Origin of the sequence: Streptomyces resistomycificus, from assembly GCF_001514265.1 — a bacterium.
GTDB classification, from domain to species: Bacteria; Actinomycetota; Actinomycetes; order Streptomycetales; family Streptomycetaceae; genus Streptomyces; species Streptomyces resistomycificus.
In genome coordinates this window covers 172371-230041 of record NZ_KQ948988.1, presented here as the reverse complement: position 1 = coordinate 230041, position 57671 = coordinate 172371, and the positions used below count along the sequence as shown (strand labels likewise).

At 72.9% G+C, this 57671-nt stretch carries 46 protein-coding genes and 1 pseudogene (2 of these 47 cut by a window edge); 17 read left to right on the top strand and 30 right to left on the bottom strand.

Annotated elements, in window-relative coordinates:
• The 4 genes from AQJ84_RS00935 to AQJ84_RS00920 all read right to left on the bottom strand — a co-directional run.
• Nucleotides 1-75, bottom strand: partial view of an ABC transporter permease gene (locus AQJ84_RS00935; protein WP_030041299.1) — the 5' portion only. Its footprint begins 633 nt before the window's first position; the window shows 75 of its 708 coding nt (coding positions 1-75); the start codon lies at nt 73-75; the stop codon falls past the left edge of the window.
• Nucleotides 72-1238 (bottom strand): ABC transporter ATP-binding protein, encoded by a 1167-nt coding sequence (locus AQJ84_RS00930; RefSeq protein ID WP_051870008.1) that lies wholly within the window; start codon nt 1236-1238, stop codon nt 72-74. The genes AQJ84_RS00935 and AQJ84_RS00930 overlap by 4 nt, the downstream gene beginning before the upstream one ends.
• A 76-nt stretch (nt 1239-1314) precedes the next feature.
• Nucleotides 1315-2538 (bottom strand): RES domain-containing protein, encoded by a 1224-nt coding sequence (locus AQJ84_RS00925; protein ID WP_030041297.1) that lies wholly within the window; start codon nt 2536-2538, stop codon nt 1315-1317.
• A gap of 50 nt (nt 2539-2588) precedes the next feature.
• Nucleotides 2589-4070, bottom strand: a complete 1482-nt coding sequence (locus AQJ84_RS00920) for an alpha/beta fold hydrolase (RefSeq protein WP_107082843.1) — start codon at nt 4068-4070, stop codon at nt 2589-2591.
• Between the two features lie 242 nt (nt 4071-4312).
• Between AQJ84_RS00920 and AQJ84_RS00915 the strand changes: the two genes are divergently transcribed.
• Complete coding sequence (locus tag AQJ84_RS00915; RefSeq protein WP_053193001.1) at nt 4313-6373, top strand: ArnT family glycosyltransferase; 2061 nt, start codon at nt 4313-4315, stop codon at nt 6371-6373.
• A gap of 79 nt (nt 6374-6452) precedes the next feature.
• Here the strand turns inward: AQJ84_RS00915 and AQJ84_RS00910 are convergent, their stop codons facing one another.
• From AQJ84_RS00910 to AQJ84_RS00900, 3 genes are read right to left on the bottom strand one after another with little or no spacing between them, the layout of a single operon-like run.
• Nucleotides 6453-7190, bottom strand: a complete 738-nt coding sequence (locus tag AQJ84_RS00910; RefSeq protein ID WP_030041294.1) for an FAD:protein FMN transferase — start codon at nt 7188-7190, stop codon at nt 6453-6455.
• A gap of 5 nt (nt 7191-7195) precedes the next feature.
• Complete coding sequence (locus AQJ84_RS00905; protein ID WP_059198788.1) at nt 7196-7876, bottom strand: FMN-binding protein; 681 nt, start codon at nt 7874-7876, stop codon at nt 7196-7198.
• Nucleotides 7877-7886: 10 nt separating this feature from the next.
• Nucleotides 7887-9227, bottom strand: coding sequence for a ferredoxin reductase family protein (locus AQJ84_RS00900; RefSeq protein WP_225889052.1), 1341 nt, complete (start codon nt 9225-9227; stop codon nt 7887-7889).
• A gap of 176 nt (nt 9228-9403) precedes the next feature.
• On the opposite strand from AQJ84_RS00900, the gene AQJ84_RS00895 reads away from it, so the two are divergent.
• The 4 genes from AQJ84_RS00895 (at nt 9404) to AQJ84_RS00880 (ending at nt 13993) form a co-directional block, all read left to right on the top strand.
• A complete protein-coding gene (locus AQJ84_RS00895; RefSeq protein ID WP_053192992.1) occupies nt 9404-10069 on the top strand; it encodes a response regulator transcription factor in 666 nt (221 codons plus the stop codon).
• Entirely contained in the window at nt 10066-11514 is a 1449-nt protein-coding gene (locus AQJ84_RS00890; protein ID WP_030041289.1) for a sensor histidine kinase, read from the top strand. The genes AQJ84_RS00895 and AQJ84_RS00890 overlap by 4 nt, the downstream gene beginning before the upstream one ends.
• A 53-nt stretch (nt 11515-11567) precedes the next feature.
• Complete coding sequence (locus AQJ84_RS00885; RefSeq protein WP_030041288.1) at nt 11568-12578, top strand: NAD-dependent epimerase/dehydratase family protein; 1011 nt, start codon at nt 11568-11570, stop codon at nt 12576-12578.
• 155 nt (nt 12579-12733) lie between these two features.
• A complete protein-coding gene (locus tag AQJ84_RS00880; protein ID WP_030041287.1) occupies nt 12734-13993 on the top strand; it encodes an ABC transporter substrate-binding protein in 1260 nt (419 codons plus the stop codon).
• Between the two features lie 45 nt (nt 13994-14038).
• Here the strand turns inward: AQJ84_RS00880 and AQJ84_RS00875 are convergent, their stop codons facing one another.
• From AQJ84_RS00875 to AQJ84_RS00850, 6 genes are all read right to left on the bottom strand, one after another.
• Nucleotides 14039-14785 (bottom strand): ABC transporter ATP-binding protein, encoded by a 747-nt coding sequence (locus AQJ84_RS00875; RefSeq protein WP_030041286.1) that lies wholly within the window; start codon nt 14783-14785, stop codon nt 14039-14041.
• 2 nt (nt 14786-14787) lie between these two features.
• Complete coding sequence (locus AQJ84_RS00870) at nt 14788-15684, bottom strand: ABC transporter ATP-binding protein (RefSeq protein ID WP_078632000.1); 897 nt, start codon at nt 15682-15684, stop codon at nt 14788-14790.
• Complete coding sequence (locus tag AQJ84_RS00865) at nt 15674-16666, bottom strand: branched-chain amino acid ABC transporter permease (protein ID WP_030041284.1); 993 nt, start codon at nt 16664-16666, stop codon at nt 15674-15676. Before AQJ84_RS00865 ends, AQJ84_RS00870 begins: the two co-directional genes overlap by 11 nt.
• 10 nt (nt 16667-16676) lie before the next feature.
• Entirely contained in the window at nt 16677-17672 is a 996-nt protein-coding gene (locus AQJ84_RS00860) for a branched-chain amino acid ABC transporter permease (RefSeq protein ID WP_051870007.1), read from the bottom strand.
• Nucleotides 17673-17742: 70 nt separating this feature from the next.
• Nucleotides 17743-18855 carry a sensor histidine kinase gene (locus AQJ84_RS00855; protein WP_053192990.1) on the bottom strand — a complete coding sequence of 371 codons (1113 nt, stop codon included), beginning with the start codon at nt 18853-18855 and terminating at the stop codon, nt 17743-17745.
• A gap of 2 nt (nt 18856-18857) precedes the next feature.
• Complete coding sequence (locus AQJ84_RS00850; RefSeq protein WP_030041281.1) at nt 18858-19571, bottom strand: response regulator transcription factor; 714 nt, start codon at nt 19569-19571, stop codon at nt 18858-18860.
• 103 nt (nt 19572-19674) lie between these two features.
• Between AQJ84_RS00850 and AQJ84_RS00845 the strand changes: the two genes are divergently transcribed.
• From AQJ84_RS00845 to AQJ84_RS00835, 3 genes are read left to right on the top strand one after another with little or no spacing between them, the layout of a single operon-like run.
• Complete coding sequence (locus AQJ84_RS00845) at nt 19675-20400, top strand: glycosyltransferase family 2 protein (RefSeq protein WP_053192988.1); 726 nt, start codon at nt 19675-19677, stop codon at nt 20398-20400.
• Nucleotides 20397-21008, top strand: coding sequence for a TIGR04282 family arsenosugar biosynthesis glycosyltransferase (locus AQJ84_RS00840; RefSeq protein WP_053192986.1), 612 nt, complete (start codon nt 20397-20399; stop codon nt 21006-21008). Before AQJ84_RS00845 ends, AQJ84_RS00840 begins: the two co-directional genes overlap by 4 nt.
• Nucleotides 21005-21778 (top strand): class I SAM-dependent methyltransferase, encoded by a 774-nt coding sequence (locus AQJ84_RS00835; RefSeq protein WP_078631998.1) that lies wholly within the window; start codon nt 21005-21007, stop codon nt 21776-21778. The genes AQJ84_RS00840 and AQJ84_RS00835 overlap by 4 nt, the downstream gene beginning before the upstream one ends.
• Nucleotides 21779-22085: 307 nt before the next feature.
• Here the strand turns inward: AQJ84_RS00835 and AQJ84_RS00825 are convergent, their stop codons facing one another.
• Nucleotides 22086-23306: a molybdopterin-dependent oxidoreductase gene (locus AQJ84_RS00825; RefSeq protein WP_030041275.1), complete on the bottom strand. Its 1221-nt coding sequence runs from the start codon at nt 23304-23306 to the stop codon at nt 22086-22088.
• A gap of 113 nt (nt 23307-23419) precedes the next feature.
• Here AQJ84_RS00825 and AQJ84_RS00820 point away from each other — a divergent pair, with 113 nt between their 5' ends.
• On the top strand, nt 23420-24736 hold the full coding sequence (locus AQJ84_RS00820) for a hypothetical protein (protein ID WP_053192985.1): 1317 nt from the start codon (nt 23420-23422) through the stop codon (nt 24734-24736).
• A 166-nt stretch (nt 24737-24902) separates the two neighbouring features.
• Here AQJ84_RS00820 and AQJ84_RS00815 read toward each other — a convergent pair whose 3' ends face one another.
• The 12 genes from AQJ84_RS00815 to AQJ84_RS00760 all read right to left on the bottom strand — a co-directional run bounded on the left by AQJ84_RS00815 (nt 24903) and on the right by AQJ84_RS00760 (nt 41009).
• Nucleotides 24903-26459, bottom strand: a complete 1557-nt coding sequence (locus tag AQJ84_RS00815) for an ABC transporter ATP-binding protein (protein ID WP_053192983.1) — start codon at nt 26457-26459, stop codon at nt 24903-24905.
• Entirely contained in the window at nt 26456-27292 is an 837-nt protein-coding gene (locus AQJ84_RS00810) for an ABC transporter permease (RefSeq protein ID WP_053192981.1), read from the bottom strand. Before AQJ84_RS00810 ends, AQJ84_RS00815 begins: the two co-directional genes overlap by 4 nt.
• Nucleotides 27289-28248, bottom strand: a complete 960-nt coding sequence (locus tag AQJ84_RS00805; RefSeq protein WP_030041271.1) for an ABC transporter permease — start codon at nt 28246-28248, stop codon at nt 27289-27291. The genes AQJ84_RS00810 and AQJ84_RS00805 overlap by 4 nt, the downstream gene beginning before the upstream one ends.
• Before the next feature lie 14 nt (nt 28249-28262).
• Complete coding sequence (locus AQJ84_RS00800; RefSeq protein ID WP_030041270.1) at nt 28263-29831, bottom strand: ABC transporter substrate-binding protein; 1569 nt, start codon at nt 29829-29831, stop codon at nt 28263-28265.
• Nucleotides 29832-29864: 33 nt separating this feature from the next.
• Nucleotides 29865-30704: a class I SAM-dependent methyltransferase gene (locus tag AQJ84_RS00795; RefSeq protein ID WP_030041269.1), complete on the bottom strand. Its 840-nt coding sequence runs from the start codon at nt 30702-30704 to the stop codon at nt 29865-29867.
• A 272-nt stretch (nt 30705-30976) separates the two neighbouring features.
• Nucleotides 30977-32236 carry an MFS transporter gene (locus AQJ84_RS00790; RefSeq protein WP_030041268.1) on the bottom strand — a complete coding sequence of 420 codons (1260 nt, stop codon included), beginning with the start codon at nt 32234-32236 and terminating at the stop codon, nt 30977-30979.
• Nucleotides 32220-33278 carry a dipeptide epimerase gene (locus AQJ84_RS00785; RefSeq protein ID WP_053192978.1) on the bottom strand — a complete coding sequence of 353 codons (1059 nt, stop codon included), beginning with the start codon at nt 33276-33278 and terminating at the stop codon, nt 32220-32222. The genes AQJ84_RS00790 and AQJ84_RS00785 overlap by 17 nt, the downstream gene beginning before the upstream one ends.
• Nucleotides 33275-34363 carry a PLP-dependent cysteine synthase family protein gene (locus tag AQJ84_RS00780; RefSeq protein WP_053192976.1) on the bottom strand — a complete coding sequence of 363 codons (1089 nt, stop codon included), beginning with the start codon at nt 34361-34363 and terminating at the stop codon, nt 33275-33277. The genes AQJ84_RS00785 and AQJ84_RS00780 overlap by 4 nt, the downstream gene beginning before the upstream one ends.
• A complete protein-coding gene (locus AQJ84_RS00775; RefSeq protein ID WP_030041264.1) occupies nt 34360-35190 on the bottom strand; it encodes a Rossmann-like domain-containing protein in 831 nt (276 codons plus the stop codon). The genes AQJ84_RS00780 and AQJ84_RS00775 overlap by 4 nt, the downstream gene beginning before the upstream one ends.
• The gene (locus tag AQJ84_RS00770; protein WP_198536397.1) at nt 35187-36443 is read right to left on the bottom strand and encodes an ATP-grasp domain-containing protein; all 1257 of its coding nucleotides are present in this window, start codon (nt 36441-36443) and stop codon (nt 35187-35189) included. The genes AQJ84_RS00775 and AQJ84_RS00770 overlap by 4 nt, the downstream gene beginning before the upstream one ends.
• 163 nt (nt 36444-36606) lie before the next feature.
• Entirely contained in the window at nt 36607-37788 is a 1182-nt protein-coding gene (locus AQJ84_RS00765) for a hypothetical protein (RefSeq protein ID WP_030041261.1), read from the bottom strand.
• Complete coding sequence (locus AQJ84_RS00760; protein WP_053192973.1) at nt 37785-41009, bottom strand: NACHT N-terminal Helical domain 1-containing protein; 3225 nt, start codon at nt 41007-41009, stop codon at nt 37785-37787. The genes AQJ84_RS00765 and AQJ84_RS00760 overlap by 4 nt, the downstream gene beginning before the upstream one ends.
• 51 nt (nt 41010-41060) lie before the next feature.
• Here AQJ84_RS00760 and AQJ84_RS00755 point away from each other — a divergent pair, with 51 nt between their 5' ends.
• The gene (locus AQJ84_RS00755; RefSeq protein WP_053192971.1) at nt 41061-41447 is read left to right on the top strand and encodes a YncE family protein; all 387 of its coding nucleotides are present in this window, start codon (nt 41061-41063) and stop codon (nt 41445-41447) included.
• Between the two features lie 53 nt (nt 41448-41500).
• Here the strand turns inward: AQJ84_RS00755 and AQJ84_RS00750 are convergent, their stop codons facing one another.
• Complete coding sequence (locus AQJ84_RS00750; protein WP_030041256.1) at nt 41501-42265, bottom strand: sugar isomerase domain-containing protein; 765 nt, start codon at nt 42263-42265, stop codon at nt 41501-41503.
• 121 nt (nt 42266-42386) lie between these two features.
• On the opposite strand from AQJ84_RS00750, the gene AQJ84_RS00745 reads away from it, so the two are divergent.
• The 6 genes from AQJ84_RS00745 (at nt 42387) to AQJ84_RS00720 (ending at nt 51713) form a co-directional block, all read left to right on the top strand.
• Nucleotides 42387-43271, top strand: a complete 885-nt coding sequence (locus AQJ84_RS00745) for a MurR/RpiR family transcriptional regulator (protein ID WP_030041255.1) — start codon at nt 42387-42389, stop codon at nt 43269-43271.
• A 111-nt stretch (nt 43272-43382) separates the two neighbouring features.
• Nucleotides 43383-47615 (top strand): glycoside hydrolase family 38 N-terminal domain-containing protein, encoded by a 4233-nt coding sequence (locus AQJ84_RS00740; RefSeq protein ID WP_053192969.1) that lies wholly within the window; start codon nt 43383-43385, stop codon nt 47613-47615.
• Nucleotides 47612-48283: a hypothetical protein gene (locus tag AQJ84_RS00735; RefSeq protein WP_051870005.1), complete on the top strand. Its 672-nt coding sequence runs from the start codon at nt 47612-47614 to the stop codon at nt 48281-48283. Before AQJ84_RS00740 ends, AQJ84_RS00735 begins: the two co-directional genes overlap by 4 nt.
• 144 nt (nt 48284-48427) lie before the next feature.
• A complete protein-coding gene (locus AQJ84_RS00730; protein WP_030041250.1) occupies nt 48428-49798 on the top strand; it encodes an extracellular solute-binding protein in 1371 nt (456 codons plus the stop codon).
• A gap of 2 nt (nt 49799-49800) precedes the next feature.
• Nucleotides 49801-50838 (top strand): carbohydrate ABC transporter permease, encoded by a 1038-nt coding sequence (locus AQJ84_RS00725; protein ID WP_051870004.1) that lies wholly within the window; start codon nt 49801-49803, stop codon nt 50836-50838.
• Complete coding sequence (locus AQJ84_RS00720; protein WP_053192967.1) at nt 50835-51713, top strand: carbohydrate ABC transporter permease; 879 nt, start codon at nt 50835-50837, stop codon at nt 51711-51713. Before AQJ84_RS00725 ends, AQJ84_RS00720 begins: the two co-directional genes overlap by 4 nt.
• On the opposite strand, the gene AQJ84_RS00715 is transcribed toward AQJ84_RS00720, so the two are convergent.
• Both AQJ84_RS00715 and AQJ84_RS00710 read right to left on the bottom strand, forming a co-directional pair.
• Nucleotides 51677-53953: a glycoside hydrolase family 3 N-terminal domain-containing protein gene (locus tag AQJ84_RS00715; RefSeq protein ID WP_053192964.1), complete on the bottom strand. Its 2277-nt coding sequence runs from the start codon at nt 53951-53953 to the stop codon at nt 51677-51679. The two genes, AQJ84_RS00720 and AQJ84_RS00715, sit on opposite strands and share 37 nt — an antisense overlap.
• A gap of 5 nt (nt 53954-53958) precedes the next feature.
• Complete coding sequence (locus AQJ84_RS00710; RefSeq protein ID WP_053192962.1) at nt 53959-55074, bottom strand: N-acetylglucosamine kinase; 1116 nt, start codon at nt 55072-55074, stop codon at nt 53959-53961.
• 8 nt (nt 55075-55082) lie between these two features.
• On the opposite strand from AQJ84_RS00710, the pseudogene AQJ84_RS00705 reads away from it, so the two are divergent.
• A pseudogene (locus AQJ84_RS00705) lies at nt 55083-56350 on the top strand (glycoside hydrolase 5 family protein).
• 12 nt (nt 56351-56362) lie between these two features.
• Here AQJ84_RS00705 and AQJ84_RS00700 read toward each other — a convergent pair.
• Nucleotides 56363-57671, bottom strand: the 3' portion of a protein-coding gene (locus tag AQJ84_RS00700; RefSeq protein ID WP_030041241.1) for a glycoside hydrolase family 3 N-terminal domain-containing protein. Its footprint extends 173 nt past the window's final position; 1309 of the gene's 1482 nt are visible here — the last part of the coding sequence; the start codon falls outside the window, past its right edge; its stop codon occupies nt 56363-56365.

Sequence of the window (57671 nt, the reverse complement as noted above, 5' to 3'; positions counted from 1 at the left end):
CTCCCGCAGGTGCAGGCCGACGAGGCCGAGCCAGCTGTGCTGGAGGTCGCTGGGGATGTCGAAGAAGCCGTTCACCGGGCGACCCTTGAGTCCTTGCCGGCCTGGGGGCGCTCGGCGGCCCGGTCGCTCGCGCGCCGCTCCGCGTGGGCGCCGCGGATCGCCTCGCCGATGGTCTGCTGGGAGACGACGCCGGCCGTGCGGCCCTCAGCGTCGACGGCGACGGCCCAGCCGGTGGGCGAGAGCACCGCGCAGTCCAGCGCGGACCGCAGGGAGTCCGTACCGGCCACGAACGGCCGCCCGTACGGCAGGAGTTCAGCCTGTCGGATGTTCCCGGCGGTCAGCTCGCCCGGCTCGCTCCAGCCGAGGGGCCTGCCCTCCTGGTCGGTGACGAGGAGGTAGGGGGCGCCGGCCGTGTCGCGGGCGGCGACCTGTTCGGCGGTGGCGTCGACCGCGACGATCGGGCCGGTCAGCAGCTCGAGTCCGGTGGCGGGGAAGAAGGACAGCCGGCGGATGCCGCGGTCCGCGCCGAGGAAGTCCTCGACGAACGCGTCGGCGGGGTCGGACAGCAGCTCGGCGGGTGGGGCGAACTGGGCGAGGTGACCGCCGGTGCGCATCACGGCGACCATCGTGCCGAGCTTGACGGCCTCGTCGATGTCATGGGTGACGAACACGATCGTCTTGCCCAACTCGGCCTGGATGCGCAGGAGTTCGTCCTGGAGGCCCTTGCGGACCACGGGGTCGACGGCGGAGAACGGCTCGTCCATCAGGAGCACCGGCGGATCGGCGGCGAGCGCCCGGGCCACCCCGACGCGCTGCTGCTGACCGCCGGACAGCTGGTAGGGGTACCGCTTGGCGAGCGCGCCGTCGAGACCGACCCGCTCCATCAGCTCACGCGCCCGCGCGCGGGCCTTGTCCTTGCCCCAGCCGAGCATGCGGGGCACGGTGGCGATGTTGTCGACGATCGTGCGGTGCTGGAAGAGCCCGGCGTTCTGGATGACGTATCCCATGGACCGGCGCAGCGTGTTGACGGGCTGCTGCTGGATGTCCTGGCCATCGAGGAGGATGGTGCCCTCGCTGGGCTCGACCATCCGGTTGATCATGCGCAGGGTCGTCGTCTTCCCGCAGCCCGAGGGACCGACGAGGACGGTGATCGAACGGTCGGGTATGTCCAACGAGAGCCGGTCGACCGCCACCGTGCCGTCCGGGTATCGCTTGGTGACTGAATCTATCCGTATCAAAACGCCGAATACCCCTCGGATTTGGCAAAAGCCGCCGAATTTCGGCCACGGTCGTGCAGGCCGTTGCGGGGAGAGTCTAGACGGCGGGGGTTACGGCGCTTCGGCGGGCGACGTGGCTGCGCGGCTCCACTCGTTCGGACCCTGCGATCAGCCTCAGGGTGCCGTGGCCGTCGGCCGCGTCGGAGGCCAAGCACTGCGTCACCTCGACGAAGAGGGCGTAGTTCACGCCCGCGTTGTGGGCGGAGCGGAAGCGGATGCCCTCCACGCGCAGACCGGGGGACTCACGGAAGTAGTCGGTCACGTACTGCGTGGGGCGGTAGTCCCGGTGAGGGCGGCCGTCGTAGAAGACGGGCCTGCTCAGGTCCCGGGCGAAGTCCCTGAGGAAGACGAGGGAGTCGCGGCGCGCGGCCGCTTCCCGGTCGAACCGGCTGGGCGCCTTTGGGATGTCGACGAGGTCGACCACCCTGATCGGCCGGGTCACCTCGAAGGCGGCCACGGCGGCGAAGGGCCGGTCGTCGCGCGCCGAGATCTCCACGACGGCCGTGTCGCTGTCGGCGGAGCCGTAGAACAACGGGACGCCGGCCCGGCTCATACGGTTCTCCGCCGCGCGCCCGGGGGGCGCCGAGCCGATGTCGCGGGCCCGGTAGTGCGGGAGGACGTCGTCCGCCCGCATCCGGCCGCGCCAGATCTTCTCGCCGGGCTCCACCGTCCTGATGAGGTGTGCTTCCCGGATTATCCCGGCGATCCGCCCCATCAGGGAGTCCAGCTTGTCCCGGTCCGATCCGGGTGCCGGGTCGCTGCCCGGTAAGTCGAGGTCCCGTTCCACCACCGTCCGGCAGAAGCTCGCCCAGCTGTCCCTCATGGTGCTCGAGCGGGGAACGAACTCAACGGGATCGCCGTACCAGTTCTTCTGGTCGATGCAGTCCTTGACGGCTTTCAGCACGTCGTCGTCGAGCACGGCGTCACAGGCCTCCGCGACGGCTTGGGCGGGATCGGGCGGCGCCTTGTGCGCATCACCCTGCGCCCGTTCCACGTGCGCCCACTCGACGGGCACGTCGGCCGAGGGGCCGGGATCGCCGTCGGACAAGGCCGCCAGGATCTCCTCGGCGAGCCGGGACACCCGAACGACCGTCACCCGGTCCCGCGCGCCGTCGGGGCAGAAGGAGCACTCGCCCCGGAACGCGCCGTCCCGAAGCCTCTTCTGGAGAAGGTCGTCATGGAGGTGCTCGAAGCACAGCGCCAGGGCGCCCACGGCCGGTTCCCAGGACGCGGCCCCGTCGTCGCCGTCGGCGCTTTCCATGCATACACGGTACAGCGGCCCCGGTGGACGGCACCGCGGATCAGCGGACGTCACATCGCGCCCCGGTTGGCCCACCGGGCCTCGTTCTCCTGCTTCTTGGCCGACAGTCGTTCCTTGAGCATGTCGTAGCTGCGGCGCCTGCGGGTGGCGAAGTGGATGCTCCAGGAGCTGTCGTTGGACAGTTCGGTCATCAGCGCCTCCCAGACCAGGTCGAAGCTGCGGGACAGGGTGATGCCGCCTCGGCCGGACCCGAAAAGGGGCAGGCAGATGGAGCTAAGCGGCAGGTCCAGTTCGTGGCGTTCCCTGCGGGCCAGCAGGAAGACGTTGTGTGTCGCCCGGGTGATGGCATGCGGGTTGACCGTGTAGTCGCTGGTGCCGTCGACCGGGGTCACGATGGCCGCGTGGTAGATGCGCGAGACGTTGCGCTCGGCCAGCGCGCCGGACGGGGTCGGCGCGACGGTGCCGATCTGCACGGGGAGGCCGTAGCGGGCGTGGTCGCGCAGCCACCCGATGAGGCTGTCGCCGGCCACGTCGTCGAGGATCTCGCCACCGGCTCCCTTGATGGCGGCGGCCCGCCTCAGGCTCCCGGACGTCGACGACTTGAAGAACTGCGACATCTGGAGATAGATGTTCTCCGACGACACGATGACGTCGATGTCCGAGAGCTGCTCGAGCGGGCCTCCGTGGATGAAGAACTGAGTGGTGGCCCAGGGACTCGTGGGCACGGCCACCGGGCCGAACAGCTGGTGCTCCGCGAGGAATTCCTCCCCGTGCGCGGCCATCCGCGCATAGGTGGGCGCACTGGATATGGACTCCTCCGGAAAGGGCTCCCGCAAGGCCTTTTCCAGATTTCCCAGCAGGGCGCGCAGCAGCCGTCCGTCGGCACCGGGCGTGATGACGGAGAAGTGGTCGCCGGGCATCACGGCGGATTCGGGAAAGACGCTCACCGCAGAGGACGGCGACACGACGTTGTCGCTCTCGCCGGCGTACGACACGACGGGGATCGGGCACCGGTCGCGCGACACGTACTGGGCGTGGACTATGCCGGTCATCACCCTGCGCTGGGTTTCCTGCACCGAGGCCTGAAGGGGTCTCAGCTCCCGCTCCTGACTGTTCCTGGTGACGCCCATGAGGCCGCGGCGCAGCAACAGGAAGAGCTCGGAACCGTTGTTGGGGCAGGCGAACATGACCACGCGCCGGATGCGGGCGAGTTCCCAGCCGCGCCCCTCGGCGAGCATCCGCGACAGGAACCGCTGGACCACGAGTCCGCCCTGGCTGTGGGTGACGATCACCAGGCGTTCGTGGGAGATCGGCTGGTCGGCGAGGTAGCTCTTGAGGCTTTCGGCGACGGTGTCGATGTTCGGCATTCTGCGCAGCGGACTCCACGACAGCCGAGGCGTCGCGTAATCGAAGAAGAGTAAGTCGAATTCCTGTGCGATGCCGGGTGTGGCGGATAACTGGGCCTTGAGATCACGCCAGGTGGCGGACGAGGAGGACAGTCCGTGAACGAAGACGATCGCGGCCCTGCGCATGCTTCCCCCTGAAATGCGTCCCCCGCCCCAGCCGGCCGGTTTCCGTTCCCAGGAATATAGCCACCGTGACGCGGCTCCAACCGTCGTGGCCGGGACCCGGCCACGGACCCGCTGTGGGTCACCTGTGAGTCCGCTGATTCTCACCTCGTCCTCAGGAGTCGCTCAGCAATCCCCCAGAGACCGCGCCGAGGGTCACTGACATCACCGCGAGAACACCGCCCGGAGCAACTGGAGTACGCGTCATGACGACCCTCGCCCCACCGCCCGCGCCGCCGGCCCAGGACGGCGGGCGCCGCCACCACGCGGCCCCGACGGCCGGCGGTGGTCTTGCCGCCCGTGCCCGGCGGCTGTTCACCGGCGCTCCCGAGGACCCCAGCTGGGCCCGTCCCGTCCTGTGGGCGGTTCTCGTCCTGGCCACGGCCCTGTACGCCTGGAACCTGTCGTCCGTCACCGGTAACACCTTCTACAACGCCGCCGTCTACAGCGGCACCGAGAGCTGGAAGGCGTTCTTCTTCGGCGCGCTCGACTCGGGCAGCTTCATCACCGTCGACAAGCCGCCGTTCGCGCTGTGGGTGATGGGCCTGTCCGCGCGCCTCTTCGGTTACGGCGCCTGGCAGTTGGCACTGCCCATGGTCGCGGTCGGTGCCGGCTCGGTCGCCCTGCTGTACCGCATGGTGAAGCGGGACTTCGGTCCGGTGGCGGGTACGGTCGCCGCCCTCGCGCTCGCCCTCACCCCGATCACGGTCGCCATCACCCGGGACACCAACCCGGACCCCGTCCTGGTCTTCCTGATGCTGCTCGGCGCGGCCGCCCTGATGAAGGCGGTGCGCACGGGGCGGCTGCTGCCGCTGGTGTGGTCCGGCGTCGCGATCGGCTTCGCGTTCAACACGAAGATGATGCAGGCGTACGTCGTCCTGCCCGCGTTCTTCCTGGTCTACCTGTGGGCCGCGAGGGGCGGCCTGGGCCGGCGCGTGCGCAACCTCGCCGTCGGGACGCTCGCGCTCATCGTCTCCAGCGCCTGGTGGATGGTGGTCGTCGACCTGATCCCGGCCTCCGCGCGCCCCTACATCGGCGGCTCCACCGACAACACGGTCTGGGACCTGGTCATCGGCTACAACGGCTTCGGCCGGATCCTCGGGGCGAGTTCGTCGGTGGGATCGCAGGGCAACGGCGCGAGCTTCGGCGGCGACGCGGGCCTGTACCGCATGTTCAACGAGATCATGGGCGGCCAGATCTCCTGGCTGATCCCCTTCGCGCTCATCGCCCTCGTCGGCGGACTGGTGCTGCGCGGCCGGGCTCCCCGCACCGACGCCAAGCGGGCGGCGCTGCTGCTGTGGGGCGGCTGGTTCGTCCTGCACCACCTGACCTTCGCGCTCGCCGAGGGCACCTTCCACCCGTACTACGTCACGGCCATGGCCCCCGGGATCGCGGCCCTGGCGGGAATCGGCTCGGTGATGCTGTACCGGGCGTTCGTCGAGGGTCCGGCCGCCAGGTGGTCCTGGGTGCTGCCGCTCGCGGTCGCGGCCAGTACGGTCTGGGCGGTCGTCCTGCTCCAGCGGGTCTCCGGCTCGGGGACGCTGTACACGGTCGCGGAGGTCGTGGCCGGGATCGCCGGTGCCGCCGCGGTGATCGGGCTGCTGGTCGGCCGGTTCACCGGGCGGCAGCGGCTGGTGGGCGTCGCCGCGCTGGCCGCGGTCGTGGCCCTGCTCGCCGGCCCCGCCGCGTACTCGGTGTCGGCGGCGACCACCGCGAGCACCAACGGCACCAACCCGACAGCCGGCCCGAACACCGGTGGCGGCATGGGCGGCGGCATGGGCGGCGGCCGGCGGCCGAGCGGCGACGCGCCGAGCGGGACGGGGAGTTCCACGGGGCAGTCGACCGGACAGCCGCCGTCGGGTGCGCCCTCCTCCTCCGGCACGTCCTCGGAGTCCGACACCGGCCGGACCGCCGGCGGCATGGGCGGGGGCACCGAGGTCTCGTCCGAGATGATCACGTACCTGAAGAAGAACCAGGACGGCGCGACCTGGCTGGTGGCGGTGGCCACCGACCAGACGGCGTCCTCGATCATCCTGGAGTCGGGTCAGCCGGTGATCTCGATGGGCGGCTGGTCCGGCAGCGACGACGCGATGACCCTCGCCAAGCTCAAGAGCCTGGTGAAGTCCGGCAAGCTGCACTACATCGTCATCGGCGACAGCGGCCAGTCCTCGTCGAACAGCGAGATCTCGACCTGGGTCAGGAAGAACGGCACGGCGGTCGGCGACTACAGCGGCCTGTACCGCCTGGACGCCTCCGACGTCGGCTGACCCGGCGGTACGGAGTGAGAGGGGGCGGGCTGCCGGTCGCAGCCCGCCCTCGCCGTCCGAGCGGGCGGGTGCGGCGGGTTCAGCGCGCGCCCGCCGCCTGGGCCACCGGCAGCCCCGGCGTCCGCAGGACCCGCCGCTGCGCGTCCACCGCGAACACCTCGCAGCCCGGCAGCGAGGCTGCCCAGTCGACGCCGTCCGGGCCCATCGCGAACGCCGCCGTGGCGACCGAGTCGGCCTCCGTCAGGGACGCGGCCACCACCGTCAGGCTGAGCAGCCCCGTCGCCGGACGCCCGGTCCGGCCGTCGACGATGTGGTCGCCGCGCTCGTAGCGGGCGGAGGTGGCCACCGCCGCGTCGGTGAGCTCGAGGACCGTGCACAGCTGGTCGGCGTGCTCGGGGTGCCGTACGCCCACCCGCCAGGGGCCGCCCGCGCAGGCCACGTCGCCGCCGGCGTTGAGGCAGAAGCGGGTGGCGCCGGCCGCCCGCAGCAGGTCGGCGCCCCGCTGCACCGACCAGCCCTTCACCACCGCGCACGGGTCGAGACCGCGTCCGGGCAGCCGTACGTCGAAGGCGCCGCCGGTGGCGACTCGGTACTCCTCGCACAGGTCGAGTACCTCACGCAGGTCCGCGCTGACGTCCCGGTCCGACAGCTCGCCCCGGTCGAGCCGGGACACCTCGCTGTCGGCCCTGAACGGGCTGAAGCGGGCGTCGACCTCGTGCAGCCACGCGAAGACCGCGTCCGCGGCCGACTCGGGGACGCCCTCGTCGTCGACGCGCAGCGAGACCGGGAAGCCCATGACGTGCTCGACGCGGTGCATGCCGGTCAGCCCTTCGCGTCGAGGGCGGCCTGCAGGGACTCCCGGTAGCCGTCGCTGGTGATGGTGGCGCCGGAGACGGTGTCGATGTCCGCGCTCTGCGCCTCCAGCGTCTCCGCGACCAGCTTCGGCACCGCCGCCGTGGTCTGCGGGTGGTTGGGCTGCTGGAGCATGTTCACGGCGGTGATCTCGTCGCCCTCGAAGGTCACCTGGACCTGCACGGGGCCCTTCTCCGTGTTCACCGTGGAGCCGTCGACGGTCTGGGAGGCGGAGGCGGACGGCGAGGCGGACGCCGTCTTGGCGTTCTCGTCGATCGCGGCCTGCAGGGACTCCTTGTAGCCCTCGGTGGTGATGGTGGCGCCGGAGACGGTGTCGATGTCCGCGCTCTGCGCCTCCAGCGTCTCCGCGACCAGCTTCGGCACCGCCGCCGTGGTCTGCGGGTGGTTCGGCTGCTGGAGCATCTTCACGGCGGTGATCCGCGTCCCCGCGAAGGTCACCTGGACCTGCACGGGGCCCTTCTCCGTGTTCACCGTCGAGCCGGTGACGACACCGGAGGAGCCCGACGAGGAGGACGTGGAGGGCGCGGGAGTGGTGGTCTGGACGGTGGACGTGGCGGCCGAGGGCTCGTAGAGCCACACGGGCACCAGGCCCGCGATGCTCAGGACCACGACAGGTATGGCTCGTTTCACGGTGACTTCCTCATCCCGCCAGGCTGAAGCGCTCGAAGTGGATCTGCGGCTTGGGCACGTTCAGCTCGCGCAGGCTGCCCAGCACCGCGTTCATCATGGGCGGCGGTCCGCACAGGAAGACGTCCCGGTCCGCGATGTCCGGCACCATGCGCGCCAGTTCGCCGGGCGCCAGCCGGTCCGGGACGGGCGGCCCGGTCACCAGGTGCAGCTCGCAGCCCTTGGCGAGGGCGAGGTCCCGCAGCTCGTCGTAGAGGACGGCGTCCCGGTCGGTGGCGACCCGGTAGATGACGACGGCGTGGCCCTGGATCTCCTCCAGCAGGGCCCGGATCGGGGTGACGCCGACGCCGCCGGCGATGAGCACGGCCTCGGGACGGGTGCGGTGCAGCGCGGTGAAGGCGCCGTAGGGGCCCTCGGCGAAGACCCGCGTGCCGACCTTCACGTGCCGCAGGGCGGCGCTGCCGCTGCCGGCGGCCTTGGCGGTCAGGCGCAGGGTGCGGCCGTCGGGGGCGGCCGACAGGGAGAACGGGTTGGCCTGCCACCAGCGGTCACGGGTCAAAAAGCGCCACAGGAAGAACTGGCCGGCCTGGGCGGGCATGCGGTCGAGGTCACGGCCGCTCATGTAGACCGACACGACGTTGTCCGACTCGGGGACGACGGCGGTGACGCGCAGCTGGTGACGCCAGTTCCGCCACAGCGGGAGCACCAGCCGGCCGACGAACACCGAGGTGAGGGCGAGGCCCCAGACGCCGTACCAGTACGCCGTCGCGACGGACGACGAGGCGAAGGTCGTACCGACCGCGACCTGGTGGGTGAAGGCCAGCACCACGGCGACGTAGGTGTACAGGTGGATGAAGTGCCACGTCTCGTAGGCCAGCCGGCGGCGGGCGTAGCGGCCCGAGACGGCGCCCACCACGATGATGACCGCCAGCGCGACGACCGCGCGGAGCACGCCCTCGACGGTCTCGGCGAGGTCCACCAGCTGGCTGACCGGGTCCAGGTCGGAGGAGGCGGCGTAGCCGAAGCTGATGAACACGGCGTGGCCGAGCAGCGTGAACAGGATGCCGAAGCCGGTCCAGCGGTGCCAGGAGGTCAGCCGGTCCATGCCGATGCGGCGGTCGAGCCAGGGCAGCCGGGCCACCAGGACCAGCTGGAAGGCCATCAGGAGGGCGCCGTACAGGCCGGTGAGCCGGCCCAGCACGATGAGGGCGTTCGACGCGAACCCCGCCTGGGTGAAGAAGAAGGCCACCACGGCCGCGTTCGCGGCCAGCACGGCGTACAGGCCCGTGCGGGCCACCACCCTGGGGCGTTTTATCGCCGTGGGGGGCGCAGGGGGCGATTGGACGGCAGTCACGGGGCGAGCTCCTTGATCCGGGTCCGGGGTAACCGAGCTTCCCCGTGGGGAGCTGTCGATTTACTGTCGTACGACTTTCAAGTGCTTATCGATGTGGCCACGGCGTTCACAGGCACTGCGGCTTCGGACGTCTCGTGAAGCAGTATGAGCAGGTGGAAAAAGTACGACTCCTTGTCGTGGACGACGACCCTCCGATCGCCGACCTCGTGGCGACGGTCGCCCGCTACGAGGGCTGGGACGCGATCACCGCGAACTCGGGCGAGGAGGCGCTGAGCCGTGCCTCCGAGTTCCGTCCCGACATCGTGGTGCTCGATCTGATGCTGCCCGATCTGGACGGCTTCGGCGTGCTGGACCGGCTGCGCCGGTCCGGGACGATGGTGCCGGTGGTGTTCCTCACGGCCCGGGACGCGGTCGCCGACCGGGTGGCGGGGCTGACCCGGGGCGGTGACGACTACCTGGTCAAGCCGTTCGCGGTGGAGGAGCTGATGGCCAGGCTGCGGACCGTGCTGCGGCGCAGCGCCGGCCCCGGCTTCCAGCGCTCGGTACTGCGGGTGGCGGACCTGACGATGGACGAGGACACCCGTGAGGTGCGGCGCGGGGAGCGGCTGCTCACCCTCACTCCGACCGAGTACGAGGTACTGCGCTATCTGATGCGCAAGTCGCCGACCGTGCTCACCAAGGCGCAGATCCTGGACCACGTGTGGGAGTACGGCTTCGGCGGCCGCTCCAACGTGGTCGAGCTGGTCGTCAGCCGGCTGCGCCGCAAGCTGGACGACACGGGTGAGCCGCTGATCCACACCGTGCGGGGCTTCGGGTACGTGATCCGGCAGGCGTCGGAGTGATCAGGCGGTTGCGAAGGACGTATCGCCGGCTGCGCCTGGGCACCCGACTCGCGCTGGGCCTGGGCGCGCTGTCCCTGGTGGTGTTCGCCGTGGTGGGCTGGTCGCTGACCATGTACATGCGCGACTACCTGGAGCACCAGCTGGGCTACCAGCTGAAGGTCGTCCAGACGGTGCAGTCCAAGGACGCCGAGGCCAACGGCACGGTGCGGCAGAAACCGTACTGGGGCTGGTTCAGCGCGGTCTACGACGTGTCGGACGACTCAGCCGTCCTGCGCCGGCCCGCCGACATCCCGGACGACACCCGTCCGCTCACCGCGCTCGCCAAGAACATGGCGCGTTCCGACACCGAGCTGATGAGCACCGTGCGGATCGACGGGAAGGGCGTCTACCGCCTGCGGGCCTGTGAGGTCGAGCCCGGGGTGGTACTGGTCAGCGCCGCGCCCATGGAGGACATCGAGGACACCGTGGAGCGGCTGATCACCGTGCAGGTGATCGCGTTCGCGCTCGCGGTGCTGGCGTTGGTGGTGGCCGGCCGGAAGATGCTGCGGCGTGGTCTGCAGCCGCTGAGCGACATGGCGCACACCGCCCACGGCATCGCCTCGCACAACCTGACCGAGTCGGCCGCCCGGCTGCCGCTGCGCGCCGACGGCCGGGACGGCGGCCCGGAGGTGGACGAGCTGCGGACCGCGTTCAACACGATGCTGGAGCACATCGACGACTCCCTCGCGGTCCGCGCGGAGGCCGAGCAGCGGCTGCGCCGCTTCGTCGCGGACGCCTCGCACGAGCTGCGCACACCTCTGATGTCGGTACGGGGCTACGCGGACCTCTTCCAGTACGCCGCCGCGAACGCCCCCGAGGAACGCGACCGGCATCTGGCCCGGCTGCGTGCCGAGGCGGCCCGGATGGGCTTCCTCCTCGACGACCTGCTGCTGCTCGCCCGCCTGGACGCGGCCGAGGTGGAGACTCCGCTGCGGATGGTGGAGGCGGATCTGGTGGAGCTGGTCGAGCACGCGGCCGACGCGTTCCGCGCGAGCCGTCCGGACCATCGGCTCACCGTGGCGCCCGGTCCCGGGGCGTTGCGGCTGCGACTGGATCCGCAGCGCATCCGCCAGGTACTGGACAACCTGCTGACCAACGCGGCCGTGCACACCCCGGCGGGCACCGAGGTGACCGTGTCGGTCCTGGTCGAGCCCGGCAGGGCGCTGGTGCGGGTCGCGGACGCGGGCCCCGGCATCCCGCCCGCCGACCGCGAACGGGTCTTCGACCGCTTCTACCGCGTCGACAAGGCCCGCAGCCGTGACCGTGGCGGCAGCGGTCTGGGCCTCGCGGTCGCCTGTTCGCTGGTCCGGGCGCACGGTGGCACGGTCGAGCTGAGCAGCGTGCCGGGGGCGACGGTGTTCACGCTGGTGCTGCCGCTGGGCGCGGCGAGTCTTACGAAGCCGTGACGTGCCGGGCGCGGTCCGGTCGTCCGGGCCGCGCCCGGCCCTAGCGTGGCCGCATGCGTGTACTGGTCACCGGCGGTGCCGGATTCATCGGGTCCCAGGTCGTGGCGGCACTGGCGGCGCGGGGGCACGAGCCCGTCGTCTACGACGTCCTGGCCGACCCCGCGTCGGACGTACGCAGCCCCGGCGCGGTCCGCGGTGCCCTGAGCGGCGTGGACGCGGTGTGCCACCAGGCGGCGATGGTGGGCCTGGGCGTCGGGTTCGCCGACGCGGCGGAGTACGTCTCCCGCAACGACCTCGGTACGGCCGTCCTGCTCACCGCCATGGCCGACGCGGGCGTACGGCGGCTGGTGCTGGCCGGGTCGATGGTGGTGTACGGCGAGGGCAGGTACGAGTGTCCCCGGCACGCGGTGGTGCGGCCGGGCCCGCGGGCCGTCGCCGACCTCACCGCGGGCCGCTTCGAGCCCCGCTGCCCGCGGTGCGGGGCCGAGCTGTCGCCCGGTCTGGTCGGCGAGGACGCCCCGGTCGATCCGCGCAACGTGTACGCCACGACCAAGCTGGCCCAGGAGCACCTGGCGGCGGCGTGGGCACGGGCCGTGGACGGCTCGGCGGTGTCGCTGCGCTACCACAACGTGTACGGGCCGGGCATGCCCCGCGACACCCCGTACGCCGGGGTCGCCTCCTTCTTCCGCTCGGCGCTCGCCCGCGGCGAGGCTCCCCGTGTCTACGAGGACGGCCGTCAGCGCCGGGACTTCGTGCACGTGCGGGACGTGGCCGCGGCCAACGTGGCGGCGCTGGAGGCCACGGCGCGCAGGGGCGCGCTCACCGCGTACAACACCGGCAGCGGTGAGCCGCGCACGGTCGGCGAGATGGCCCGGGCGCTGGCCGCCGCGTACGGCGGTCCGGAGCCGGCCGTCACCGGCGAGTACCGGCTGGGGGACGTACGGCACATCACGGCCGACTCGGCGCGGTTGCGGGCGGAGTTGGGGTGGCGGGCGGAGGTGGGGTTCGTGGAGGGGATGCGGGAGTTCGCGCGCGCGGGGATGCGCCAGGGCGTGCCCGGCTGATCAGGGGCGCGACCCGGGCCGCCTGGCCCCACTCTTCACAAATGCCTACAATTCGCACTTCTCGGGCGTTCGCATGCGTTCTAGGATCATGTACAGAGGGCGGGCGGATGGCCGGCCTGTTCGACCACCGCCGCCTGTACCGAGCGGAGGCGGAGATGAAAGCGTCGATACGGCGGTCCGCGATCTTCACGAGCGCGGCCGCCCTTGTGATAGCTGTCTGCGGTGCGACGGGCACCGCTTCGTCCGCGGTTCCGGCCGAGCCGGGCGATGGTGAGCTCCAGTTCGGCTCCGTCCTGCCTGAGACGGGGCAGCTGGCCTACCTCGGCCCGCCGCAGATCGAGTCCTTGAAGTTCGCGATCAAGACGATCAACGACGCGGGCGGGGTACTGGGCAAGCCGGTGCCGACGGTGGTCTCCAGCGACGAGGCGGGCCAGGAGGCCGTTGCCGTGCAGTCCGCCGACCGGGTCCTCGCGGCGGGCGTGGACGCCGTCGTCGGCGCCGCGGCCTCCGGCATGTCGCTGGCGTTCATCGACCGGGTGACCGGAGCGGGCGTCGTGCAGTGTTCGGGGTCGAACACCGCGCCCACCTTCACCGACTACGAGGACGACGGGTTCTACTTCCGTACCGTCCCGAGCGACGCGTTGCAGGGGCCCATCCTGGCGGATGTGGTCCGGGCGGACGGACACGACCGGGTGGCCGTGATCGCACGGGCGGACGACTACGGCCGCGGCCTCATGGAGACCACGCGGAAGACACTCGAGGACCGCGGTGCGACGGTGACGCTCGCCGAGACGTACGACCCGAAGGCGACCAACTTCGACCAGGTCGTGCAGAAGGTGAAGAACTCCGGGCCGGACGCCGCCGTGGTGATCGCGTTCGAGGAGGGCACCCAGATCCTTCAGGGCATGATCGAGTCCGGACTGGGGCCGGACCGCATCGGCGTCTACGGCGCCGACGGACTGCGCAGCGAGGAGCTGGCCTCACTGGTCTCCCCGGGCGATCCGGGCAGGCTCTCCGGGATGAAGGGGACCGCGCCGGCGTCGGCGGAGAACGAGAAGTACATCAACGACCTGAAGAAGTTCGCCCCGCAGCTGAAGGAGCTGCAGTTCGCACCACAGGTGTTCGACTGCGCGACGACCATCGCGCTCGCCGCCGAACAGGCGGAGTCCGACGACCCGGGCGACTTCGTGGAGGAGATGAACGGGATCACCAAGGACGGCGACAAGTGCACCACGTTCGCCGCCTGCAAGGAGCTGATCGCCGACGGCAAGGACATCGACTACGACGGTGTGAGCGGTCCGCTCGACTTCACCGACAAGGGCGAACCCGGTCAGGCGACGATCGAGGTGTACGGCTACGACGCCAAGGGACAACTGCAGACCCTGCGTACCGAGACCAGCGAGGCCCAGGAGTGACCTGGAGTGACCGGTAGTGACCGGGAGGACGGACAGGAAGAGGAGTCAGCGGACGCGGGCGAGGGTGCCAAGGTAGAGCTCGATCACCTTCTCGTCGTGCAGCAGGGCCGTACCCGTGCCGGTGTGCGCGTTGCGGCCCTGGTCGAGGACGTAGCCGCGGTCGCAGATCTGCAGGCACCGGCGCGCGTTCTGCTCGACCATGAGGACGGCGACGCCCGCGCTGTTGATCATTCTGCACCGGTCGAAGACGTGGTCCTGATGGAGCGGTGACAGGCCGGCCGACGGCTCGTCGAGCAGCAGCAGCTGTGGCTCCATCATCAGCGCGCGCGCCATCGCGAGCATCTGGCGTTCGCCGCCGGACATCGCGCCGGCCTTCTGTCCGCGGCGGTCGGCCAGCAGGGGGAAGAGCTCCTCCACCGCCGTGGCCCGCCGCGCGTAGGCCTTGGGGCGCAGATAGACGCCCATCCGCAGGTTCTCCTCGACGGTCAGCGCGGGGAAGACGTTCTGCAACTGCGGTACGTAGCCCACGCCCCGCCGGACCAGTTCGTGCGCCGGCCGGTTGGTGACCTCCTCGCCGCGCAGATGCACGGTCCCGCCGCGCACCCGCAGCAGCCCGAAGACGGCCTTGACGAGCGTCGACTTGCCGGCGCCGTTGGGGCCGATGACGCCGACCACCTCGCCCGGGCGCACCTCGATGCTGCATCCGCGCAGCACGTCGACCCCGGGGACGTATCCGGCGACGATGTCGTCGGCCGCCAGCACCGGTTCCTGCTCCTGCTCATCGGCGGACATCGCTACTCCTTTTCCTCTTCCCCGGTCGCCTCGGGTTCGTCGTGCCGCTTGCCCAGGTAGGCGTCCACGACTGCGGCGTTGCGGCCGATCGTGTGCGGTGGTCCCTCGGCCACCAGGTGGCCGTCGGCCATGACGGCCACCCAGTCGCTGATGCCCATCACCACGTCCATGTCGTGCTCGACGAAGCACACCGTCAGTCCCTCGTCCCGCAGCTGGGTGATGTGTCCGAGCAACGACTGGGTCAGCGCGGGGTTCACCCCGGCCATCGGCTCGTCGAGCATGATCATGACCGGCCGGGCCATCAGAGCGCGGGCCAGCTCCAGCAATTTGCGCTGTCCTCCGGAGAGCGTGCCGGCGTGGTCGTCGCGCAGGGGCCCGAGCCGGAACCGGTCCAGCAGTTCGTCGGCACGGCGCTCGAACTCCCGCTCCTGTCCGCGCCACAGCGGGCGCAGCAGAGCGGGCAGCACCCGCTCCCCGCGTTGCCCGGGCGCGGCGAGCAGCATGTTCTCCATCACGGTGAGCCGGGCGATCGTCCTGGTGAGCTGGAACGTACGGACCAGTCCCCGCCGCGCCACCCGGTGCGCCGGGGAGCCGGTGAGGGGCTGTCCGTCGAACGACCAACGGCCGCCGTCGGCCCGGTCGAAACCGCTGACCACGTTGAACAGCGTGGTCTTGCCGGCTCCGTTGGGCCCGATGAGCGCCGTGATGACCCCGCGCTGCATCTCCAGGTGTTCGACCCGCACGGCGACGAGGCCGCCGAAGGCACGGGTCACCTGGTCCAGGACCAGCAGAGGGTCGGGCTTGCGCACCCCCGGCTCGGGGACGACCCCGGAGAGCCGGCCGGTCCCCGTGCCCGCGTGGGCCCCGGGCCCACTGGATCCGCCCGTGTCAGCGGTCACTGAGCAGCATCTCCTTCCGGCTGCCGAGAATGCCCTGCGGCCTGAACGCGACCAGCAGGATCAGGGCGACCCCGACCAGGGCGAAGCGCACCGCGCCGACCTCGGAGGTACTGATGAGGTCCGGCGAGATGTACTCGGCGTCGATGGCCTGCCTCAGCGCGCTGTCGAGGAAGCTGAGGACGAACCAGAACAGGATGGAGCCGACGACCGGCCCGAGGATCCGCCCGGCACCTCCGAGTACGAGCAGCGTGTACAGGAAGAACGTGACGCCCGGATCGAAGTTGTCCGGGTTCACGGACTGCACCTGGATCGCCTGCAGCATGCCCGCGACCGCTCCGATGACGCCGCCCAGCACCAGGCTCTGCATCTTGTACGCGTAGACGTTCTTGCCGAGGCTGCGCGCGGCGACCTCGTCCTCACGGACCGACCGGATGACACGGCCCCACGGGCTGTGGATCAGCAGGGCGAGCAGCACCGCGGCCACGACCACCAGCGACCATCCGACGATCATCACCCACAGGTCGCGGGAGCTGAACCTCACCAGCCACACGCCGTAGGTGCCGCGCTCGATGGGGCTGAGGTCGTAGAAGTCCTTCGCGAACCTCTGCAGCCCGAACACCCCACCGGTGACCGGCTCGGCCCAGCTGGAGCGGTAGAACAGCCGCAGCGTCTCCCCCGCCGCGATCGTGGTGATCGCGAGGTAGTCGGCGCGCAGCCGCAGGGTGGGCAGGCCGAGCAGCAGGGCCAGCACGATCGCGCAGGCGACTCCGGCCAGCACGCCGAGCCACATCGGGCCGTCGTACGTCGACACCGTGATGGCGAGCCCGTAGCCGCCGACCAGCATGAATCCGACCTGGCCGAAGTTCAGCAGGCCCGTGTAGCCGAAGTGCAGGTTCAGTCCCATCGCGGCGAGTGCGTAGACGGCCGCGATGGGGCCGATGCCGGAGCGCAGGGCGTCGGAGAGGATGACCGAGAAGTCCACGGCACACCCCTCACCCGACGCGCTCTGCCTGGCCGAGGATGCCCTGCGGCCGGACGAGCAGGACGACGATGAGGACCAGCAGCGCCCACGCGTACTGCAGGTCGACCGGGAACCACAGGGTGGACATCTGGGCGACGACGCCGATGACGAGGCTGCCGGCCATCGCCCCGTAGGCGGAGCCGAGGCCACCCAGGATGACCCCCGCGAACATGAGCAGCAGCAGCTTGAAGCCCATGTCCCAGGTGACGATCTCGACGAGGCCGAAGAAGACCCCGCCCAGTGCGGCCAGCCCGCCGCCGAGCATCCACACGAACAGCACCACCCGCTGCACGTCGATGCCCGTCGCCTCCGCGAGGTCACGGTTGGCGGAGACGGCCCGGACGGCCGTGCCGATGCGTGTCTTCTGCAGCAGCATGGCGATGCCGAGCAGCACCAGCACGGCGAGGAGGGTGACCGTGAGGTCCCGGGGGGTGATGCTGGCCGGCCCCAGGCCGATCGTGCTCTGGATGTCGTACTGCGCGAAGGAGGCGGGCCGGGTTCCGTACAGCACGAGCACCAGGTGCCGCAGCAGCAGCGAGAGCCCGATGGTGACGATGAACATGTTGATCAGCCCGGTGCCCCGAGCCCGAAGCGGTCGCCACAGGCCCCGCTCGACGGCCCCGCCCAGCAGGGCACCGAAGGCCACCGCGGCGACGGCGGCGGGGATCAGGTGCCAGCCCGGACCGGCCGCGGCGGCGTTGAGGTAGAACGCGAAGGTGGCGCCGATGGTGACGAACTCGCCGTGTGCGAAGTTGATCAGGTGGATGGTGCCGAAGATCAGCGAGAGCCCGACCGAGGTGATCGCGATGATGACACCGAACTGAATGCCGTCGATCAGCGCCTGCAGGGCGCGCGCACCGAAGGTGGGGCCGCGCGGGACTGCCTCACCCTGTGCCCGCGCGGAGAGGGCGGGCACCGACACGAGGACCAGGGCGAGGGCCAGTACGAACTTCCGCTGAGGACGCACGGCGGTTCCGAAATGTCACGAAGGTCCCTTGCGATTCAGTGTAAGGCGAGCCGGGCCGAGGGCACGAGGGTCAGGCCTCGGCGGCCGGGAGCGTCACCTCGAAGCGGCAGCCGCCGGTGACGTTGCGTACGGTGGCCCGCCCCTGGTGGGCCTCGACGATGCCCCGCACGATGGCGAGGCCGAGTCCCGCGCCGGCCGGCGGGGTCCGGGCGTGTGTGCCGCGCCAGCCGGTGTCGAAGACGCGGGGCAGGTCCTCCTCGGGGATGCCGCCGCAGCTGTCGGTGACGGACAGGACGACCCCGCCGGGTCCGCGCTCGGCGGCGACCGCGACCGTACCGTCGGCGGGAGTGCGGCGGATGGCGTTCACGAGCAGGTTGCCCAGCACCCGGCTCATCTCCCTGCCGTCCACCTCGACCGGCACGGGCTCGACCCGGCCTCCGACCAGCCGTACGCCGTACTCGCGGGCCAGTGGGTCGGCGCCCGCGAGCGCGTCGCCGACGAGGTCGTACACGGAGACGCGGCTCGGGCTCAGCGCCAGCGCGCCCGCGTGGATACGGGACAGTTCGAAAAGGTCGCCGACCATGTCGTTGAGGCGTTCGACCTCGGTACGGATCTGTCGGAGGTAGCGGTAGGGGTCGGTGGCGACGCCGTCCTCCAGTGCCTCGGACATCGCGCGCAGGCCGGCGAGCGGGGTGCGCAGGTCGTGCGAGATCCAGGCAACCAGTTCCCGCCGCGAGGTCTCCAACGCGCGTTCCCGTTCCCGGGATTCGGCGAGCCTCGCGCTGGTGGACTCCAACTCCCGGCTCAGCTCCGCGAGTTCGGCGGTGGCCGGGCCGTCGGGTGAGGTGAAGTCGCCGCCGTCGCCGAAGGAGCGGGCGGCGAGCGCGAGGGCGTGGCTGCGGGCGACGACCCAGCGGCCGAGGAGCAGGGCGGTGGCCAGGGAGACCACGGCGGCCATGGCGACGACCGTGGTGACGACCTTCAGGTCGTGCGCGGACAGGAACATCGCCTGCGCGACGGCGAGGGTGCCCGCGAGCATCGCGGTGACACCGACGGCGGCGACCACGGCGAGGTGGGTGACGACCGAGCGCCGCCGGATGAACAGCAGGACGCCCGCACCGAGCACGCCGGCCGCGGTGGCGCCGAGGAAGGCGAAGAGGGCGATGAGGAGGGTGTCACGCATGGTCAGGCCTCGCCTTCCGGTCCTTCGAAGCGATACCCCACGCCCCACACGGTCTGGATCAGCCGCGGTCGCGCCGGATCGTCCTCGACCTTCCCGCGCAGCCGCCGGACGTGGACGGTCACGGTCGACAGGTCCCCGAAGTCCCAGCCCCACACCTCGCGCATCAGGTCCTCGCGTCCGAACACCCGCCCCGGGTGGCGCAGGAAGAAGGCGAGGAGATCGAACTCCCGGATGGTGAGGGCGAGTTCGACGCCCCCCTTGGCGGCCCGGCGGGCCGTCGGGTCCAGGGTGAGTCCGGCCGCGTGGAGGGTCGCGGACGGCCGGGCGGGCCGGCTGCGGCGCAGGACGGACTCGACACGCAGCACGAGTTCACGGGGGCTGAAGGGTTTGGTGACGTAGTCGTCGGCTCCGACCTCTAGGCCGAGGATGCGGTCGTCCTCGTCGCCGCGCGCGGTGAGCATGATGACCGGGACGGGCCCGCGCCCCCGCATGCGGCGGCACACTTCGAGGCCGTCCATGCCCGGCAGCATCAGGTCGAGGACGACCAGGTCCGGCCAGTGCGCGGCGGCCCGGGCGAGCGCGTCGGGCCCGTCCCCGGCGCGTTCCACGACGTATCCGGCCCGGTCGAGGTATCCGGCGACCACCTCGGCGACGGTGGGGTCGTCGTCCACGACGAGGACCCGGGCCCCGGCCGGCCGGTAAGGCTGCTGCTCCATGGCGCCAGCCTCGCACCCTGGGCGGCGAAGTGCGGTCCCCGGCTCCCGACGTCCGTGTTTCGTAAGAAGCCGTAGTCCGGTATGCCCTTTTCGCGCTCGTAGGGTGAGAGTCGTGACGACCTCTTGCGAACCCGTTCCGGACCCCGTGTCCGTGGACGTCGTACTCCCCTGCCTCGACGAGGCCGAGGCGCTGCCCTGGGTGCTGGAGCGCATCCCGCCCGGCTGGCGGGCGCTGGTCGTGGACAACGGGTCCACGGACGGCTCGGCCCGCGTCGCCCACGCCCTCGGCGCGAGTGTCGTGCGCGAGGAGCAGCGCGGCTTCGGCGCCGCCTGCCACGCCGGGCTGCGGGCCGCGACGGCCGACATCGTCTGCTTCTGCGACTGCGACGCCTCGCTCGATCCGGCCGACCTGGTGCCCTTCGTGCACGAGGTCGCCGCCGGCGGGGCGGACCTCGTGCTCGGCCGGCGCCGCCCGCAGACCCGCGGCGCCTGGCCGCCGCACGCACGGGCCGGCAACCTCGCCCTGACCCGGCTGCTGCGCCACCGCACCGGTCTGCGGCTGCGGGACCTCGGTCCGCTGCGCGCCGCCCGGCGTGAGCCGTTGCTGGCCCTGGGCCTCACCGACCGGCGCAGCGGCTACCCGCTGGAGATGGTGGTGCGTGCCTCCGACGCGGGCTGGCGGATCACCGAGCACGACGTCCCCTACCGTCCGCGCACCGGCACCTCCAAGGTGACCGGCACCTGGCGCGGCACCTGGCAGGCGGTGCGGGACATGAGCCTGGTACTGAGCGACGCCGGGACGGCCGGCGAGAAGGGAGTCCGCACGTGACCACACTGCTCGTCATCGCCAAGGAACCGCGCCCGGGCCGCGTGAAGACCCGCCTGACCCCGCCGTTCACCCCCGAGGAGGCGGCCGCGCTCGCGGAGGCCTCCCTCGCCGACACCCTGGACGCGGTGGCCCGGACGCCCGCCCGGCGCCGGGTGCTGGTGCTGGAGGGCGAGCCCGGCCCGTGGCTGCCGCCCGGCTTCGAGGTCGTACGACAGTGCGCGGGCGGCCTCGACGAGCGGCTGGCCGCGGCCTTCGCCGGCTGCGACGGCCCTGCCCTGCTCATCGGCATGGACACCCCCCAGGTGACGCCGGAGCTGCTCACCGTGGACTTCGCGGACTGCGACGCCTGGTTCGGGCCCGCCGAGGACGGCGGCTTCTGGGGCCTGGGCCTGGCCGCCCCGGATCCCGCGCTGCTGCTCGGCGTACCGATGTCGACGCCTGTGACGGGGGCCGCCCAGCGGGCGCGGCTGTCCGGCCTTCGAGTGCGGGAGCTGCCGCGACTGCGGGACGTGGACACGGCGTACGACGCGGAGGCCGTCGCCCGGACGGCGCCCGGCGGCCGGTTCGCCGCGCGGCTGGCCCGGCTCCGTACGACCGGGGTCCGATGAGCACCGTACGGATCGCCCGACAGCGGGCGCCTCGCACCGAGCCCTGGTCCGCCGACCCCTACGCCGACGCCCTGCGCACCGGCCGCGGCCCGCTCTTCCTGCGCCGGGCCGACGGCTGGCTGCTCCCCCTGGAGGTGGAGCGCTGGTGCGCGGACGCCGACGCGGCGGACCTCGAGGTGCTGCGGCGCTGCGAGGGCGCGGTGCTCGACGTCGGCTGCGGTCCGGGGCGGCTGGTCGCGGCCCTGGGCGCCCAGGGGCGGCGGGTGCTCGGCATCGACGTCAGCGAGGCGGCCGTCTCCCGGACCGGGGCGCTCGGCGGGCCGGCACTGCGGCGCTCGGTGTTCGAGCCGCTGCCCGGCGAGGGCCGCTGGGGCACCGCGCTCCTGATCGACGGCAACGTGGGCATCGGCGGCGACCCGGCGGTGCTCCTCGGCCGGATGTCCGAACTTCTGTGCCCCGGCGGTCTGTTGGTCGTGGAGACGGTGCCCGGGCTGGACCTCGACGAACGGGTGCTGGTCCGGGTGGCCGACGCCCGGGGGGCGACGGGCAGCCCGTTCCCGTGGGCGCGGCTGGGCACACCGGCCCTGCTGCGGCACGCGGACCGCGCGGGCTGGGGTGCCGTCGGTCAGTGGGCGGCCGGCGGACGGTCCTTCGTCGCCCTGCGGACCCGCACCACGAACAGCAGTGCCGAGCCGCCGAACAGCGCGGCCGTCAGCAGCAGCCAGCGGGCCGCGAACCCGTCGGCGGACAGGCCGGTGGCCAAGGCGTAACGCCCCGCCACCCGCCCGCTGATCAGGGGGAACCAGACCAGCAGGAGCAGCGCGGAGAGCGCGGCGGGCACCCGGACGTAGGAGATCCACTCCCTGCGCCGGCCCGCCGCCCTCACCAGTGCGCGGTCGAGCCCGGCGTACAACGGCAGCAGCACCAGGTCGTGCAGGACGGCCGCGCCCACGAACCACAGGGCGACGCCGAGCCAGTCGTCCGCGAACAGGCGCACACCCGCGTATCCGGCGAGGGCGAACGAGCAGGCGAGCAGCAGGATCTGCAGGGGGCTTCCGACGGGGATCCGCGGTCGCATCACAGGTCTCCGAAGGTCATGTGGGCCACCCACTTGGTGTTGAGCACGCCGGGCGCGGCGGGCACGATGACCCGCGCCGGGTGGCCGTGGTCGGGGGTCAGCTCCTCACCGTTGACGAACAGGGCGAGCAGGGAGCGCGGGTCGGCGACCTGGTTGGCGCGCAGGGCGGCCCGCCGGAAGGCGCCGCGGCGCTGCAGGGACTCCACCAGGACGTCGGGCGGATCGTCGTACCCGACGAGGGCGGCGAGGTCCCGCAGCCGCACGCCGCGCCACCACTGGTCGGAGGTCGACCAGCCCTCCACGCAGGCGATGGGCAGCGCGGCGCTGTGCAGCGGGAGCCGCAGCAGATCGGCCCGGCCCAGCCGGACGGTCCCGGTGCGTCCGACGACGACCAGCCGCCACACCTGGTCACCGGTCTCCGCCGCGTCGATGCCGGCGTACGCGGCGGTCTTGTTGATCTGGAAGGCGCCCGGTCCCGTGCCCGGCTCGGCACCGCCGTGCGGGGCGAGCAGGGCGGTGCGGCGCAGCGGCCCGTCGAAGTTCTGTCCGGCCGTGGTGGCGAGGAGCAGCAGGGAGCCGCCGCCGACCAGACCGAGGGCACCCCGCCGGGAGACGGTGGCCTCGGCAGGCTCGGGGGACACCAACTCGTCTTTCTCTTCGCGTAGTTGACGCAGGTTGCGGAGGGCCGCCGGTGTCTTGAGGGCGGCGTGCGCGACGAACGCGGCGAAGAACACCCAGGCGCCGTAGAAGTGCAGGGGGTAGAAGGAGCCGGGGAAGACGTAGTCGAGCTGGACGTTGAGGACTCCGGTCACGAACTCGAACAGGGCGCCGCCGACCAGGAGCAGCAGGGAGACACGTTCCAGCGCGTGCGCGAGGGAGCGCGCGGGCGGCAGCGTGAACAGCTTCGGCACGACCGACCACAGCTTGGCCAGCAGGACGGGGATCAGGGTGATGCCGAGGGTGACGTGGACGCCCTGGTTGAGCCGGTACAGCCAGTGCGGGTCGGTCGGCCAGGAGAAGAGGTAGAAGCCGAGGATCCCCTTGTCCGGGGTCTTGTCGTTCACGGGTGACAAGTCCGGGTTGTAGGCGGCGTACGACAGCAGCCCGGTCAGGAACAGCACGGTGATTCCGCCGAGCAGCACCACGCCGAGCAGCGAGGTCAGCCGGGGACCGCGCAGGGGGCTGCGCCAGAACGCGGGCGAGAAGGGAGTGCGTGCCATGCCCCGACCGTAGGCCCGGGCCACCCCCGGCAAGGGGCCGTGAACCATGACGAAACTCTGACGTCCGCGCCTGTCAGCCGTCCGGGCGAGCTCTCGCGACCTAGCGTTTGCGCGTGAACCGCGCTCTCCTACGTGACCTGTACGCGACCCTTGCCGCCGCGCTGCTCGTGGCGACCGCCGCCCTGGTCGGCACGGCCGTCGAGCACCGGGACGGCACCCTCCGCGTCGGGTGGCCGCCGCTGCTGGCGACGTGGGACCCGCACCTCGGCCCCGGCACCCCGGCCGCCCTGGTCGTCGCCGCCCTGGTCGTCGCGTACGGCCCCGCCCTCGCCGCCCGGCTGCCCTGGCGCGTGCTGCTCCTGGGCGTCTGGGCCGCCGGCATGGCCTGGACGTTCTCGCTCGCCCTGGTCGACGGCTGGCACCGGGGCGTCGCCGAGCAGCTGACGACCCGCAGCGAGTACCTGCCGGTCGTCGACCGCTTCCCCGACATCCCGGCCGCGCTGGCGGACTTCACCGGGCACATCCTGATCGACTCTCCCGACAACTGGCCCGCCCACGTCGCCGGTCATCCCCCGGCGGCGACCCTCACCTTCGTCCTCCTGGACCGGGTCGGGCTCGGCGGCGGGGGCTGGGCGGGCGCCTGGTGCATCACCGTCGGCACGACGGCGGCGGTCGCGGTGCTGGTCGCCGTGCGGGTCCTCGCGGACGAGTCGCTCGCCCGCAGGGCCGCGCCCTTCCTCGTCCTGGCCCCGGCCGCCGTGTGGGTGGGCACGTCCGCCGACGGCTACTTCGCGGCGGTCGCGGCCTGGGCGACGGCCCTTCTCGCCCTGGCGGTGACGGGACACCGGCCGGCGTGGACCGCGGGTGCCGCGGGCCTGCTGTTCGGCCTGACCTGCTACCTGTCGTACGGTCTGACGCTGTTCGCGGTGATCGCCGGCGCCGTCCTCCTGCTGGGCCCGCGCCGCACCCGGGCCCTGCTCCTCCTGCCGGCCGGCCTCGTCGTCGTCCCGGCGGTGTTCACCCTCGCCGGCTTCGACTGGTGGGAGGCGTACCGGCTGCTGGTCCGCCGCTACCACCAGGGGGCGGGCGGGGTCCGGCCGTACGGCTACTGGGTGTGGGCGAACCTGGCGTGCACGGTGCTGGTGGTGGGTCCGGCGACGGTGGCGGGGCTGCGGCGGACCGGCGTCACGCTCCTTCGGCGCCGCGCCCGACCCGACGTCCGCCTCGGCGTGCTCGTGCTCGCCGCGCTGATCGCCCTGCTCGCCGCCGACCTGTCCGGCATGAGCAAGGCGGAGACGGAACGCATCTGGCTGCCGTTCGCGGTGTGGCTGCTGCCGGCCTGCGCGTGGCTGACGGGCGCCCGGGGGTGGCTGGCGGCGCAGGCCGTTGTCGCGCTGCTGCTCAACCACCTGCTGCTGACCGGGTGGTGACGGTCGGCCGTCCTGGGCGGCCGCCGTCCGGACTGCCGAGGAACATCCGGCGCAGGGTGGCCTCGTGGACCTCGGGCGGGCGGGCGTACGCGATGAGGTACGTGCCCAACCGGCGTGCCCGGAGCGCTGGATGGGCATCGCGCAGCGCAGTCGCCCCGGACACCTCTCATGTTCCGGCCCGGGAGCGGTTCCCGGACGACAGGTGCGCGGTCGCCTCCAGGAGAGAGACGGTGAACGGGTGCCGAGGTGCCGTCAACACCTGCTGGGCCGGGCCTTGTTCGACCAGGTCACCCGCGTCCAGTACGGCGATGCGGTCGGCGAGCCGTGCGGTGTCCAGGTCGTGGGTGACGAGGACCAGGGACAGGTCGTCGCGTTCACCCAGCAGGCCGGCCAGGAGATCGAGGAGGGCGCGCCGGGTGACCGTGTCGAGCCCGGAGGTGATCTCGTCGCAGACCAGGATCCTGGGGCGGGCCAGCAGAGCGCGGGCGAGGGCGGCACGCTGGAGTTCACCGCCGGAGAGTTCGCCGGGGAGGCGGTGGGCCAGGTCCCCGGCCAGACCGAGCCGGCCGAGCATGGCCGAAGCCTCCCGTACTGCCGTGTGTTCGTCCACGCCGCGCAGCCGGACTGCCGTGCGGGCGACCTGGCCGAGCATCGCGCGGTGCTCGTCGAAGGCGGCCCTGGCGTCCTGGAAGACGTACTGCACGGCGGCGAGTCGGGCCCGGTCGCGGTGGCGCAGACTGCGCGGCAGCGCGGTGCCGTCGAGCAGGATCTCGCCCCGGTGGTCCCGGTGCAGCCCGGCCAGGCAGCGTGCGAGGGTGGTCTTGCCGCTGCCGGAACGGCCGACGACGGCCAGGCACTCGCCGGCCCGCAGGGTGATACGGGGGACGCGCAGCACCGTGGAACGTCCGTGTGCGGCGACCAGGTCACGTACTTCGAGGACGGGTGGACCGGCATCCGGGCTCGTCCCGCCTTCCGGGACGGGCCGCCGCTCGTCGAGGAGCCGGCGGGTCCACTCGTGACGGGGGGCGCTCCACAGCCGCCGCACCGGGCCCGACTCCACGACCCGGCCGTCGCGCATCACGAGCACCTCGTCGGCCAGTGCCCGCACCACGTCCAGGTCGTGGCTGAGCAGCACGACCGCGATGCCGCGTGCCGCCACCGCGGCCAGCTGCTGAACGATACGGCTCTTGGTCAACGCGTCCTGCCCGGTGGTCGGTTCGTCGGCGACGACGAACCGGGCGCCGAGCAGCAGGGCCTGCGCGAGGACCACGCGTTGCTGCTGCCCGCCGGAGAGCTGGTGGGGGTGGCGGCGCAACAGGACCTCGCCGTCGGGCAGTTGTGCGTCGGCCAGGGCGCGCAGGACCAGCTCGCGGGCCGCACCGCGGCGTTCGGACCGGGGCAGGTGGCGGACCTGGGGACGGGCGAGGTCGTCGAGTAGGGCGCTGACGCGCCGGGCCGGGTTGAGGACGGCGGCGGGGTGCTGCGGCACGTACCCGGCCGGAGCGTCGCCGGCCCGGAGCACCTCCCCCGTGACCGTGGCGCCGGGCGGGTACTCCCCCAGCAGCGCCAGGCCGGTCGTGGTCTTCCCGCTGCCGGAGGCGCCGACCAGCGCGGTCACCTTCCCGGGCCGCACCCGCAGGCGCACCCCGTCCACGATCGCGCGGCCGTCGATCTCGACGCGCAGGTCACGGATCTCGGCGACAGGGTCCGTCGAGTTCCTCACGGCCGCCGTCCCTTCGTTCGCGGGGTCTTCTCCAGCGCGGCGTCGAAGAGCAGGTTGGTGCCCGTCGTCAGCGCCACGATCAACAGCGCGGGCACCACCACGGCCCAGGGCTGGACGAGCAGGCCGGTGCGGTTGCGGTCGACCATGACCGCCCAGTCGGCGGCGTCCGGGGCGACGCCCACACCGAGGAACGCGGCCGTCGACACCAGGTACAGCACGCCGGTCAGCCGGATCCCGGCGTCGGCGGCGAGGGTGCGCAGGCTCGAGCGGCCGACGTAGCCGACGGCGATGCGCCACCAGGTCTCGCCCTGCATGCGCAGCGCCTCGACGGCCGGCCGGGCGGCCACCTCGCCCGCCGCCGCCCGGACGATCCGGGCCGCGTCGGGGACGTTCACCAGCGCGACCAGCAGCGCCAGCCCGGCCGCGCCCGGCGCGAACACGGACGCCACCAACAGGATCAGCAGCAGCGACGGTACGGCGAGCAGCACGTCCAGCGGCCGCATCAGCACGTCCTCCAGCCGCCGCAGGTGGGTGAGCGCGCTCACCAGCCCGACCGGCAGGGCGACCAGGTAGGCGAGGGCGGTCGCGGCGAGCGCGGTGAGCACGACCGTGCGGCCGCCGTGCAGCACCTGCCGCCAGACGTCCCGCCCCACGAAGTCGGTGCCGAGCCAGTGCCCGCCGCCGAGGGTGAAGGAGGCGGAACGGGGGCCGGGGTCACCGGTGAACAGGGGACCGAGGAGGGCCAGTACGAGAGGTACGGCGACGATCCCGAGGCCGAGCGCGAAACGGGACCGGCGCCTTCGTGCGGAGCGGGCGGTGGCCTTCGTCGTCACGCCGCCACCCCCGCCCTCGGCGTCAGGCGGTACGCCACCACGTCCGCCCCGAGGTTGAGGACCACGGTCAGCACCCCGAACACCACCGCCAGCCCCTGCACCACCGGTACGTCCCGTTCGGCGACGGCGTTGAGCAGGACGGTGCCCAGACCGGGGATCACGAACAGCGCCTCCACGACGATGACTCCGCACAGCAGCCAGTCGACGGTACGGGCGAGCTGCTGGGCGGCCGGGGCGAGGGCGTTGGGCAGGGCGTGGGCGTAGCGGACGCGGGCGCCGGGGACGCCGTACCGGCGGGCGTGCGCCGCGTACGGCGAGGCGAGGGCGTCGACCATGCCGGCCCGGACCAGGCGCGACAGGGAGCACACCGGGCGGGAGAGGAGGACGAGGACGGGCAGGACGAGCGCCGCCGGATGGGCGAGGAGGTCCGTGCCGTAGCCCACGGCGGTCGGTGGCAGCCAGGCCAGTTTCAGCGCGAGGACCGTCACCAGCAGCACCCCCAGGGCGAACTCGGGGACCGCGTACACGGCCAGCGTCACCCCGCTGACCAGCCGGTCGACGAGGCGTCCTTCGTGGCGGGCGGCGAGCACGCCGAGCCCGAAGCCGAGCGGCACCAGCAGCGCGAGGGTGAGCGAGGCCAGCAGCAGGCTCGGGCCGAAGCCGTCGGCGATGTACCCGGACACCGGGCGGCCGGAGGCCAGGGAGGTGCCGAAGTCGCCGTGCGTCAGACCCGCCGCCCAGTCGGCCAGCCGCTCGTACGCCGGCCGGTCCAGGTCCATGGCCTCGCGGATCGCGGCGATGCGCGCCGGGTCCGGCTGGTCGCCGGCGAGGGCGACGGCCGCGTCGCCCGGCAGTGCCTCGGTGAGCGCGAAGACCAGCAGCACCACGGCCACGGTCTGCGCGGCGCCGAGCAGCAGCCGCCGGGCGACGAAGGAGCGCAGTCCGCCCGTCCGCACGCGCACGCCTGCGTTCACGCGAGCCAGACCTTGTCGAAGCGGGCCCAGTCGAGGGTGTTGGCGGGAGCCGCGGTCCGCACCCCCTTCACGTTGCGGGCGGTGCCGAGGATCCAGTCGGCGAACCCCCAGACGAGGAAGCCGCCTTCGGCGTACAGGCGGCGCTGCATGCGGGCGTAGACGGCGGCCCGTTCGGTCGTGTCGCGGGTCGACTGCGCCTGCTGGTACAGCGCGTCGAAGTCCTTGTGCCGCCACTTGGTGGCGTTGGTGGTGGATTCGGTGAGCAGCCGCTGGGAGATGTGCGCCTCGATGGGCATGGCTCCGGAGCGGTAGCAGCACAGGGTGCCGTTGTCGAGGATGTCGCTCCAGTAGGAGTCCTTGCTGCCCATCTTCACGTCGATCGTGACGCCCGCCTTGGCGGCCTGGTCGCGGAAGATGCTCGCGGCCTCGGTGAACCCGGCGGCGACGGCCGAGGTGTCCAGGGTGACCTTGAGCTTCTCGGCACCGGCCTTCTTGAGCAGGGCGCGGGCGCGGTCGAGGTCCTGGGCGCGCTGGGGCAGGTCGTCGGCGTAGTACTCGTAGCCCTTGCCGAACAGGTCGTTGCCGATCACGCCCGCGCCGGAGAGGGCGCCGTCGACGAGTTCCTTCCGGTCGGCGATGAGGAAGAACGCCTCACGGACCCGCTTGTCGTCGAAGGGGGCGCGGTCGGTCTTCATGCAGAACGCCTGCATGGCGCTGTTGCGCAGTCGCACGATCTCGATCTGTCCGCGGCCCTCGTGGGCGCGGGCGGTGGTCGGGTTGAGTTCGTGGGCGTACTCGACCTGGCCGCCGAGGAGGGCATTGACGCGGGCGGACTCCTCGTTGGCGACGACGAACTCCAGCTCGTCCAGGTGCGGGGCGCCCTCCCAGTAGTCGTCGTAGCGGCGCAGGACGGCCGAGCGGCCGGGCGTGAAGGAGACGAACCGGAAGGGACCGGAACCGACCGGCTTGCTGTCGAAGTCGCGCGCGCCGTCGGGGACGATGTACGCGCCGAACGCGGCCAGGATGTTGGGGAACTCCGCGGTCGGCCGCTTCAGGACGAACTCGATGGCGCGGTCGCCGGTGGCGCGGCTCGCGTCGAGGTCGATGGGCTCCAGGGACGCCTTGGCGCGGAACGTCTGCTCGGGGTCGGCGATCCGGCGGTAGCTGTAGAGGACGTCCTTGGCGGTGACCGGTCTTCCGTCGTGGAAGGTGGCCTTGCGCAGGGTGACCTGCCAGCGGTCGAGGGTCTTGTCGGGCTCCCACTTGGCGGCCAGGCGGGGCTGGGCGGAGAGGTCGGCGCCGTAGTCGGCGAGTTTGTCGTAGAGGGCCTTGGCGCGGGCGACGTCCGCGAACAGGTTGGCCAGGTGCGGGTCGAGGGTCTCGCTCGCGCCGCCTCCGGCGAAGGCCGCCCGCAGCCGTCCGCCGCGCTTGGGCGTGCCGCCGCCGTTCTTCCCGTCCGCGCTGTCCGTGTCACCGCCGCACCCGACAAGGGTGAGGGCCGCGGCGCCGGTGGTGGCGGCGAGGAAGCCGCGTCGGCGCAGACCGGAGAAGCGTTCGTCGTACATTCGTGTCCCTTGGGTGTGTGGTGGGTGGTGTGTTCAGTGGGTGCTGTTCAGGCGTCGTGCCACGAGGTGCAGACGGTCCCCGTCGGTGCTCGCGCCGGGCGCGCTGCCGTCCTGCCAGGCCGGTTCGGTGCGCGGGCCGGGGCCGTCGTGGAGTTCGAGGGCCTCGAAGCCGTGCGCGGTGAGGAAACGCAGCAGCTCCAGCGGGAACAACAGCCGCCAGGCGGAGTGCTGTTCGACCGGAGGTGATCCGTCGTCGGACGTCCAGAGCCGTCGGCGGCGCAGCAGTTGGGCGGTGCGGTCCACGGACAGGGTCGTCGTGGAACGGTGGCCGGTGCCCTGCCAGGTGAAGGTGTGGACGGCCGGGGTGCCCAGGAGGTCGGTGCGGCCCAGGAAGTAGGCGCCGTTGCGCATCTCCGCGACGAGCAGCCCGCCCGGGGCGAGGGCGCGGCGGCAGGAGGCGAGGAAGCCGTCGAGCTGTGCGTTGGTGTGGCAGTACAGCAGGGAGCTGTCCAGACAGACGACCGCGTCGAACGCGGCCGGCCCGAAGTCGAAGCCGTGCAGGTCGGCCCGGACGTAGCAGGGGCCCGGATGATGGGCGCGGGCGTACCCGAGCATCGCCTCAGAGAGGTCGGCGCCGGTCACGGCCCGGCCGGCCTCGTGCAGGTGAGCGGCGTCGCGGCCGGTGCCGCAGCCCATGTCGAGGACACGCGGCCCGGCTCCGTGCCGGCGCAGACAGTGCTCGGCCCAACGCCCGGCAAGCCGCCCGGGGTCGGGGAAGCGGGCCTCGTACAGGGCGGGGTTGTCGGTGAGGAGGTTGCCGGCGGGGCGGGTGAGTGAGGCGGGTCCGGTGCCTGGCGCACCAGGGCCACTCACACCGACGTCACTCGTCCAGGGGCCCCTCATCTCGGTACCGCTCGCTACGACGTTCCGCGCCCCGGCGTCGCTCGCTCCCGCACCCTGAGCCCCGGCGCCACTCGCACCGGCGTCGCCTGCGTGCAAGCCTCGCGCTGCGCAACCACGCTCTCCGGCGCTGTGCGCCCCCGCGCCCTGCACATGGGCGCCGCGCGCACCGATGTCACCCGCCCCGGCCCCCTCAGCCTCAACCTCAACCTCAACCTCAGCCCCAGTCCCAGCCCCAGCCGGCATCATGCAGCGCTCCTCTCTCCGGTCGGGACGGTCTGAGTCGGTTGCGGGTTGGGCGGCAGAGCTCCGCTCCGCCGGAGCCAGGCCACGGCGGCCGCAGAGGTCAGGCCGAAGGCGGTGCAGCACACCCAGGGCAGCCACTCGGTGCCGTGCTCGCCGGCGTCCATGGCCCAGCCGACGACCGCGTTGCCCACGGCCGCGGCGACACCCGAGACGACGTAGAAGATCCCGAAGTACGTGCCGGTGAGTTCGGGGCGGCCGAAGCCGGGGATGAGCTCCATCACGAAGGGCGAGGCGATCATGACGCCGAGGTAGAGCAGCAGGGCGCCGAGGAGGACGGGCAGGGCGTCGAGCGGGCCGTCGGAGGTGCCGCCCGCGACGAGGGCCGGCGGCAGGAACGCCAGCCCCATCACGGCGAGCCCGACCGCGATCCAACGCACCCTGTTTCCACGGGGCTTGAGGGTTCGGGTGATCCGCATCTGGAGCGCGAGGTTGGCGAGGGTGCCGACGAGGAAGACCAGGCCCGCCGCGCCGTCCCAGCCGGTGGCCTGCCGCGCCCCCTCGGGCAGCAGCAGGTAGAGCTGGTTCTCCAGGGTGAACATGCCGACCATGGCGAGGGCGAACGCGAGGAAGGCCCGGTTGCCGAGCACTTCACGCCAGTCCGCGAGGACACCGCCCTCGCCGGGCTCGACCTCCCGAGCGGGCAGCACGAGGGCCTGCGCCACGGTGAGCACGGCGAAGATGCCGGCGGCGGTCAGCGCGGAGGTCCGGAAGTCGACGAGGAGCAGCGCGCTGCCCAGCAGCGGGCCGATCAGCGCACCGGTCGTGGCGAACACGTTGAACAGGGCGAACGCCTCGGCCCTGCGCTCCCCCGCCTCCTGTGCGAGGTAGGCCCGCACGGCCGGGTTGAACAGCGCCCCGGCGAGCCCGCTGAGCACGGACGCGGCCAGCAGCACCGCCAGCCCGTCGCCGAGGGCGAACAGCGCGAACCCGACCGTGCGCAGCGCGCACCCGGCGATGATGACGCCCCGCGCGCCCAGCCGGTCGGCCGCTGAGCCGCCGATGATGAACAGGCCCTGCTGGCTGAGGTTGCGCACGCCGAGGACGACCCCGACGACCGCCGCCGACATGCCGAGGTTGTCGGTGAGGTGGGTGGCCAGGTAGGGGATCAGCAGGTAGAAGCCGGTGTTGACGCCGAGCTGGTTGACCAGCAGGAGCCGTACGGCGAGCGGGAAGCCGCGCATCTCACGCCACGTCTTCATGCGCCACCCCCGCCTCCTCGACGCCCAGCCCCGGCAGGCCACTGGCGCGTACCACGCCGTCGGCGCCGCCGATGCCCGACCACGGGTCGTGGGCCAGCAGCAGGTGTCCGTCGAGGTCGGCCCAGCGGGCCCGGTCGGCGAGGTGGACGGCGGGGGCCAGGCCGAGGGTGCTGGCGGTGAGGCAGCCCAGCATCAGGTCGGTGCCGCTGCCGTCGAGCGACGCGGCGATGCGCAGGGCCGCGTGGACGCCGCCGCACTTGGCGAGCTTGACGTTGACGCCGTGCACCCGGCCGGCGAGGCGGCGCGCGTCCTCGATGCCGACCGCGTCCTCGTCGGCGATGACGGGCAGCGGTGAGTGTGCGGCGAGGGCGCCGAGGGCCTCGGGGTCGCCGGGGGCGAGGGGCTGTTCGACGGCTTCGACCCCGAGGTCGGCGAACCGGGGCAGCAGGGCCCTCGCCTGCGCCGTGCTCCAGGCTCCGTTGGGGTCGAGGAGCAGACGGGCGCCGGGCGCGGCGTCCCGGACGACACGGACCCGCTCGACGTCGTCCTCGGGGTCGGGCGTACCCGCCTTGATCTTGATCAGCTCGAAGCCGTGGCGGACCAGCCGGCGGGCCTCGGCGGCCGCGCGCACGGGCGAGGTGATGCCGATGGTGCGGGCGGTGGCGGCCACGGGCGGCGCCGAGGCGCCCAGCAGGCCGTACACGGGGACGCCCGCCCGCTGTCCGACCAGATCGAGGAGCGCGGACTCGACGGCCGCGGTGACGGCGGGCGGCACGGTCCGGGCAGAGGCCAACTCGCCTTCCCGCAGCGCCTCCAGAGCGCTTTCCGGGTCGGCGAAGCGGCTCAGGTCGACGGTTTCGAGGAGCCGTACGAGCGTGTCGGCGTCCAGGCCGTAGTACACGCTGGTGACGGCTTCCCCGTGGCCCCTCGTCCCTTCGTGTTCGACGCCGAGCCAGACCGCCTCGCGGGCCGACATCGTGGAGCGGGAGATGCGCAGCGGCTCGGCGAGTTCGAGCCGTACGGTACGCAGGCGGGTCTTCACCGGGTCCCTTTCAGAGGCGGGAGGCTGCCGAGCGGGTCGCTGACCCTCGTGCACCGCGCCCAGCCGGCCGCCTCGGCCGCGTAGGGGTGCGGTATCTCGACGGGCCGGGTGGCGGCCGTGGCGGGGTCAAGGCCGTGGGCGGTGGCGAAGTCGTCGTCGAAGACGGTGCCGAGGTAGCGGTGCGGGCCGTCGGGGAAGACGGTGGCGACGACGGCGCCGGGGTTGACCCGGGCCGCCCAGGCGGCGACGCGGGCGGCGGCTCCCGTGCTCCAGCCGCCGCTGACGAAGCTGCCGCGGGCCAGCCGGCGGCAGCTGTCCACGGCTTCGGCGGGGCCGATCCAGTGGACCTCGTCGAAGGCGTCGTAGGCGACGTTGCGCGGGTGGATGCTGCTGCCCAGGCCCCGCATCAGACGGGGGCGGGCGGGCTGGCCGAAGATGGTGGAGCCGGTGGCGTCGACGCCGATGAGCCGCAGGGCGGGCCAGTGCCGGCGCAGCGGGCCGATGACGCCGGCGCTGTGGCCGCCGGTGCCGACGCTGCACACCAGGATGTCCAGGTGGTCGAGCTGGGCGGTGAGTTCGGCGGCCAGGGAGGCGTATCCGGCGGTGTTGTCGGGGTTGTTGTACTGGTCGGGCCAGTAGGCGCCGGGGAGTTCGGCGAGCAGCTCGCGCAGCCGGGCCAGACGGGCGGCCTGCCAGCCGCCCTGGACGGCCGGACGGTCCACGAGTTCCAGGCGGACGCCGTGGGCGCGCAGCAACTGCCGCATCGACGGCTCGAGTTCGCGGTCGCCGACCAGCACGATCGGGTGTCCGAGGGCCTGGCCCGCGAAGGCGAGGCCGATACCGAGGGTGCCGGAGGTCGACTCCACCACCGGGGCGCCTGGGCGCAGTTCACCGCGCTCGCGGGCGCCCAGCAGCATCGACACGGCCGCCCGCGCCTTCATCCCGCCGGCCGCGAGCCCTTCCAGTTTGGCCCAGAACCCCGGGTGTGCGCCGGGCAGGTCGGTGGTGACGTGCACGACGGGTGTCCGGCCGAGCAGGGCGAGCAGCTCGGGGCGGGCGACGGCGCGTACGGCGGTGGCGGTCATCGCTCGCCTCCCGGGTAGCAGTGCACGGCTCCGGGTCCGCCGTCGAGCCAGAAGAAGGGGTAGGGCTCGGCGCACACCGCGCTCACTCCGTGGCCGAGGAAGCGGGGCAGGACGGCGCTTCCGGTCTGGGCGAACATCACCAGTTGCCGGCCGTGCGCGAGCGCGTGCCCCCGCAGCGGTTCGAAGGTGCCGTTGCCGAGGGTCATGCCGGAGACGAGGAACGCGTCGCAGCGTCCGGCCGCGCCGAGCGCGTCGGTGAGGACCGGCTCGCCCCACTCCGTGGTCCCGCCCTTGAGGTCGCACGGGACATACCGCAGTCCGCGCGCACGCAGCGCTTCCAGAAGGGAGTTGACGACCCCGACCACCAGGACGGTGGCACCGGCCGGCAGGTCGAGCAGACCGACGACGGTCTTCGCCCGGGCCCGGGACTTCACCAGCGACGACCCGGCGGGCAGCGGTACGGCCAGCGCCCCGTGCTCCGGGGTGTGCGGCAAGACGTGCATGAGGTAGGCGTCCAGGGCGGCCACCCGCACGGGCGCCAGGGGATGCTCCAGAAGCCGGGCCACGTCCGCGCCCACGCAGTCGTCGAGCGCCCCGTCGGGAAGGCTGCCCGGCTCCACCGCGCAGGATCCGACGGCCTCGGCGAGACACAGGCTGAGCACCTCGTTGCGGTAGCCGGTGCCGCGCCCGTCGTGCCGTACGGCCTGGCGGGTGGTGAAGGCGACGGCGATCCGCTGGGTGGCCGGGTCGGGGCCCAGGGCGCCCGCGCGGACCTGGGCCACGAGTGTGTCGTAGGACGGACAGACGGGTACGTCGAGCGCGGTCATCGGATCACCAGCCCGGCACGTATCCCGGCCAGCAGGGACTCGACGCGGTCGCGGGCTCCGGGGCCGTCGGGGTCGCCGGCCATGACGTGCCCGAGGTACTCGTTGTTGCTGTGGGCGGCCTTCACCGCCTTGCCGGGCTCGGCGAGCTGCACCTCCAGGACGCCCGCGTCGTCGGCCGGTCGGGCTGCACCGAGCGCTTCGAGGGTGCCCGTACGGTCCGGGACGAGGAAGCCGACGGCGGCGCTGCGCAGGCCGGTGTCCGCGCGCCGCAGGTCGGGGGCGCGGCCGAGGGCCACGTCCACGAAGGCGGCGGCGAGGTCGATGCCGGTGACATGGCGGACCAGCTCGGTGATGCGGTTTCCGGCGGGGCGGGGGTTGACCTCGACGACGCGCGGGCCGCCCGAGGTCAGTTTGATCTCCGTGTGCGCCACCACGCCGTCGACCAGGCCGAGGGCCTTGAGCGCGGCGAGGGCGGTCTGCTCGGCGGCTTCGGTGTCGGCGGGCGTCAGGGCGGCCGGGAACATGTGGCCGGTCTCGATGAAGGCGGGCGCTCCGCCGATGCTCTTGTCCGTCACACCGACCACGTGGACCGCGCCCGCGTGGGACACGGTCTCGACGCTGACCTCGGGACCGTCCAGCAACTCCTCGACCAGCACGGCGGGCGTGCGCCGCTGGCCGCGGGCGTTGACCGGGAAGCCGGCCAGCGCCGCGACCGCCTCGGCGAGCTGCTTCTCGTCGTCCACGCGGCGGACGTACATGCCCGCGCACAGGTCGACGGGTTTGACGACCAGCGGGTAGCCGATCTCCCGGGCGGCCCGCGCGAGGTCGGCCCACTCCTCGTGCACGGCGAAGCGGGGGCCGGGCACCGAGGCGTCGGCGAGGACACGGCGGGTGGCGTCCTTGCGGCAGGCGTTCTCCACCGCCTCGGGACCCGGGCCGGGCAGGCCGAGGTGGCCGGCGATCCGGGCGGCCGTGGGCAGGTAGTAGTCGCAGGACGTGAGCACACCGTCGAAGCCCAGCACCGCGTGCAGCCGTGCCACCTCGGGCAGCAGGGTCTCGGTGTCGTTGGTGTCGGCGGTGATCACGTTGCGGGCGCCGAGCAGCGGGTGCGCCACCCCCTCCGGCGCCGAGCGCAGGTAGTGGTGCAGGTCCCGGGTGAGGAACGTGAACTCGTGACCGCTCTCCCGGATCGCCCGTGGCAGCAGCCTGCTCATCGACCCGACCCAGCTCTCGACCACCAGCAGATGAGCCACAACTCCCCTTTTCGTGCAGCGGGTTCAGACGTCAGGGCAGCCCGACGACCCCTCCGTGGGGAGGGGGCAGGACTTAGCGCACGGACAAGCTACCGATAATCATTTTCATTTACTAGTCCGGGGGCCGCCCGAGTACGCGCCGCACGACGTGGCGGTCCGCCGCCTACCCGGAGCGGGGCGCCATGGCCGCGGCCAGCTGCGCCGCCACCTCGGGGTGCGCCCAGTACGCGGAGTGCGTCCACAGGCCGGCGCTGGCGAGGTGGGGCACCGGCACGTCCACGGGCGCCGTGCCGTCGTGCAGCCGGTAGAGCCGGGCCGCGGCGAACGCGAGGACGTCGAGCGGCTCCCAGAGGTTGGTCCAGCGGCGCAGCGTCGGCGGCAGGCTCACCGGTTGCCTGCCGTCGTACGCCGTGAGCTGCCCGCCCCGCGGGTCGCACACGTGGAACAGGGCGGACTGGGAACCGAAGGTGAGCAGCGACTCGGTCCACAGCGGCTGTTCGGCGGTCGCCATGTCGACGGCGATGACCCCGCCCAGGCTGTGCGCCGCGATGCGCGCCGGCCGGTCGGGGCCGCGGCCGATGCCCGGATCGACGGCGTCCAGTGCCGCCCGCACCCTGGCGTGGACGGCGGCCTGGTGGCGCTGGTAGACGAGGACGTCACCGACGAACCTCGTGGTGGCGGGGCCGACCCGGGAACGCAGCGCGTGGTTCACCCGGCGGGCGGTGGCCTGGATCGCGGCACCGGCGACCCGGTCCAGGTCGCTCAGACGACGGCGGACCAGGGAGCGCAGCCGCTCCTCCTCGTCGCCGCGCGAACGCACCTCGAAGGCGTGTGGGTACGGGTCGTACGACGCGTCGGGGTCGAGTTCGGTCAGTACGTCGGCGAGTGCGGCGCCCACCTCGTGCAGGAGCGCGGGGTCGCGTGTCCGGCTCAGCCAGTGCGTGTCCGGCCACAGCCGCGCCACCAGGTCCAGGAGCGGTTCGGGGTCCCGGGCGGCGCCGGGGCCGGCCCGCAGTCCGTCGTCGGGGAGCTCGGGTCCCTCGACGCGCTCGCGCGCGCCTGCTTCGACGTGCGGCCACTGCTGCCGTACGTCCACGATTTCCGGCTCGACGCCGTCGGCGGCCGTGTCCGGGACGGGGCCCGTCCCCACGGTGACGTCGTCGCGCAGAAGGTCGGGCGGTGTGGGCAGGGTGATGCCGAAGTGGGCGTCGTCCGCGCCCAGGTCACCCCAGTAGACCGGCACGAGGTCGGTCCCGGAGGCTTTCTGCAGGCCGGTCACGGCGGCCTCGAAGCCGTCGCGGTCGCGGTTGCCCACGCCGTGGATGACGAAGACGGGGTCTGTCATACGGTGACTCTCCTCGGCGTGCCCGGCTCGGGGGCGGGACTGACGGTGGCGGCGGGGCTGCCGTACACGGCGTAGGCGAGCCAGGTGGGGTCTCCGTGCTGGTCCCGGATCGCCTGGCGGGCGGCCAGCGTCGCCCGGCCCAGTGGCTGCCCCTCGGAGATCAGCTGGTGGTAGAACGCCTCGGAGAACCGGAGCGCCGACTGCGACCTGACCGGCCACAGCGTGCCGATGAACGCTCCGGCGCCCGCCCTGAGGAACTGTTGCGCCCACCCCAGGCTGGCGCCGAACCAGTCGATCTCCCCGGCGCTGCGACAGGCGTTGAAGAACACCAGCGGGTGGGTGTCCTGAAGGCTGCGCAGTTCGGCGGCGAAGGAGAGGTCGATCGGGTCGAAGGGGCCGTCGGCCATGGTCACGCGCGACCCGTCGGGGCCGAAGGCGTTGTGGCAGGCGAAGTGCAGCAGTCCGACCTCGCCCCGCTCGATGAGCCGGGTGAGCGCGGACCTCTCGGTGAGCACCCCCATGTCACCGACGGACGGGCCGATCCGGGCCCGCACCGCCCGGATCTCCTCGTGCGTGTCGGCGGGGGACCCGGGCGGTACGACGAAGGCGGCGCCCGGGAGCGGGAAGTCGCGCACCCGGTCCTGCCCGAACACCCGGCGGACGACGGGAAGCCACTCGGCGAGGAAGCCGCCGTCATCCTCGCCCTTGCTCAGCGGGTACATCAACTCCCAGGGAATCGCGTCCTGTTCGCCGAGCACGGTGAAGGAGGTGACGTGGTCGCGTTGCCGCCAGAACTGCTCCTGCACGGCCTTGGGGACGACGGACGACCACAGCTGGACCCCGTGGTTGCGCAGCCGGTCACGGAGATAGGACGGGTCGGCCGGCCGCCGTCCGCCCGAGGCGGCCGCGGCCGCCTTGAGTTCCGCCTGGATGAACCGGGCCTCCTGCGCGGGGTCGCCGGCCCGGAAGCGGTGGGTCTCCGGCGCGTAGCAGGTCTCGCCGAGCAGCTGGAAGCTGAACGTGCCGGCCGTCTCGTCCTTGAGCACCTGGAGGGTGACCTCTCCCGGGTCGAAGGCCACCGAGGGCAGCGCCGCGGATCGCCGGGGCCCGTCACGGGTGACACCGCCGGGCTCCACGGAGACCTGGCTGCGCACCTCGCCGAGAAAGGTTCCGCCGCGGAAGGCCCGGACGGTGACCTCGTGCAGACCGGGGAGTTCGGCCTTGAAGACGAACCGCAGGACGTCGGAGTCCCGGCGCGGGTACACCGTCAGCTCCTGGTGGAGGTCGTCCAGCGCCCGCAGTCCGGCGGCGTGCACCGTGATGCCCAGCACCACGCCCTCTTCGGGAATGCGGAAGGTCTTCAGGAGCGCGCCGACGCCGGAGTCGCACACGACCTGCACGTGCAGGGGCAGGGTGCGGCCCTGGGCGGTCTGTTCCGCGAGCTCCGTCACGATTCGGCGGGGTTCCTCGGCGTCCCGGGGTGCGCCGAGCAGCGCGTTCGGCGTCACGGGCCGCGGCCGCTCCATGGCCACCTGCTCGGCCGGCGCCGGACCGTATCCGGCGACCTGTTCGAAGGGGACTCCGAACTCCAACTGCACGATCTGCGGCGCGAACCCGGTGTCAGGCGTCGGGGGCAGCCCGGTGCCGGAGGGGTAGGGCTGGGCGGCACCGGCACCCTGCTGCGGGTAAAGCCGAGTCGCCTGCGGGTCCGGGTCCGGTGGGTGCTCGGTCCGCCCCTCCCAGGCCCCGGCCGTCTCGCTGTGCCGTCGCAGGTCCTCCCCGACCAGCGCCGCGAGGTCGAAGTAGGCCCGGTGGACGCCGGGGCGCACCCGGTCGAGGTCGATCTCCGCCCCCGCGGCCAGGTGTTCGTCGAACGGCACGGTCACCACGCCCCGGCAGCGTGCCTCGAAGTACTCCACCATCTTGTCGACCCTGACGGTCCTGGCGGTCCTGCCGACCCCGGAGACGACGACCAGGGAACGCCGTACCAGGTCGGCGTACCCGTGGTCGGCGAGCCACTCCAGTGTGGTGCCGGTGCCCGTCACCCCGTCCACCGACGGGGCCGTCACGAAGATCACCTGGTCGGCGAGGGTCAGCGCGCCGTGCATCGTGCTGTGCAGCAGCCCGGTGCCGCAGTCGGTGAGGATGATCGGGTACTGGCGGCCCAGTGCGCCGACCACCGCCCGGTAGTCCGCGCCGCCCAGGCCGACGGACTCTCCGGGGTCGATGTCGTTGGCGAGGACCTCGAGGCCGGACGCGGTCCGTGAGGTGAACCGGCGGAAGTCCAGGTAGGAGTCGAGCCGGGGCAGGGCGCGGACGACGTCGTGGATGGTGGTCGTGGCCTCACGGGCCACCCTCCCGCCGAGCGTCCCGCCGTCGGGGCTCGCGTCGAGGGCCAGGATCCTGTCGTTGCGCGCGGCCGACAGGACGGTCCCCAGCGCGGCCGTGGTCGTGGTCTTGCCGACGCCTCCCTTGAGGCCGACGACCGCGATCCGGTAGCAGGACAGGACCGGCGTGCGGATGAGGTCGAGCTTGCGCCGCTCCTCCTCCTCGGCGGCCCGCCGTCCCGGCAGCAGCCCGGTGACGGCGCCCAGCACGCGGCTTCGCCGGCGCCGCCCGCGGGTGTCGCGCAGCAGGCGGTCCGCGCTCAGCTCCTGCTGCCCGGCCGACGCGGACCGCTTCGCGGGCCTGGGCCGGTCGCGGCTCAACGCCTGGACGGTCACGGCCAGTTCACGGCTCTCGCGGACCAGGATCTGCGGCACGTAGGCGGAGCGCACGCTCAGGTAGTGCAGGACGTACAGGCAGGTGAGCCGCAGCAGCGTCGCGTAGAGGGCGGTGGCGTCCCGGCCGAGCCCCGCGGTCACGTCGGGTGCCCGCCCACGCAGCAGGTCGGCCAGGCCGTCCGGCCGGAGCGACACGGCCTGCACGTCGTCCAGGCCGACGCCGTCCAGCCCCAGCAGGGTCGTGGCCAGGGCGTCGGTGACGGCCGTGTACTCGTCCCCGCTCATCGCGGGGGCGCCCGGCCCGGCCGCCGCGGCCTTGCGGACCTGCTCCGCGAGGAGCTGCCGGATCTCGCTTTCGAGGCGCTGGCCCAGCGGCCCGAGGAAGGAGACCTGGGCGGCCAGCGGGACGGGCCGGTCCGTCGGGAGGTCGGCGACGGCGCCCGCGGCGAAGAGCCGACGCACCAGCTCAGGGACCGTGCCCGAGACGGCCCGCGTCATCGCCGTTGCCGGTAAAGCCTCCATAGCACTCCCCGTGCCCCCGTGAAGTCTGTGCCGGAGCCTACCGGTTGGGGCCGGGGTACATGCGGGGGCCCTGCGCAGCCACCGCACCACGACACCGGGCCGACCCTCCTGGTCCCCGGCCAGGCCTACGGGCTCGCCCTCTCGCCGGACGGCCGCACCCTGTGGGTCAGCCCCAGCGACGGCGACAGCGTGACCCCGGTCGACACGGCCACCGGCGCCCCCGGCCCGGGCGTCGAAGTCGGCGGGTCGGCGTCCGACGTCGGTCTCGACTGGAACGGGGCCACGGCCTACGTCACCACCGCCGACGGCAACGCCCTGGTACCGGTCGACACCGCGAAGGGCACGGCCGGGGCGCCGCTCGCGACCGGCGCCTATCCGCTGGCCGTCGCCCTGACCCCGGTACCGGTGAAGTGACGGCGGCCGGCCGGGGGTTGCTTCCGAACCCCCGGCCGGCCGCCCGGTACGACTCAGCTCGCGGTGCGCCGGATCCGTCCGGCGTACCGCTTCTCCAGCTCCAGGTTGCCCTCGAAGCCGCCGGGCACGTTGGCCGAGACGTACACCGGGGGGCGCTTCCCGGCGGCGATGAGCAGGGACGAGGCCTCCGCGACCGCCATCTGCACCAGCATCACGCCGGTGAGGGTGGACAGGGCGCTCACCGCGCCGCCGTCGGGGAGTTCGAGGAGGGCGTCGCCGCGTGGGGCCGCGTTGTCGAGGACGACGTCGGCGAGGTCGGCGAGCTTCCCGCCGCTCGGGTGGCCGGCGGGGACGGCCCGGGTGTGGGTGAGGGAGGTGATGGCGAGGACACGGTGGCCCCGCGCCTTGGCGTGCAGGGCCATCTCCACGATGACGTTGTTCACGCCGGAGTTGGAGATGATGACGAAGAGGTCCTCGGCCTGCGGGGCGGCGAGTTCGTACAGGCGGGCCGCCACCCCCGCCCGGCGTTCCAGGAGCGGGTCGTCCAGGACGCTCGGGTCGTCGCCGCCGTAGAGGACGAGGTCGGCGATGCTCAGCCGGTTGGTGGGGACCAAACCCCCTGCGCGGCCGGCGAGTTCGAGGACGATCGCCTGCGAGTGGCCGGTGCCGAAGGCCTGGATGACGCCGTCGGAGCTCACGCACCGGGCGATCAGTTCGGCGGCGCGGGCCACGTCCTCGCGGGCGGACTCGGTGATGTGCTGGAGGACGGCCAGGCTCTCGCGCGCGAACCCCTGGGCGCTGACGGACTCGACGGACACGCGACACTCCCCACTACTGATGGATTGAACCACCCTATACATCTCCATCGGTGAATCAATAAATCATGAGTGGTCCTGGTATTCAATCCGCACCCCGAACGGTGGCTGATACATTCTTCGCATGCCCCCGACGGACGTCACCACACTGATCCGCACCGAGCTGCCCCGACTGGCCGGCTCCCTGCGGAAGGTCGGCGAGCTGATCCTGGAGGATCCGGCCGCCGTCACCCACTGTTCGGCAGCCGAGCTGGGCCGCCGCACAGGCACCTCGCAGGCGACGGTGACCCGCTTCTGCCGCGCGATCGGCCTGGACTCCTACCAGCACCTGCTGATCGAGCTCGCCCAGGAGCGCGGCCGAGGCGAGGTCTCCGACTGGGGCACCGCCGAGATCGGCCCGGACATCTCGCCGGACGACGACCTCGAACGGGTGGTCCAGGTCGTCGGCACCGCGGATCTGCGCGCGGTCCAGCAGACCATCGACCGGATCGACCTGGACGCCGTCGAGCGCGCGGCCCAGGCCACCGCCCGGGCCCGCCGCATCGACGTCTACGGCGTCGGTGGCAGCGGAGCGGTGGCGCAGGAGACCGAGACCCGGCTGTTCCGGATCGGCTGCGCGGTCCGCGGCTGGACCGAGGTGCACGCCGCGACCACCTCCGCGGCCCTGCTCACCCCGGCCGACGTCGCCATCGCCATCTCCCACTCGGGGGCCATCCGCGAGACCCTCGAGCCCTTCGAGCTGGCCAGGGAACGCGGGGCCACCACGGTGGCGATCACCTCGGACCCGCGCTCCCCGCTCGCCCGCGCCGCCGACATCCGGCTGATCTCGTCCTCCTCGGAGACCAGTTTCCGCACGGGCAGCATCGGCGGCCGGCACTCCGTGCTCGTCCTCATCGACTGCCTGTACGTCCGGGTCGCCCAGCTGTCCTACCAGCGTGCGAGCGCCTCCCTGGCGCTGACCGACCACATCACCCCGCAGCACGCGGTGAAGGGCCGCCGGGCGCGCTGAACCCGACCGAGGATGCATGGATGAACCACCGAGAAAACGCAAGGATGGTTGTTTGAACCATCCCCTCGGTGTCACGATGGGGCTCCGCCGAGCACTCTGGTAGGAGCCCCCGTGCGCGTGTCCTGTGTCGAGTCGACCGAGCTCTTCGTCGGAACCACCGAGCGGCCGCGCCAGGTGGTGGCCGTGGAGCTGAGCCACACCCCCGGCCGGACCGTCCGTCTCACCGTCGAGGGCCCCGGGATCACCGGGGAGACCGAGGCCACCGTCCCCGACGACGGCACCGTCCGCGTCGAGATACCCGTGCTCACCGAGCTGGCCGCCGGCGAGCGGCGCGCGATCACCGTGAGCGCCGTCGACGGCGACCGACGTGCCGACCACCCGGGCGAGTTCACCGCCGCCGAACCCGGCTGGACCATGTTCATGGTCAGCCACTTCCACTACGACCCCGTCTGGTGGAACACCCAGGCCGCCTACACCGAGACCTGGGACGTCGCCGACGACCCCGCCGCCACCGGTCTGCCGGCCCGTACCTTCGACTCCCGCGGCCAGTCCGGGATGAGCCTGGTGCGGGCCCACTGCGACCTGGCGCGACGCGACCCGGCGTACGCCTTCGTGCTGGCGGAGGTCGACTACCTCAAGCCGTACTGGGACGCCTTCCCGGAGGAGCGCGCCTTCCTGCGCGAGCTGATCCGCACCGGCCGCGTCGAGATCATGGGCGGTACCTATAACGAGCCGAACACCAACCTCACCGGCGCCGAGGCGACCGTGCGCAACGCCCTGTACGGCGACGGGTTCCAGCGCGGGATCATGGGAGCCACGCCGGAGACCGCCTGGCAGCTGGACGCGTTCGGGCACGACCCGCAGTTCCCGGGGCTGATGGCGGACGCCGGGGTCACCTCCAGCTCCTGGGCGCGGGGGCCGTTCCACCAGTGGGGGCCGACGCTGTCCGTGTTCGGCGAGGAGCCCAGGGACCCCAACCGGATGCAGTTCCCGGCCGAGTTCAGCTGGATCGCCCCCTCGGGACGCGGACTGCTGACCGCGTACATGGTCAACCACTACGGCGCCGGCTGGGCGATCGACAACGCGCCGACCCTGCCCGAGGCGGAGGCCGCGGCGCTCAAGCTGTTCCAAGGGCTCAAGCAGGTCGCGCTCACCCGCAACGTGCTGCTCCCGGTCGGCGGGGACTACGCGCCGCCGTGCCGCTGGGTGATGGGCATCCACCGGGACTGGAACGAGCGTTACCTCTGGCCGCGCTTCGTCAGCGCCGTGCCGCGGGACTTCTTCGCCGCCGTCCGCGCGGAACTGGAGGCGGAGGGGCGCAAGGCGTCACCGCAGACCCGGGACATGAACCCGGTCTACACCGGCAAGGACGTCTCCTACATCGACACCAAGCAGGCCCAGCGCTACGGCGAGACCCTGCTCGCCGACGCGGAGGCCTGGGCGACACTGGCCTCCCTGGTCGCCGGCCACCCCTATCCGGACGCGGCGCTCGACAAGGCCTGGCGGCAGCTGATCTACGGCGCCCACCACGACGCCGTCACCGGCTCCGAGTCCGACCAGGTCTACATCGACCTGATGACCGGCTGGCGGGAGCTGTACGACCTCGCCGCGAGCGTGCACGCCGACGCCACCCAGGCCCTCGCCGACCGGGTGGACCCGGGCACCGGGGCCGACCTGGTCGTCTTCAACTCCGCGACCTGGGAGCGGCGGGACGTGCTGACCGTCGCCGACCCGGGTCTGGTGCCCCTGGGCGACGACTTCCGGCCCCTGCCCGCCGTACGCGAGGAGGACGGCCGGCTGCGGGTGGTCGTGCCGGAGGTGCCGGGCATGGGACTCAAGGCGCTCCCGCTGGCCGCGGGCTCCGTGCCCGGGTGGGCCCCGGCCGAGGGGACCTCGATCCGCAACGAGTTCTACGAGGTGACGGTCGACCCGGCGCGCGGCGGCGGCGTCAGCAGCCTGCGCGCGCTGGCCGAGGGCGGCCGGGAACTGCTGCGCCCCGGCGACATCGGCAACGAGCTCGTCGTACAGGAGGAGTACCCGAGGCACCCGCGCTTCGGCGAGGGCCCGTGGCACCTCACGCCGACCGGAACCACCGCCGCCCGCAGCGGGGACGTGCGAGCCGACATCGATGTCGAACACTCCCCCGCCGGGTCCCGCGTCACCGTCCGCGCCGACCTCGGCCTGTTCCGGTACACCCAGCGGCTGACCCTGTGGGCGGGCGTCGACCGGCTCGACGTCTCCACGACCGTCGACGGCTACGACGGCGCCGACCGGCTGATCCGGGTGCGCTGGCCGTCCGACGTGCGGGGCGGGCTGCCGGTGCACGAGGTCGCGGACGCCGTGATCGGACGCGGGTTCGGGTTCGTGGAGGTGGACAGCGAGCGGTTCCCGTGGACGCTGGACAACCCGGCCAACACCTGGTTCGGTCTCGGCTCCACCGCGCGGGTCGCGGTCCACGACGAGTCCGGCCTGCTGCTCGGCCACCGTTCGATCGGGGTCGCCGAGCTGGTCTACGCCGACTGGGACACCGCCGGTGAACTCGGCACCCCGCTGGCCGCCGCCCTCGTCCGCGCGGGCGTCACCGCCACCTCGACCATCGCCGGCGGCCCCCGCTACGGCGACCTGGAGGTCGACTCCAACCTCCCCGACATCCGGATCGCCGTCGGCGGCCCCGACCGCAACTCCGTGGTCGCCGAGGCCCTCGGCTGGGACCCGGCCGCCGGGCGGGAACTCGGACGGCAGCTGGCCGAACGGGGCGTGGCGGCCGTATGGGTCGCACCACGCGCCGGACTGCGCGAGGAGTGGGTGCCCGGCGCCGACCTGCGCGACCTGGAGCGGCTGCCGCTGCTGGTGGTGGCCGGGGCCGGGCCCGAGGACGACGCCAAGGCGGTCGACGCGCTCATCGCCGACCTCGACGACTTCGGCGTCACGGCCACCGCGGCGGGCGGCGGCGAGGCGCTGCCGCCGGGCGACGCCTGGGACGGGCGCGGCTTCGCCGTCCTGAACCGGGGCACGCCCGGTTGTGTGGTCACCGCCTCCGGCGACCTCTACATGTCCCTGATGCGGTCCTGCACCGGCTGGCCCTCCGGCATCTGGGTCGACCCGCCGCGCCGCACCGCCCCGGACGGGTCCGCCTTCCAGCTCCAGCGCTGGTCGCACACCTTCGAGTACGCCGTCGTGGCGGGCGAGGGCGACTGGCGCGAGCTGCGGCTGCCCGCCCGCGGGCACGAGTTCAACCATCCGCTCACCGCCCGGCCACGGAACGGGGCCGACGCCTCGCCCCTGGCCAGGAGCACCACGCTGCTCACCCTGGAGCCCGCCCGCGAGGTCCTGCTCGACGCCCTCAAGCCCCTCGGTTCCCCGCTCGCCCGGGGCGGTGTGACGCCGGCCGACCCGGGGCGCGGGGTCGTCGTACGGATGCACGAGGTGAACGGGCGGCCGGTGCGGGCGCGGGTGCACGGGCCGGCCGGATGGGTGCGGGGTGCCCGCGCGGACGTGCTGGAGCGGGCCGGGCAGCGGCTTGCGCCGGACCGGGACGGAGTGCTCGACGTCGGTCTGACCGGCTTCGAGGTGGCCACCGTCCTGGCCACGCCGGCTCCGGGCGGCCCGCCGGCGGCCCAGGACCCCGGCGTCGCCGCGCACGAGCCGGCCCAGCCCGTCCACACCCGCTACTGGCTCCACAACTGCGGGCCCGCCCCGCGCGGCAACATGCCGGTGGCCGTCTACGTCTCGCCCGCCGCGCTCACCGCCCGCGGGCCCGTCACCGCGACCGTCCGGGTCGGCTCGGAGCTGACCGACGCGCCCGTGTCGGGCAGCGTGAGCTTCGAGGTGCCGCCCGGCTGGTCGGCCGAGCCCGCCGCACTGCCGTACGCGCTGGGCCCGGGCGGGTTCACCCTCGCCGAGGTCACGGTGACGCCGCCGGCGGACGCCGAGCCCGGCCGGCACTGGCTGGCGGCCCGGCTGTCGTACGGCGGGCAGACCTACGAGGACGTCGTGGCGCTCGACGTGCCGGGCGGGCCGGCGGGTCCGACCCTGGTGTGCGCACTGGACGTCGAGCGGGTCACCGTACGCCGGGGCGAGCGCGTCCGGGTTCCGGTGACCGTGCGCAACCCGACCCGGGGGCCGGTGAGCGGGCAGCTGTGGGCGGTGTCCTCCTGGGGCACCTGGCCGGGGGTCGGGCCGGGCGTCCAGGGGTTCACGGTGGCCGGCGGGGAGCAGCGGGAGTGCGCGATCGAGGTGGACGGGTCCGCGCTGCCGCCGGGGTCGTACTGGCTGATGGCGAAGGCCGGCTGGCACGGGTGCGTGGCGTACACGCGGGCCGTGGAGCTGGAGGTGACGGCGTGAACCCCACGACGGACCACACGGCGGCCCACACCCACGCCGGCCCGCGGGAACACGCAGCCCTGGTGAACGGCGAGGCGGTGGACCGAGGGCGGGTGGACGCCCTCCTGGAGGTCGTTCCCGCGCGCGACCGCGAGACCCGGCCCGAGTCGCTCGCCCGTGCCGAACGGCAGCGCAGACGCTGGGCGACGCAGGTCGTGGTCATCGACGAACTGGCCCGCCGGGCCTGCGCGGACCGGGGGCTGACACCACCGGCGGAGGTGACGCCGACACGGTTGCTCACCGTGGCCGAGACGGACGTGGCCGACCTCGGCAGCATCGTCGCGGCCGCGCTCGCCCACTCCCCGGCGGCGCGCGCTCTGCTGGCCCGCCTGGAACGCGAGCAGGACGTCCCCGGGACGGCCGTGCGGGACTACTACGAGCGCAACCGGGACCGCTTCCTCACCCCGGACGCGCTCCGGCGCGGCGCCGACCCCTTCGGCGGCGCGAGCGCGGAGGACCTCCTGCCGTACGAGGGGGTCCGCGAGGACATCGCGAGGGAGCTGCGGCGGGCCGCGGGCAGGCGGGCCTTCTTCGACTGGCTGGACCAGGCCCGCGCGGCCGTGGTGTACGCGCACGGACACGAGCATCCGGGCGATCCGTCGCATCCGGACCACGAACACCGGCACTGATCTCCCACGGAACCTAAAAGCAACACGGCAACCCATTGACCTCCGATGAATTCTGGTCCACCTTTTCATCAATCGGAGTCGAAGTTGGTTGATTGAACCAGCCAGCACACCCCTGACCCGCCCGGTCGCAGGAGGCCCCATCACATGCGCGCAAGAAGACTGACCCGCACCCTGACCTGTATCGCCGCCCTGTCCCTGGCCGCCGCCGGCTGCGGCCTGTCCGGCGGCTCCGGCGGCGGCGACGCCACCGCCGGCGGCTGCGAGGTCGACCAGGGCAACGTCGGGTCCGGAAAGCTCTCCGGCGACGTCAAGGGCACCATCACCTTCCAGACGACCAACCTGAAGAAGGACTTCGGGGACTACTTCAACGGCGTCATCTCCGCCTTCGAGAAGGCCCACCCCGGCGCGAAGGTCAAGTGGATCGACGACCCGGGCGACGCGACCTTCACCCAGCGGCTGGTCGCCGACGCGCAGGGCTGCACGCTGCCGGACGTGGTGAACATCAACGTCAACACGGCGGTCGCGCTCACCAAGAACGGCTACCTGCTCGACCTGGACAAGAAGGCGCCCGACGCGGGCGAGCCGTTCGTCCCCGCGCTGTGGAAGTCGAGCCTGTACGCGGACGCCAAGGGCACCAAGGTGCACAGCGTGCTGCCCTGGTACTCCGGCGGGATCGTGCAGACCTTCAACGACGACCTGCTGAGGAAGGCGGGCCTGGACCCGGCCAAACCTCCGACGACCGTCCTCGGCCTGTTCGAGGACGCCGAGAAGGTGGCCAAGGCCTCCGACGGCAAGTACTACGCCTTCCTTGCCAACCCGCAGCTGCGCATCCCCGCCGACTGGCAGCAGATGGGCATCAGGATCCTCTCCGCCGACGGCAAGACGTTCACCTTCGCCGACGACCCCAAGACCGCGCAGTGGGTCGAGGCCATGACGCGGCTCTACAAGAACGGGGGCATGCCCCGTGACTCCCTGTCCTCCACCCAGGACCCGGCCAACGTCTACGGCCAGGGCAAGCTCGTCTACGGCCCCACCAACCCCAACTTCCTGCGCTTCATCCAGCAGAACAACCCGACCGTGTACAAGAAGACCGGCGTGGCCCGCTTCATGCTGGACGACCTCGGCCACACCGTCGGCGCCCCGCAGTACATCGGCGTCGCCAGCACCAGCAAGAACGCGGCGACCGCGCTGGCCTTCGCACAGTTCCTGACCGACGCGAAGAACCAGCTGGAGTGGGCGAAGGACCCGAACGTCGTCATCTTCCCCTCCACCACGGCCTCGCTGGACGACCCGTTCTTCCAGTCGGTCGAGGGCGACGACCCCTTCGCCCGGGCCCGCAAGATCGTGGCCAGCGACCGCAAGACCGCCACGGCCGACGAGATCGCCCTCACCCCCGGTGAACTGAACGCCATATCGGCCCAGATCCAGCTCGCCATGCAGGGCAAGAAGAGCGCCGAGGACGCCCTCAAGGAGGCGCAGTCCAAGGCCAACGAGCTGATCGAGCAGGGCAGCTGACGATGGCTCAGCACGCCCTAGACCAGGCGCCCGCCCCCGCCTCCCCCGGGGCGGGCGCCCCGCGCCCCGGCACCTCCCCCGCACACCGGCCGCCGGGGCGTGTGCGCCGCGCCCTGCGCTCCGTGGTTCCCGGCCCGACCACGGACGCGGGGGGCGCGGCCCTCTACCGGCGCTGGTGGCTGCCCTGGCTGTGGATGGCCCCGGCGATCGTCGGCACGACCGTCTTCGGGGTCTTCCCCTTCCTCAACACGATCCTGGTGTCCTTCACCGACGCCAAGCCGCTCGGCGGCGCCTACGACCTGGTGGGCCTGGACAACTACACCCGGATGCTGAGCGACCCGGACTTCTGGCTCGCGACCCGCAACAGCGTCCTGTACGCGGTGATCGTCGTCCCGCTGATGGTCCTGCTGCCGCTGCTGCTGGCGATCCTCGTCGAGAAGAACCTGCCGGGCATCGGCTTCTTCCGCTCCGCGTTCTACACGCCCGTCCTCGCCTCCAGCGTGGTCGTCGGACTGAGCTGGCAGTGGCTGCTGAGCGACCAGGGCCTGGTCAACACGTGGCTGCAGAAGGCCCACATCATCCGGGAGGCCATCCCGTTCCTGTCCGACTCCTGGCTGATCCTGCTGTCGGCGATGGGTCTGACCCTGTGGAAGGGCCTCGGCTGGTACATGATCTTCTACCTGGCCGCGCTGGGGAACGTACCGAAGGAGCTCCACGAGGCGGCCGCCGTGGACGGCGCCGGGGCCTTCCGGCGCTTCTGGCACATCACGGTGCCCGGTGTCCGCCAGTCGATGATGTTGGTCGGCACCCTCACCGGCATCGGGTCCCTGCGGGTGTTCACCGAGATCTACATGCTCGGCGGCTCCACCGGCGGCCCCGGCGGCGCCGACCGCACGCTCCCCTTCTACATCCGGGACGTCGGCCTCGACCCGCTCACCGGCAACGCCGGCTACGGCGCCGCGGTCAGCGTCGCCCTGTTCGCCCTGACCCTGGGCCTCACGCTGCTCGCCCAGCGCCTGACGAAGGAGGACGAGTCATGACCACGGCCGTGGACAAGCCCCGGCGCCTCATGCCGCGCTGGCGGGACTACGGCCGCCCCCGCGAACTGCTGCTGCGCTACCTGCTGTTGGTCTTCGTCCTGTTCATCACCGTCGGCCCGCTGCTGTGGCAGCTGCTGTCGTCGCTCAAGGGCCCCACCGAGGACGTCTTCGGCTCCGGCGCCTCCCTCGTCCCGCACCACCCGACCCTGCGGGCCTACCGGCAGGTCTTCGACCAGGTACCGGTGTGGACGTACATCAGGAACAGCTTCTTCGTCGCGGTCATCTCCATCACCAGCCAGCTCGTCTTCTCCACCATGGCCGGGTACATGCTCTCCAAGCCCGGCTGGAAGGGCCGCAAGCTGGTCTGGGTGCTGCTGATGGCGTCCATGATGTTCCCCTTCGAGTCGATCATGGTGTCGCTGTTCCTCAGCGTCCGTGACATGGGCCTGGTCGACAACCTGCTCGGCGTCTGGCTGCCCGGCTTCGTCGCCGCGATCAACGTCCTCATCATGCGGGCCGCGTTCCTCGCCGTGCCGCGCGAGATCGAGGACGCGGCCATGCTCGACGGGGCGGGCGAGTGGAAGCGGTTCCGGTACCTCTACCTGCCTTCCGCGTACGGCGCGATCCTCGTCGTCACCATCAACACCTTCATCAGCGCCTGGGACGACTTCCTGTGGCCGCTGATCGTGCTGCGCACGGAGGACCACTTCACCCTGACACTGGGACTGGCCCGGCTCCAGACCTCGTCCTTCGGCTACGACCAGCGTCTGGTGATGGCCGGTTCGGTGATCTCGGTCATCCCGGTGCTGGTGCTGTTCGTGATCACACAGCGGTGGTTCTACCGGGGCGTCTCCTCGGGGGCCGTGAAGCTCTGACCGCCGACGTGCAGCACGGCCGGGACGGCGCTCGACGCCTCCCGCGCCGACTGCGCGACCCGCACCTCCAGCGTGCCGGGCAGCACGGCCGTCTCCAGATCGGCGCCGACCTGGGCGAGTTGGTCGGCGCCGAGGGAGAAGGCGACGGTCCTGGACTCGCCCGCGGCCAGGTCGACGCCTCGGAACGCGCGCAGTTCGAGGGCGCGCGGCCACACCGGCGTCACCAGGCGCCGGACGTAGAGCTGCGCGACCGTACGCCCGGGCCGCGCGCCCGTGTTGGTGACGTCGACCTCGACGGTGTGACCGGAGAGCCGCGGCGGGCCGTACCGAAAGCTCGTGTACGACAGTCCGTGTCCGAAGGAGTAGAGCGGTTCGGCGCTGTCGTCCACGTACGAGCCGTACTCGGTGTCCTTGTGGTTGTAGTGGACGGGGAGTTGGGCCGCCGAGCGCGGCACGGAGACGGGCAGCCGGCCGGTCGGTTCCCGCCGCCCCAGCAGTACCTCGGCGATGGCCTCGCCGCCCCACGGGCCCGGGTACCAGGCGGTGAGCAGCGCGGCCGCACGCTCCGCCGCCTCGGGCACGGCGTGCGGGCGGCCCTGGACCAGGACGACCACGGTGGGGGTGCCGGTCGCGGTGACGGCGTCCAGCAGGGCGTGCTGCGCCCCGCCGAGCCGCAGTCCGGCGAGGTCGGCGCCCTCGCCGCAGGTCATCTCCGGGACGGCGGTGCGGGCGGCCCCGTTGGCGGCGAAGGCGGTGTCCGGGGTGCGCGCGCTGCTGCCGCCCAGCACCAGCACGGCCAGGTCACTGGCGGCGGCCGCCGCGACCGCCTCGGGGACGCCGGTGAGGTCGTCGCCGGTGAGGGCACAGCCGCGGGCGTGCCGGAGGTCGACGCCGGGCGGGGCGAGCCGCCGCAGCCCGTCCAGGACGCTGCTGCCGGTGCCGGGGCGCTGCGGGGCCGTGTAGTCGCCCGACTGATGGGCGCAGGTCGCCGAGTGGGGTCCGAGGACGGCGACACGGGAGACGCCCGCGGCGACGGGCAGGACACCGCCGTCGTTGTGCAGGAGGGTGACCGCGGCCCGGGCCAGGGCCGTGCTCACGTCCCTGCCGTGGGGCGGGAACGGCGTCCTGGTGCCGTGCTGTTCGAACAGACCCAGCCGGAACTTGAGCCGCAGGACCCGGGCGACGGCGGAGTCGAGGACGTCCTCGCCCACCAGTCCCCGTTCGACCGCCTCCGCCAGGTGGGTGAACCCTTCGTCCCAGAGGCTCAGATCCACACCGGAGCCGAGCGCCAGGGCACCGGCGGACACCGTGTCGCCGGTGACGCGGGCCAGCCGGTCCACGGCCAGGCCGTCCGCCACGACCAGTCCGTCGAAGCCCCAGCGCTCGCGCAACAGCCCCGTGAGCAGAGCCCTGTTGCCCGCGCAGGGAAGACCGTCGACCTCGTTGTACGCGGCCATGACGGCGGCGGCGCCGGCCCGCACGCCGGCGTGGGCGGCGGGGAGGTGGATCTCGTGGAGTTCCCGGGGACCGAGTTCGGACTCGGCGGAGTTGCGGCCCCCGACGGTGGCGCCCTGCCCGGCGAAGTGCTTGAGGACGACCGGCGCCTTGTCGGCGGCGAAGAGGTCGCCTGCGCCCTGCATGCCCCGGACCAGTGCCTCGGTGAGCCGGGCGGCCAGGTACGGGTCCTCGGCGTAGCACTCCTCGGTACGGCCCCAGCGCGGATCGCGGGCGATGTCCAGCGCGGACACCAGGGCGACATGGCCGCCGCGGGCCCGCAGTTCGGCCGCGGCGTGGGCGGCGGCGGCCTCGTACAGCTGCGGGTCCCAGGTGGCGCCGACGGCCAGGTTGACGGGCAGGACAGTGCCGTCTAGGGCCATGTGGCCGTGCGGCACCTCCTCCACGAACAGGGCCGGGATGCCGAGCCGGCTCCGCTCGACGACGTGCCGCTGCACCAGGTCGGCCAGGGCCGCGCCGTCCCGCGCTCCCGGCCCGTCGCCGTGGTCGACGCCCGACCAGGCGTCGGCGCGCTGGAGGCCGTACAGGGCACCGAGTCCGGCGAAGCGCTCGGTCTCGGCGTACAGGGCGTCGGTGAGTTCGAAGCCGCCGTCCGGGGTGCGGCGGTAGGCGTCCCAGCCGTACATCCGCTGGTTGAGCTGGCCGACCTTCTCGCGCAGTGTCATCCGGGACAGCAGGTCGCGGACGCGGTCGTCGACGCAGGCGGCGGGGTCGCGGTAGAGCATGCCGTTCACGTGTCACGCCCGTTGTGCGCGAGGCGGGCGAGGGCCACGGCGCCCCGGCAGCCGTCGGCCACCCAGTCGAGGGTGAGTCCGAGCGGGGCGAGGCGGCCGGCCAGGGGGGCCGTCAGGGGCCCGTCGGGGCCGAGCAGACCACCGGTGACGACCAGCGGTTCGCGCGGGCGCGGGTCCAACGCCCTGACGGCTGCCTCCAGTTGCTGCGCCGCCTCGTCCAGGATCGCCGCGGCGACGGGGTCCTCGCTCCGAGCCGCCTCGGCCACCAGCGGGGCCAGCCTGGCGAGCCGGATCGGGGGGTCGGCCATGACGGCCGGGAGCAGACGCATCCGATAGGCCTCGCGTCGCGAGCGCGGCCAGTTCAGGGCCCCGCCGTCGTACCCACGGCCAACCCGGGGCTCGTCACGGGCCGGGACGCCGTCCGGCGCGGCACCTTCCGGCGGGGCGCCGTCCGGCAGGTCGTCCTCGGGGAGGACGCTCTGCGGCAGTCCGAACGCCCGCCCCACGGCCCCGGCCAGGGCCGTCGCCGGTCCGCGTCCGTCCGCCATGCGCAAAGCGGCCCGTACCGCCGAGCGGCCGATCCAGAAGCCGCTGCCGTCGTCGCCGAGCAGCCAGCCGTCTCCGTCCACCGTGGTCGTGGTGCGCCGGCCTGTGATGCGCACGGCGACCGCGCCGGTGCCGGCCACCAGGGCGAGGCCGTCGGGCGGGGTGCCCGGCGCGGAGGCGAAGGCCGCCTCGATGTCGCTGCGGATGTCCACCGGTCCCGCCGGGATGCCGAGCCGCCGCAGGGCCTCGGTGAGGGCGGCCCGGGCGTGGAGGTGACCGGGGTCGTCCGGTGAGGCCGCCGTGGCACCCGCGAACCCGCCGGCCACGGACCGGACCCGGCCCCGCGCCGCCTCGGGCACCGCCGCCGCGACGGCCTCGGCGAGGTGCTCGGTGAGCTGCGGCATCGGGACGGTCAGGGCGTTGCCCGGCCCCGAGGCGCCCTCGCCGACGAGGCGGCCGTCCCCGGCGGCGGCGAGGACCGCGCGGGTACGGGTGCCGCCCGCGTCGAGGCCCACCACGAGGGGACCGCCGAAGCTTCCCGGAGACTGGTTCAAATCATTGCTCATCACTGACTATGGTGGTTGATACATTCGCGCAGTACAAGACCGGCACAGGACCGGACCCGAGGAGGATCCCATCCGTACGCTCCGCTTCGGCGTCAACTACACGCCCCGCCACGGCTGGTTCCACTCCTGGCACGACTTCGATCCCGCCCGCGCCCGCGAGGATCTGGAACAGATAGCGGGGCTCGGCCTCGACCACGTCCGGGTCTTCCATCTCTGGCCGCTCCTCCAGCCCAACCGCACCCTCATCCGCACGGGCGCCGTCGACCAGCTGGCGCGGCTGGTCGACCTGGCGGGCGAGGTGGGTCTCGACGTCCTCGTGGACGGCGTGCAGGGCCATCTGTCCAGCTTCGACTTCTACCCGGAGTGGACCCGCAGCTGGCACCACCGCAACGTGTTCACGGACCCGGAGGCCGTCGAGGCACAGGCGGCACTGCTGCGCACGCTGGGCCGCGCCCTGGCCGACCGGCCCCACCTCATCGGTCTCCAGCTCGGCAACGAGCTGAACAACCTGGTCGAGCACAACCCGGTGACGGTGGAGGAGGTCGACCACTACCTCGACACCCTGCTGGCCGCCTCCCGAGAGGGCGTGCGCCCCGGCCACCTGGTCACGCACTCCGCGTACGACGCCGCCTGGTACGGCGACGGCCACCCCTTCACCCCCGAGGCCTCGGCCCGCAAGGGCGACCTGACCACCGTCCACCCCTGGGTGTTCTCCGGCGACTGCGCCCGCCGCTACGGCCCGCGCTCCCCGCAGGTGCGCCACCTCGCGGAGTACGGCACCGAACTCGCCACCGCGTACGCGCTGGACCCGGCCCGGCCGGTCTGGGTCCAGGAGACGGGCGCGCCCGAGCCGCACATCCCGGCCGCCGACGCGCCCGGGTTCGCGCGGGCGACCGTGCGCAACGCCGCCGAGTGCGCGAACCTGTGGGGCGTGACGTGGTGGTGCTCCCACGACGTGGACCGCTCCCTCGCCGACTACCCGGAACTCGAGTACACCCTGGGCCTGTTCGACTCGGCCGGCCGCCCCAAGCCGATCGCCGAGGCGTTCGCCGAGGTTGCCGCCGAGACCCACTCGATCCGGCCGCGCGACACCGCCCTGGTCCTGGACTGCACACCGGCCACCCGCTCGGTCTCCGGGCCGGGCGGCGCGTACTTCGAGGCGTGGATGCGCCTGCGCGCGGAGGGCGTGCGCCCGGCGGTGGTGCTGGCCTCGCGGGCGGACGACGCGGAGTACCTGGCGGCGCGGGGGATCAAGGAGGTCGTACGGCCGTCGTGAGGGCGGGCGGGCTCACATCCCCGCCAGCACCTCCGCGACCGCCCGCAGGTTCGCCTTCCCGCGCCCGTACGAGCACAGCGCACCGTCCTCCGGCAGCCCGGTGGCCACCCGGACCGCGTCCGGCCTCCGGGCCAGCAGGGCGTCGCGCAGGCAGGTCTGCCAGGGGTGCAGCCCGGCGTCGCAGGTGGCGACGGCCAGCGGCAGGTTCCGGGCCAGACGCACGATGCCGTCGACGAGGGCGGCCGGGTCCGCGGGCTCGCCGGTGACACAGGTGCCCGTGGCGGTGGGGTCGACGGCCCGCAGCTCGGTCAGCAGGTCCTCGCCGCCCCAGTTGAGCGCCGGGTGCGGCGGCGGGAACAGGTCGACGACGTGCGCGCCGCGCACCGGCGCCGGTGCGCCGCCGCTCCGTACGGCCCGGCGCGCCGCCTCCAGTCCGGCCCCGGCGTCCCAGGCGGCGACCTCGGCCGCGGGAGTCGCGTAGCGCTCGGCGAGCCGGGCCACCCGCCCGGCGGCCTCGCCCACCCGTTCCTCCGGCAGGGTCCCGCTGTGCAGCGCGCCCAGCACGGCGTCCCGGCAGCCCAGGGTGACCTCGAGATCCGGTACGGCGACGACGACCTGGTCCGCGCCCGCCGCGAGGGCGATCCGCGCCCCGGCCGCCTCGCCGTAGCGGTCGGCTATCGCCTTCATCTCCAGCGCGTCACTGACCAGCACACCGTCGAAGTCGAGTTCGTGGCGCAGCAGGTCGCCCAGGATGCGGCGGCTGAGGGTGGCGGGACGGTTGGCGTCCAGTGCCGGGAAGACGACGTGGGCGCTCATCAGCATCGGCACGCCCGCCGAGATCGCGGCCCGGAAGGGGGCGAGGTCGAGTTCGTCGTAGGGCCGCGGGTCGACGGCCAGGTCGTGGTGGCTGTCGGTCAGGGTGCCGCCGTGCCCGGGGAAGTGCTTGGCGCAGGAGGCGATGCCCCGTGCCTCGGTGGCCGCGATCCAGGCCCGCACGTGGCGGGAGACCAGGTCCGGGTCGGTGCCGAAGGCGCGGGTGCGCACGATCGGGTTGTCCGGGAGGCGCTGGACGTCGGCGACGGGCGCGTAGGACGCGGTGATGCCGAGCGTCGCCAGATGCCCGGCGAGCGCGTCGGCGCACCGGGCGGTGAGCGCGGGGTCGTCGGCGACGCCGAGGGCGAAGGAGCCGGGCACCTCGGGGGCGCCCGCGCCCACCAGGTGGCAGATGCCGCCGCCCTCGTTGTCGATGGCCACGAGGACGTCGGGGCGCAGGGCCCGCAGCGTGTCGGTGAGCCGGCGCACCTGCTCGGCGTCCCGCACG

What these genes read in the sequence shown, in the direction of transcription:
- AQJ84_RS00925 (WP_030041297.1), bottom strand. Translation starts at nt 2,538, where the DNA reads ATGGAAAGCGCCGACGGCGACGACGGGGCCGCGTCCTGGGAACCGGCC.
- AQJ84_RS00920 (WP_107082843.1), bottom strand. Translation starts at nt 4,070, where the DNA reads ATGCGCAGGGCCGCGATCGTCTTCGTTCACGGACTGTCCTCCTCGTCC.
- AQJ84_RS00915 (WP_053193001.1), top strand. Translation starts at nt 4,313, where the DNA reads ATGACGACCCTCGCCCCACCGCCCGCGCCGCCGGCCCAGGACGGCGGG.
- AQJ84_RS00910 (WP_030041294.1), bottom strand. Translation starts at nt 7,190, where the DNA reads ATGCACCGCGTCGAGCACGTCATGGGCTTCCCGGTCTCGCTGCGCGTC.
- AQJ84_RS00885 (WP_030041288.1), top strand. Translation starts at nt 11,568, where the DNA reads ATGCGTGTACTGGTCACCGGCGGTGCCGGATTCATCGGGTCCCAGGTC.
- AQJ84_RS00880 (WP_030041287.1), top strand. Translation starts at nt 12,734, where the DNA reads ATGAAAGCGTCGATACGGCGGTCCGCGATCTTCACGAGCGCGGCCGCC.
- AQJ84_RS00875 (WP_030041286.1), bottom strand. Translation starts at nt 14,785, where the DNA reads ATGTCCGCCGATGAGCAGGAGCAGGAACCGGTGCTGGCGGCCGACGAC.
- AQJ84_RS00855 (WP_053192990.1), bottom strand. Translation starts at nt 18,855, where the DNA reads ATGCGTGACACCCTCCTCATCGCCCTCTTCGCCTTCCTCGGCGCCACC.
- AQJ84_RS00850 (WP_030041281.1), bottom strand. Translation starts at nt 19,571, where the DNA reads ATGGAGCAGCAGCCTTACCGGCCGGCCGGGGCCCGGGTCCTCGTCGTG.
- AQJ84_RS00835 (WP_078631998.1), top strand. Translation starts at nt 21,005, where the DNA reads ATGAGCACCGTACGGATCGCCCGACAGCGGGCGCCTCGCACCGAGCCC.
- AQJ84_RS00825 (WP_030041275.1), bottom strand. Translation starts at nt 23,306, where the DNA reads ATGGCACGCACTCCCTTCTCGCCCGCGTTCTGGCGCAGCCCCCTGCGC.
- AQJ84_RS00800 (WP_030041270.1), bottom strand. Translation starts at nt 29,831, where the DNA reads ATGTACGACGAACGCTTCTCCGGTCTGCGCCGACGCGGCTTCCTCGCC.
- AQJ84_RS00790 (WP_030041268.1), bottom strand. Translation starts at nt 32,236, where the DNA reads ATGAAGACGTGGCGTGAGATGCGCGGCTTCCCGCTCGCCGTACGGCTC.
- AQJ84_RS00780 (WP_053192976.1), bottom strand. Translation starts at nt 34,363, where the DNA reads ATGACCGCCACCGCCGTACGCGCCGTCGCCCGCCCCGAGCTGCTCGCC.
- AQJ84_RS00775 (WP_030041264.1), bottom strand. Translation starts at nt 35,190, where the DNA reads ATGACCGCGCTCGACGTACCCGTCTGTCCGTCCTACGACACACTCGTG.
- AQJ84_RS00765 (WP_030041261.1), bottom strand. Translation starts at nt 37,788, where the DNA reads ATGACAGACCCCGTCTTCGTCATCCACGGCGTGGGCAACCGCGACCGC.
- AQJ84_RS00760 (WP_053192973.1), bottom strand. Translation starts at nt 41,009, where the DNA reads ATGACGCGGGCCGTCTCGGGCACGGTCCCTGAGCTGGTGCGTCGGCTC.
- AQJ84_RS00745 (WP_030041255.1), top strand. Translation starts at nt 42,387, where the DNA reads ATGCCCCCGACGGACGTCACCACACTGATCCGCACCGAGCTGCCCCGA.
- AQJ84_RS00730 (WP_030041250.1), top strand. Translation starts at nt 48,428, where the DNA reads ATGCGCGCAAGAAGACTGACCCGCACCCTGACCTGTATCGCCGCCCTG.
- AQJ84_RS00725 (WP_051870004.1), top strand. Translation starts at nt 49,801, where the DNA reads ATGGCTCAGCACGCCCTAGACCAGGCGCCCGCCCCCGCCTCCCCCGGG.
- AQJ84_RS00720 (WP_053192967.1), top strand. Translation starts at nt 50,835, where the DNA reads ATGACCACGGCCGTGGACAAGCCCCGGCGCCTCATGCCGCGCTGGCGG.
- AQJ84_RS00715 (WP_053192964.1), bottom strand. Translation starts at nt 53,953, where the DNA reads ATGCTCTACCGCGACCCCGCCGCCTGCGTCGACGACCGCGTCCGCGAC.
- AQJ84_RS00710 (WP_053192962.1), bottom strand. Translation starts at nt 55,074, where the DNA reads ATGAGCAATGATTTGAACCAGTCTCCGGGAAGCTTCGGCGGTCCCCTC.